General features: G+C 66.6%; 45 protein-coding genes, 1 tRNA gene and 1 riboswitch. Of the genes, 25 read left to right on the forward strand and 21 right to left on the reverse strand.

From position 1 onward, the window contains the following. Positions 1-172: 172 nt before the first annotated feature. Complete coding sequence (locus ACFQ9R_RS32745) at positions 173-337, forward strand: hypothetical protein (RefSeq protein WP_378996366.1); 165 nt, start codon at positions 173-175, stop codon at positions 335-337. A 10-nt stretch (positions 338-347) separates the two neighbouring features. After that, positions 348-1,094 (forward strand): oxidoreductase, encoded by a 747-nt coding sequence (locus tag ACFQ9R_RS32750; RefSeq protein ID WP_378996368.1) that lies wholly within the window; start codon positions 348-350, stop codon positions 1,092-1,094. Between the two features lie 422 nt (positions 1,095-1,516). Here the strand turns inward: ACFQ9R_RS32750 and ACFQ9R_RS32755 are convergent, their stop codons facing one another. Next, entirely contained in the window at positions 1,517-2,311 is a 795-nt protein-coding gene (locus tag ACFQ9R_RS32755; RefSeq protein ID WP_378996458.1) for an HAD-IB family hydrolase, read from the reverse strand. 414 nt (positions 2,312-2,725) lie between these two features. Between ACFQ9R_RS32755 and ssd the strand changes: the two genes are divergently transcribed. The 7 genes from ssd (at position 2,726) to ACFQ9R_RS32790 (ending at position 8,093) form a co-directional block, all read left to right on the forward strand. Then, positions 2,726-3,877, forward strand: a complete 1,152-nt coding sequence (gene ssd, locus ACFQ9R_RS32760) for a septum site-determining protein Ssd (RefSeq protein ID WP_378996371.1) — start codon at positions 2,726-2,728, stop codon at positions 3,875-3,877. 67 nt (positions 3,878-3,944) lie between these two features. Continuing rightward, positions 3,945-5,126, forward strand: coding sequence for a TadA family conjugal transfer-associated ATPase (locus ACFQ9R_RS32765; RefSeq protein WP_378996373.1), 1,182 nt, complete (start codon positions 3,945-3,947; stop codon positions 5,124-5,126). Positions 5,127-5,343: 217 nt separating this feature from the next. Then, positions 5,344-6,132, forward strand: a complete 789-nt coding sequence (locus ACFQ9R_RS32770) for a type II secretion system F family protein (RefSeq protein ID WP_378996376.1) — start codon at positions 5,344-5,346, stop codon at positions 6,130-6,132. Positions 6,133-6,401: 269 nt separating this feature from the next. Then, on the forward strand, positions 6,402-7,022 hold the full coding sequence (locus tag ACFQ9R_RS32775) for a type II secretion system F family protein (RefSeq protein ID WP_378996380.1): 621 nt from the start codon (positions 6,402-6,404) through the stop codon (positions 7,020-7,022). Between the two features lie 72 nt (positions 7,023-7,094). Then, a complete protein-coding gene (locus tag ACFQ9R_RS32780) occupies positions 7,095-7,304 on the forward strand; it encodes a DUF4244 domain-containing protein (protein WP_378661791.1) in 210 nt (69 codons plus the stop codon). 23 nt (positions 7,305-7,327) lie between these two features. Continuing rightward, on the forward strand, positions 7,328-7,660 hold the full coding sequence (locus ACFQ9R_RS32785) for a TadE family type IV pilus minor pilin (RefSeq protein WP_378996383.1): 333 nt from the start codon (positions 7,328-7,330) through the stop codon (positions 7,658-7,660). 118 nt (positions 7,661-7,778) lie between these two features. Next, entirely contained in the window at positions 7,779-8,093 is a 315-nt protein-coding gene (locus tag ACFQ9R_RS32790) for an Rv3654c family TadE-like protein (protein WP_378996385.1), read from the forward strand. 299 nt (positions 8,094-8,392) lie between these two features. Here ACFQ9R_RS32790 and ACFQ9R_RS32795 read toward each other — a convergent pair whose 3' ends face one another. Continuing rightward, positions 8,393-10,783: a DEAD/DEAH box helicase gene (locus ACFQ9R_RS32795; protein ID WP_378996387.1), complete on the reverse strand. Its 2,391-nt coding sequence runs from the start codon at positions 10,781-10,783 to the stop codon at positions 8,393-8,395. A 435-nt stretch (positions 10,784-11,218) separates the two neighbouring features. Between ACFQ9R_RS32795 and ACFQ9R_RS32800 the strand changes: the two genes are divergently transcribed. The 4 genes from ACFQ9R_RS32800 (at position 11,219) to ACFQ9R_RS32815 (ending at position 15,996) form a co-directional block, all read left to right on the forward strand. Further along, positions 11,219-11,425 carry a cold-shock protein gene (locus ACFQ9R_RS32800; protein ID WP_019044597.1) on the forward strand — a complete coding sequence of 69 codons (207 nt, stop codon included), beginning with the start codon at positions 11,219-11,221 and terminating at the stop codon, positions 11,423-11,425. 237 nt (positions 11,426-11,662) lie between these two features. Next, on the forward strand, positions 11,663-14,599 hold the full coding sequence (gene topA, locus ACFQ9R_RS32805) for a type I DNA topoisomerase (protein WP_378996389.1): 2,937 nt from the start codon (positions 11,663-11,665) through the stop codon (positions 14,597-14,599). A 66-nt stretch (positions 14,600-14,665) separates the two neighbouring features. Further along, positions 14,666-15,865 (forward strand): DNA polymerase III subunit delta', encoded by a 1,200-nt coding sequence (locus ACFQ9R_RS32810; RefSeq protein WP_378996391.1) that lies wholly within the window; start codon positions 14,666-14,668, stop codon positions 15,863-15,865. Between the two features lie 58 nt (positions 15,866-15,923). Continuing rightward, positions 15,924-15,996 (forward strand) — tRNA-Thr (locus tag ACFQ9R_RS32815). A gap of 94 nt (positions 15,997-16,090) precedes the next feature. On the opposite strand, the gene ACFQ9R_RS32820 is transcribed toward ACFQ9R_RS32815, so the two are convergent. Continuing rightward, complete coding sequence (locus ACFQ9R_RS32820) at positions 16,091-17,398, reverse strand: tyrosine-type recombinase/integrase (RefSeq protein WP_378996394.1); 1,308 nt, start codon at positions 17,396-17,398, stop codon at positions 16,091-16,093. Positions 17,399-17,527: 129 nt separating this feature from the next. Beyond that, positions 17,528-18,103, reverse strand: a complete 576-nt coding sequence (locus ACFQ9R_RS32825) for a helix-turn-helix domain-containing protein (RefSeq protein ID WP_378996396.1) — start codon at positions 18,101-18,103, stop codon at positions 17,528-17,530. A 125-nt stretch (positions 18,104-18,228) separates the two neighbouring features. On the opposite strand from ACFQ9R_RS32825, the gene ACFQ9R_RS32830 reads away from it, so the two are divergent. From ACFQ9R_RS32830 to ACFQ9R_RS32845, 4 genes are all read left to right on the forward strand, one after another. Beyond that, the gene (locus ACFQ9R_RS32830) at positions 18,229-18,618 is read left to right on the forward strand and encodes a hypothetical protein (protein ID WP_378996399.1); all 390 of its coding nucleotides are present in this window, start codon (positions 18,229-18,231) and stop codon (positions 18,616-18,618) included. A gap of 430 nt (positions 18,619-19,048) precedes the next feature. Next, positions 19,049-21,052: an AAA family ATPase gene (locus ACFQ9R_RS32835; protein ID WP_378996401.1), complete on the forward strand. Its 2,004-nt coding sequence runs from the start codon at positions 19,049-19,051 to the stop codon at positions 21,050-21,052. Between the two features lie 207 nt (positions 21,053-21,259). Further along, complete coding sequence (locus tag ACFQ9R_RS32840; RefSeq protein WP_378996403.1) at positions 21,260-21,934, forward strand: hypothetical protein; 675 nt, start codon at positions 21,260-21,262, stop codon at positions 21,932-21,934. A 786-nt stretch (positions 21,935-22,720) separates the two neighbouring features. Further along, the gene (locus tag ACFQ9R_RS32845; RefSeq protein ID WP_378996405.1) at positions 22,721-23,362 is read left to right on the forward strand and encodes a hypothetical protein; all 642 of its coding nucleotides are present in this window, start codon (positions 22,721-22,723) and stop codon (positions 23,360-23,362) included. A gap of 137 nt (positions 23,363-23,499) precedes the next feature. On the opposite strand, the gene ACFQ9R_RS32850 is transcribed toward ACFQ9R_RS32845, so the two are convergent. From ACFQ9R_RS32850 to ACFQ9R_RS32880, 7 genes are all read right to left on the reverse strand, one after another. After that, positions 23,500-24,435 carry a restriction endonuclease gene (locus ACFQ9R_RS32850; protein WP_378996407.1) on the reverse strand — a complete coding sequence of 312 codons (936 nt, stop codon included), beginning with the start codon at positions 24,433-24,435 and terminating at the stop codon, positions 23,500-23,502. 172 nt (positions 24,436-24,607) lie between these two features. After that, a complete protein-coding gene (locus tag ACFQ9R_RS32855; protein WP_378996409.1) occupies positions 24,608-25,444 on the reverse strand; it encodes a helix-turn-helix domain-containing protein in 837 nt (278 codons plus the stop codon). Next, positions 25,441-25,959, reverse strand: a complete 519-nt coding sequence (locus ACFQ9R_RS32860; RefSeq protein ID WP_378996412.1) for a DUF6879 family protein — start codon at positions 25,957-25,959, stop codon at positions 25,441-25,443. The genes ACFQ9R_RS32855 and ACFQ9R_RS32860 overlap by 4 nt, the downstream gene beginning before the upstream one ends. Then, positions 25,940-26,311 carry a hypothetical protein gene (locus tag ACFQ9R_RS32865; protein WP_378996414.1) on the reverse strand — a complete coding sequence of 124 codons (372 nt, stop codon included), beginning with the start codon at positions 26,309-26,311 and terminating at the stop codon, positions 25,940-25,942. The genes ACFQ9R_RS32860 and ACFQ9R_RS32865 overlap by 20 nt, the downstream gene beginning before the upstream one ends. 681 nt (positions 26,312-26,992) lie before the next feature. Next, positions 26,993-27,304, reverse strand: a complete 312-nt coding sequence (locus ACFQ9R_RS32870) for a hypothetical protein (protein WP_378996416.1) — start codon at positions 27,302-27,304, stop codon at positions 26,993-26,995. A 224-nt stretch (positions 27,305-27,528) separates the two neighbouring features. Then, positions 27,529-27,777, reverse strand: a complete 249-nt coding sequence (locus tag ACFQ9R_RS32875) for a hypothetical protein (RefSeq protein WP_378996418.1) — start codon at positions 27,775-27,777, stop codon at positions 27,529-27,531. Positions 27,778-29,182: 1,405 nt separating this feature from the next. Then, a complete protein-coding gene (locus tag ACFQ9R_RS32880) occupies positions 29,183-29,743 on the reverse strand; it encodes a ricin-type beta-trefoil lectin domain protein (RefSeq protein ID WP_378996420.1) in 561 nt (186 codons plus the stop codon). A gap of 673 nt (positions 29,744-30,416) precedes the next feature. Between ACFQ9R_RS32880 and ACFQ9R_RS32885 the strand changes: the two genes are divergently transcribed. The 4 genes from ACFQ9R_RS32885 (at position 30,417) to ACFQ9R_RS32900 (ending at position 33,620) form a co-directional block, all read left to right on the forward strand. Then, a complete protein-coding gene (locus ACFQ9R_RS32885; protein ID WP_378996422.1) occupies positions 30,417-30,665 on the forward strand; it encodes a phage tail protein in 249 nt (82 codons plus the stop codon). Between the two features lie 238 nt (positions 30,666-30,903). Continuing rightward, positions 30,904-31,539, forward strand: coding sequence for a TetR/AcrR family transcriptional regulator (locus tag ACFQ9R_RS32890; RefSeq protein ID WP_378996424.1), 636 nt, complete (start codon positions 30,904-30,906; stop codon positions 31,537-31,539). Positions 31,540-31,656: 117 nt separating this feature from the next. Further along, positions 31,657-32,238, forward strand: a complete 582-nt coding sequence (locus ACFQ9R_RS32895; RefSeq protein WP_378996426.1) for an ArsR/SmtB family transcription factor — start codon at positions 31,657-31,659, stop codon at positions 32,236-32,238. Positions 32,239-32,246: 8 nt separating this feature from the next. Beyond that, on the forward strand, positions 32,247-33,620 hold the full coding sequence (locus tag ACFQ9R_RS32900) for an alpha/beta hydrolase family protein (protein ID WP_378996429.1): 1,374 nt from the start codon (positions 32,247-32,249) through the stop codon (positions 33,618-33,620). Between the two features lie 95 nt (positions 33,621-33,715). On the opposite strand, the gene ACFQ9R_RS32905 is transcribed toward ACFQ9R_RS32900, so the two are convergent. Further along, entirely contained in the window at positions 33,716-34,804 is a 1,089-nt protein-coding gene (locus ACFQ9R_RS32905; RefSeq protein WP_378996431.1) for an alpha/beta fold hydrolase, read from the reverse strand. A gap of 215 nt (positions 34,805-35,019) precedes the next feature. Between ACFQ9R_RS32905 and ACFQ9R_RS32910 the strand changes: the two genes are divergently transcribed. Further along, the gene (locus tag ACFQ9R_RS32910) at positions 35,020-35,484 is read left to right on the forward strand and encodes a DUF2752 domain-containing protein (protein WP_378996433.1); all 465 of its coding nucleotides are present in this window, start codon (positions 35,020-35,022) and stop codon (positions 35,482-35,484) included. 38 nt (positions 35,485-35,522) lie between these two features. Then, on the forward strand, positions 35,523-35,708 hold the full coding sequence (locus ACFQ9R_RS32915; RefSeq protein WP_378996435.1) for a hypothetical protein: 186 nt from the start codon (positions 35,523-35,525) through the stop codon (positions 35,706-35,708). On the opposite strand, the gene ACFQ9R_RS32920 is transcribed toward ACFQ9R_RS32915, so the two are convergent. From ACFQ9R_RS32920 to ACFQ9R_RS32950, 7 genes are all read right to left on the reverse strand, one after another. Continuing rightward, positions 35,693-37,048: a M1 family metallopeptidase gene (locus tag ACFQ9R_RS32920; protein ID WP_378996437.1), complete on the reverse strand. Its 1,356-nt coding sequence runs from the start codon at positions 37,046-37,048 to the stop codon at positions 35,693-35,695. The two genes, ACFQ9R_RS32915 and ACFQ9R_RS32920, sit on opposite strands and share 16 nt — an antisense overlap. Next, positions 37,048-40,956 (reverse strand): Pls/PosA family non-ribosomal peptide synthetase, encoded by a 3,909-nt coding sequence (locus ACFQ9R_RS32925; protein WP_378996439.1) that lies wholly within the window; start codon positions 40,954-40,956, stop codon positions 37,048-37,050. Before ACFQ9R_RS32925 ends, ACFQ9R_RS32920 begins: the two co-directional genes overlap by 1 nt. A gap of 156 nt (positions 40,957-41,112) precedes the next feature. Continuing rightward, positions 41,113-41,547 (reverse strand): MarR family winged helix-turn-helix transcriptional regulator, encoded by a 435-nt coding sequence (locus ACFQ9R_RS32930; RefSeq protein ID WP_378996442.1) that lies wholly within the window; start codon positions 41,545-41,547, stop codon positions 41,113-41,115. A gap of 110 nt (positions 41,548-41,657) precedes the next feature. Then, positions 41,658-42,914 carry a hypothetical protein gene (locus tag ACFQ9R_RS32935; RefSeq protein ID WP_378996444.1) on the reverse strand — a complete coding sequence of 419 codons (1,257 nt, stop codon included), beginning with the start codon at positions 42,912-42,914 and terminating at the stop codon, positions 41,658-41,660. Further along, a complete protein-coding gene (locus ACFQ9R_RS32940) occupies positions 42,907-45,102 on the reverse strand; it encodes a S8 family peptidase (RefSeq protein WP_378996446.1) in 2,196 nt (731 codons plus the stop codon). Before ACFQ9R_RS32940 ends, ACFQ9R_RS32935 begins: the two co-directional genes overlap by 8 nt. Positions 45,103-45,126: 24 nt before the next feature. Beyond that, a complete protein-coding gene (locus ACFQ9R_RS32945) occupies positions 45,127-46,257 on the reverse strand; it encodes an AAA family ATPase (protein ID WP_378996448.1) in 1,131 nt (376 codons plus the stop codon). 237 nt (positions 46,258-46,494) lie between these two features. Further along, complete coding sequence (locus ACFQ9R_RS32950; protein ID WP_378996450.1) at positions 46,495-47,199, reverse strand: class I SAM-dependent DNA methyltransferase; 705 nt, start codon at positions 47,197-47,199, stop codon at positions 46,495-46,497. Between the two features lie 173 nt (positions 47,200-47,372). Then, positions 47,373-47,487: riboswitch (SAM riboswitch) on the forward strand. Positions 47,488-47,528: 41 nt separating this feature from the next. On the opposite strand from ACFQ9R_RS32950, the gene ACFQ9R_RS32955 reads away from it, so the two are divergent. Both ACFQ9R_RS32955 and ACFQ9R_RS32960 read left to right on the forward strand, forming a co-directional pair. Beyond that, positions 47,529-48,845: an aminotransferase class V-fold PLP-dependent enzyme gene (locus ACFQ9R_RS32955; protein WP_378996452.1), complete on the forward strand. Its 1,317-nt coding sequence runs from the start codon at positions 47,529-47,531 to the stop codon at positions 48,843-48,845. 209 nt (positions 48,846-49,054) lie between these two features. Further along, on the forward strand, positions 49,055-49,594 hold the full coding sequence (locus tag ACFQ9R_RS32960; protein ID WP_378996454.1) for an excalibur calcium-binding domain-containing protein: 540 nt from the start codon (positions 49,055-49,057) through the stop codon (positions 49,592-49,594). A gap of 117 nt (positions 49,595-49,711) precedes the next feature. Here ACFQ9R_RS32960 and ACFQ9R_RS32965 read toward each other — a convergent pair whose 3' ends face one another. Both ACFQ9R_RS32965 and ACFQ9R_RS32970 read right to left on the reverse strand, forming a co-directional pair. Continuing rightward, entirely contained in the window at positions 49,712-50,179 is a 468-nt protein-coding gene (locus tag ACFQ9R_RS32965; RefSeq protein ID WP_378638843.1) for a flavin reductase family protein, read from the reverse strand. A gap of 173 nt (positions 50,180-50,352) precedes the next feature. Further along, positions 50,353-50,829, reverse strand: coding sequence for a YbaK/EbsC family protein (locus ACFQ9R_RS32970; RefSeq protein ID WP_378996456.1), 477 nt, complete (start codon positions 50,827-50,829; stop codon positions 50,353-50,355). Positions 50,830-51,014 lie beyond the last annotated feature (185 nt).

The raw sequence follows: 51,014 nt of genomic DNA on the forward strand, positions 1-51,014 counted from the left end.
TCTGCGCGCGAGGAGTACACACGGGCATTGCTCGAGGCGATTCCTGGTCGCGAGCTGCTCACGGGGTAAGGGTGCCGGCCGGGCTCCCGAAACCCTTCGAGAGCCCGGCTCATCGGCGTAGCGTGGATTCGTCCGAGGTGGTGCGGTGTGGATCGCGGGGTTGGAGACGCCGGTGGATCGAATCGATGCTGAACGGCTGGCCGAGCGGGAAGCGCGGCGGTGCAGGGCGGTGACCCCGGCAGCAAAGCGGCTCGCCGAGGTGCCGTGGCCGGATCGCAGCTGGCCGACGGTGCGCGGGTTGTATGTGACCGTGGGGGCCGCACTGTACGAGCGGTAACCTCCATGCCGTGACTGATCCGCTCCAGCCCCTGGTCGACCTGCCCGGCGTGCGCGAGGCCGCCGACAAGGCGCGCGACGCGCTCGCGGCCGTGCATCGGCACAAGTCGAACCGGCGTGGCTGGGCGACCACCGCCGCCGAAGCCGCCGTGCGGGCCGCCCGCTCCTCGGCGGCCATCGAAGGCGCGAGCACCGACCTGCCCGCCGACGGTCAGGTCAGTGACCCGGTGCTGGCCGGCGCGTTGCGGGTGGGTCAGGCGCTCGACGGCGACGCGCTCACCAATCTCGTCGGCACCTGGCGGCGCGCGCCCCTGCAGGCGCTGGCCCGGCTGCACCTGCTCGCCGCCGCCGACCTGGTGACCGACGGGCAGGAACTCGGTCGCCCGCGCTCGACTCCCGGCGTCGCCGAGCGGCTCGACATGCTCACGCAAACCGTCCAGTCGAGCAAGGCGCCCGCCCCGGTGATCGCGGCGATCGTGCACGGCGAGCTGCTGTCGTTGCGCCCGTTCGGCACCGGTGACGGTGTCGTCGCGCGCGCTGCCTCGCGACTGGTCGCGGTATCCAGCGGACTCGACCCGCACAGCCTCGGCGTGCCCGAGGTGTTCTGGCTGCGCCGCCGCCAGGCCTACCTCGACGCGGCCGCCGGATTCGGCATGGGCACCGCGGAGGGCGTGGGTGGCTGGGTGCTGTTCTGCGCGGGCGCGTTGGAAGACGGGGCCCGCGAGGCGAACTCGATCGCCGACGCCGCGGCCGGCTGAACCGGCCGTACACATCGAAACGGGCGGCGTTGTCGATTGCTCGACCTCACCGCCCGCTAGCACGGAACACCCGGTTACCAAGCGTGCAGGGTGGGTTGTGTTCGGTGGCCTCGGCGATCATCCCAGCCCCGCCGGTTCATCCCCGCAACCTGTGCGAGGCGTTCGCCGACGTTGGCTCGAATTTCGCAGGCCCACAACTCTTTCGGCCTTGTCGCGGCGCGCTCCGCGTGGGTGCCTGGTGTCCGTGCTGGGAAGGGTGGTATGGGAGGCGAAACCTTCTCTTCCGGCTCCGTCTTGGCCTTCCGTCCTTCCGTGACTCCATTCTTACACTGTGATGGCACTCACATCAAGGGTTTCGCGGGCATAACCGAATCCCGATGAATTCGGCGTGTCACTCGGAGATTCGTGCTGCAAGCGGCCGGTCAGCGTCGTTTGCGGAGCAGTCGGTAGCTGATCGCGCCGGCGATGATCGCGCTCAGTCCGACGGCCGCCGTCGCGGCGACAGTGGTGGTCGACGGCGCCTGGAATCGTGACCACAGCGACACCGGGTTGGAGAACGTGAGCACCGGCCAGCCGCGGCTCGCCGCCTCCTTGCGCAGCGCGCGGTCGGGGTTCACCGCGGTCGGGTGGCCTACGGCGCTCAGCATCGGCACGTCGGTCACCGAGTCGGAGTAGGCGTAGCACCGCGACAGGTCGTAGCCCTGCTCGGCGGCGAGCTTCTCGATGGCGGCGACCTTGCCCTCGCCGTAGCAGTAGAACTCGATATCGCCGGTGTACTTGCCGTCCTCGACGACCATCCGGGTCGCCTCGGTGTGCGAGGCGCCGAGCACCTCAGCTATCGGTCCGACGATCTCCTCGCCGGAGGCCGAGACGATCACCACATCGTGGCCGCGGATCTTGTGATCGGCGATCAGATCGGCGGCCTCGGCGTAGATCAGCGGGTCGACCAGATCGTGAAGAGTCTCGGCCACAATGGTTTTCACCTGCTCCACATCCCAGCCCGCGCACATGTTGGCGAGGTTTGCCCGCATCCGTTCCATCTGGTCGTGATCTGCACCGGAAAGCAGGAACAAAAAGTGTGCGTAGCTGCTCTCCAACACGGCTCTGCGGTTGAGCAGACCCTGCGCGTAGAACGGTTTGCTGAAGACGAAAGCGCTCGACTTCGCGATCACCGTTTTGTCGAGGTCGAAGAACGCGGCGACGCGCCCGCCCGGCACCGGGGCTCGGCCCGTTTTGCCGAGACTTGTGTCCGTAGGCGAGGTCTGGTCGCGTTCTGGCGTCACGTCAACAGGATAGGCACGACCTGCGCGCACCGCAGGATCGACTGCCCGCACCGTGGAAAAGGGTTTGCCCCGGGGACGCCGGGCGGCGCGAATCGCCGAAGAATGTCGGCGAATGCTACTTGCGCCCGCGGCAGGGGGTGGGTGTAGTATTGCTGGCACCTGGACTTAGTCCAGGCGCGTTCAGCCCGACCCCCCGGGGCTGAACCCGACGGCCCCAGCCTCCTCCCCCCCGGCTGGGGCCGTCCTCTATTTTCAGGACGATCGTCAAAGTTCTCCACACCCCCGAGTTATCCACAATCGGTGTTTTCGGGGTGTTGATGAACTCCTCGCTCGGCAACGCTGAGTCGCATGAACCCAGTCCCGATGCGCGGTGGCCCGCCACAGATCGCGCCCGCTCTCGTGCTCGTGCGTGATGAACGGCTGCGCGCGGAGGTGCGTCGAGTCGCGGCGGCCGCCGAGCGCGTCACCGAGGAACGGGTGATGCCGGTCGGCAGGCATGCGTGGGCCGGGGCAGGCATGGTCATCCTCGATACCGCCGCCGCTGTTGCCGCCGCCGTCGGCGGATTCCCGCGGCGGGCGGGCGTCGTCCTGGTCACCGAGGGGGAACCTGCCGTGCCCGACTGGCAAGCGGCGACGGCGGTGGGTGCCGAACGTGTTGTCGCATTGCCCTCGGCGGCTGTCGCACTGGTCGAACAGTTCGCCGAACACGCCGAATCCCGCACGGGTGAAGGGATAGTCGTCGCGGTGGTCGGCGCGGGAGGAGGTGCCGGCGCATCCACGCTCGCCGCGGCGACCGCGCTGCGCGGGGCCGCGCGGCGGGTGCGTCGCGACACGGTGCTGATCGACGGTGCCCCGCTCGACGGTGGGATAGATCTGGTGTTGGGCATGGAGAACGTGCCGGGCCTGCGCTGGCCGGACCTGATCATCGAGGACGGACGGGTGTCGGCTGCGGCGCTGCACAACGCGTTGCCCGTCGGGGCTCCCGGCTTGGCGGTGTTGTCCTGCGGCCGAGCGCGACCCGCCACCGGGGTGGGCCCCGGGCGATCACGACCCGACTCGGCTTCCGTGGCGCACGCGTCCGTCGGGCTGGCGCCGGCGGCGGTCCGTGCGGTCATCGAATCGGGCAGGGACGCAGGCGATCTCGTGGTCTGTGATGTGTCGTGTGAGCGTGGCCCGGCGGCCGACGCGATGCTCGACGCCGCCGATCTGGTCGTCCTCGTAGTACCGGCCCGACTGCGCTCCATCGCCGCGGCCGAAGTCGTCTCGGCCTATCTCGGAGAACGAAACCCCAACCGCGGCTTGGTCGTCCGTGGTCCCGCGCCCGGCGGGCTGCGCGGCGCGGAAGTCGCCGAACTTCTCGGATTGCCCCTTCTCGCCGCGGTCCGCGGGCAGGCCGGCCTCGCCTCCCGTCTCGAACGCGGTGGCCTGAGCGTCCGCCGGCGCGGCCCCCTGCGCGACGCCGCCGACGCCGTCCTCGCCATGGTCGGAGCCGAGGGATGACTACCCCCGTCAGCGCCCGGCGCTCCATCCGTCGTGCGGCCCTTCGGATGGACGGAGCCGGCGCGACATGACCTCCTTTGTGACCGTCGACCTCCTCGAACGCGTCCGTGAGCGCCTCGCCGAGCATCCGGGCGTGCCAAATGCCGCGCAGCTGGCGGCCGCGATCCGTACGGAAGCGGGCGGGGTGCTCGCCGACACCGATCTGCTCCGGGCCCTGCGCCTGTTGCAGACCGAGATGACCGGTGCGGGGCTGCTGGAGCCGTTGCTGCACGATTCTCGGGTCGCCGATGTACTCGTCACCGGGCCGGATGCGGTGTGGGTGGACCGTGGCCGCGGCCTGGAGCTGACCGATGTCCGCTTCGCCGACGAAGCCGCTGTTCGCCGCCTCGCCCAGCGCTTGGCCTCGGCCGCGGGCCGCCGCCTCGACGACGCTCAACCCTGGGTCGACGGCAAACTCGCCGGAACCGAAGCCACGCTGGGCGACGCATTCGGCGTTCGACTCCACGCGGTACTGGCCCCCGTCGCCCACGACGGCACATGCCTGTCCCTGCGCATCCTCCGCCCCGCGACCCAGGGCCTCGACGCGCTGGCGGCCGCTGGTTCGATTCCTCCGGACGCCCGTCGTCTGCTCGGCGACATCGTCCGCGCCCGCCTCGCGTTCCTGGTCGTGGGAGGTACCGGAGCGGGAAAGACTACGTTGCTCTCGGCCCTGCTCGCCGCCGTCGACCCTGCCGAACGAATCGTCTGCGTGGAGGACGCCGCCGAGCTCGCTCCGGTCCATCCACATGTTGTTCGGCTGGTTGCCAGGACGGCCAATGTCGAGGGGGTAGGCGCTGTTACGGTGCGCGACTTGGTCCGTCAGGCCCTGCGGATGCGCCCGGATCGCATCGTCGTCGGAGAGGTCCGTGGTGCCGAAGTCGTCGATCTCTTGACGGCCCTCAACACCGGCCACGACGGCGGTGCGGGGACCGTCCACGCCAACTCGCCCCAGGAAGTTCCGGCGCGCCTGGAGGCATTGGCGGCGCTCGGCGGGATGGACAGGGCGGCCCTGCACAGCCAGCTGGCTGCCGCCGTCCAGGTAGTCCTGCACGTTCGGCGCCGCTCCGACGGAACCCGTGCTCTGCACGAAATCGGGGTCCTGCACCGTGATTTCGAGGGAGTCCACATCACCCCCGCCTGGCGGGCGGACGACCACCCGACTCCCGCGTTCGGCGAACTCCACCGGCTGCTCGAGGTGCGTCTCGGATGAGTAACTCGGTCGCGTATGCGGTGGTGGCTCCGCGGGATTCGTGTCGCCATGAGCGAATTACAGCGGCGGGCAACTGGCTTCACAGGTCTACGCGCCATTCCGGGCGGTGGTCGGCGGGCGGGGAGGCGGAGCGGCGATCGCCGCGGGTAGTGCTCGGAGCTGCCGCCGGCGAGTGTGGCGAACGAGATGTGGGTTTCGGTGTGGAGGAGGCGGCCTCATGGGTAGTGCGTTGCTCTGTTGCGCGATCGCGGTGCTGGTGCTGCCTGTGGCAGGCGGTCAACGGCGGTTCACCCGGCTGTTCGCGCCGAGTGGGAGCACTGCGCGACAACGCGTGCCTGTGGAGTGGTGTGCAGGAATCGCGCTGGGGTGCACGGCGTTCATGTTCGGACCCGGCGTCGGGTCGGCCGCACTGATGCTGGGAACCACTGTGGCGGTCCGTCAACGGCGTGGTCGAGGTGACCGCGAACGACGGCGCGAATGCGGCTACCTCCTGGCCGGTCTCGAAGCTGTGGTCGGGGAGCTCCGCGTGGGCGCCCACCCGAGCGCGGCGGCCGAATCCGCCGCAGCCGAGTCGCGCGGCGAAGCGGCGCGCGTACTGGCGATCAGTGCCGGCCGCAGCCGCCTCGGTGGTTCCGGAGCCGACGGTTGGGTCCAGCCGGATTCGATTGTCGCCGAGGAACTGTCGCGAGTCGCCGCGGCCTGGCGGGTGGCCGAAGAGCACGGATTGGCGCTGGCGGAACTACTCGCCGCCGCCAGATCCGACCTACTCGGACGCATCCGCTTTCGCGACCGCACCGAAGCCGCACTGGCCGGCGCCCGAGCATCGGCCACCGTCCTGGCCGGCCTTCCCCTGGTAGGCATCGGCTTGGGACAACTGATGGGAGCTGCCCCGCTCACCATCCTGTTCGCTGCTCCAGCCGGGGAGCTACTTCTCCCGCTGGGCGCCGCCCTCGCCTGCTGTGGACTGCTGTGGACAGATGTCATCACCCGTAAGAGCACCGCCTGATCCGCACCGGACGGTGTCGAACGGACGGCGGTAGTGGACAACTCGTGTGGATGCCCTGTGGACAAATGTGCGTCGCCGCAAGAGCACAGCGTCACTCGGTGTGCGTCACGGCCCGACGGCAGGGCGGGAGTAGTCGCCGAATGCCTGTGGACAGATGTGATCACCGAACAAGACCACGCGCTGATCGCGGTGCCCCGCGTGGGGCAGTTCGGATCGGGGTGTGGATGGGTGTGGACCGAACTTCGAGGAGGGGATTTGCTGTGCAGGGGATGGATGGTGCTGCTGCGCCGGGGGCGTTGCTGATCGCGGCCGTGGCGATTGTGTTGCTACCAGGGCGAGTGGCCGTCAGTCGACGGGTGCGTGCGCTCGGTCCGACGACGGCCGGCGTCTCCGGGACGGCAGGTGACACCGCGAAGGTCGACCCGCTCGGGTCGGCGTCCGCGTTCGATCTACTGGCCGCGTGTCTCCGAGCGGGACTGCCGATGGCCGCGGCCGCGCGAGCCAGCGCGCCGACAGCGCCGCCGGTTCTTCGGGCGGCATTGCTCAGGGCCGCAGACCTTCTCGCGCTGGGCGCCGACGCGGCGACGGCATGGGAACGGGCGGCGGCGGATGCGGTGGGGTCGGCGGGCGCCGATGACGTGGAGTCGCTGGCCAGGATGGCGCGTCGTTCGGCGCGTTCCGGCGCCTCGCTGGCCGCGGCAGTCGGCGAACTCGCCACGCAACGCCGCGAAGCCGTGGAGGACGCTGCCGTCGCGCGTGCCGAACGTGCCGGCGTGCTGATCGGTGGCCCGCTCGGCCTGTGCTTCCTGCCCGCTTTCGTCTGCCTCGGCATCGTGCCGGTCGTTATCGGCCTCGCCGACCGCGTGCTCGGCGGCGGTGGGCTGCTGTGACCGGTTGCGACGGGGCCACCGAAACTTCACCGCGCGGATCAGCCGCGCGGTGCAACCAGAGAGGGGATCACGATGACGTTCGCGCACGCGGTATACCTGGGGGCCCGCACTCGAATCACGCGTCTGCTGCTCGAGGACGACGGCATGTCCACGGCGGAGTACGCGATCGGCACTATCGCCGCGGCGGCCTTCGGAGCCGTGCTCTACGGGGTCGTCACCGGGGACAGCATTGTCAACGCGCTGACCGGCATCATCGACAAGGCACTCAACACGAGCGTGTAAACCGCCGCGACACCGGCACTCTCGTGGCCGACGCGGGTGCGGTGACGGTCGAGGCCGCCATCGCACTCGCGGCCCTGGTGTGCGCCGTAGCCCTGTGTGTCGGCGCACTGCTCGCAGGATCCACCCAGGTCCGCTGCACCGACGCTGCCCGCGAGACCGCCCGCCTCGCTGCCCGGGGTGACACCTCGCGCGCGATCACCGCGGGACGATCTGTCGCCCCATCGGGCGCGACCGTCGAACTCCGCACCGAAGGCGATCGGGTGGTCGCCACCGTCGCCGCGAACACCCCACTCCTGCCCGGCCTGCGCCTTCGCGCCGAAGCGGTGGCCGCCACCGAGCCGGGAGTGGATCCGTGACAGCGATGCGCAGGTGCCGGCGGAGGGAACGGCTCGAGAAGTGAAACCGTGCGGGTCGAAGGATCGTAGGTCGTCGTGGTTCACGGCGGATGGAGGCGGGGCAACGGCGTTCGTGTGTGTGGCGTTGGCGGGGTTGATCTGCCTGACGTTGCTGGTGGGCCAGGTGGGTGTAGCGGTGGTGGCTCGGCATCGGGCGCAGGGGGCCGCGGATCTGGGCGCGCTGGCCGCGGCGGGTCTCTTGGCGGAGAGCGCGGAGGCGGCATGTGGGGAGGCCGGGGAGATCGCCCGGCGGATGGGGGTTCGAGTACGGCGGTGCTCGGTCGCGCAGTGGGATGTTGTTGTAGATGTCGAGGCGAATGTGTCAGCGGGAGTGTTCGGTATGCGCACTGTGCAGGCTTCGGCACGGGCGGGTCCGGTGGAAGAGAATGAGTGACGCGCAAGTGTTATCACTGGCCGGTGGTTGTTCCGCGCCGAACCAATTCGAATTAACCGGAAGTGCTTATGCGCTATTTCATGCGCATTCTTTGATCTGGGCGAGAAAAAAATGAAAAAAACGATGTAATCGCGCCCGTGGCTCCAGTTGGCTATGTGCCAGTTAATAGAAGAGTGGTCCTTTTTATTCGGACATGGGGCGTCGGCTGACATATCGCTGCTGGTCAGCAGTAATTCGGACGAGTGACCAACATTCTTCGAGTGCGATGTCTCGCCGGTCACGCCGCGAGCGTGCGGACATCATGAATCCGCAGGTAGCTCCCGATGAGCCCGCAGCTCGCCGAGAACGGCGGTCAGCAAGCGCGCGGCGGCGTCCTTGTCCAGGGGGTTGTTGCCGTTTCCGCACTTGGGCGATTGCACGCACGAGGGGCAGCCGTCCTGGCACGCGCAGCTGTGGATCACGCTCAGCGTGGCGGACAACCAGTCCGTGAGCTGGGCGAATCCGCGCTCGGCGAACCCGGCGCCGCCGGGCTGACCGTCGTAGACGAACACCGTCGGCGCGCCGGTATCGGGATGTTCGGCGATGGAGACACCGCCGATGTCCCACCGGTCGCAGCCCGCGACCAGCGGCAACATGCCGATGGCGGCGTGCTCGGCGGCGTGCAACGCGCCGGGAAGCTGTTCGTCGGAGATGTCCGCGGCGGCGAGCAGCCGGGGCGTGACGGTATACAGGACGGCCTTGGTGTGCAGGGTGTGCGCGGGCAGATCGAGCTCCACCTGGTCGAGCACCTCGCCGGTCACCAGGGTCCGCAGGTAGCCGACGACCTGGTTTGTCACCGCCACCTGCGCGGATGCAGCCGTGACCGCGCCGAGCACGCGCTCCTCGATCACCCCCTGAACGGTGATCGAGGTGATCTGCCGGGAACTGGTGGTGAAGCCGGGATCCACCTCGTTGACGAACGCGACACCACCCTCGAGGTCCAGTTCGTCGACCAGATAGGTCTCGCCCTGATGCAGATGGACAGCCCCCGTGTGCAGCGTGGCGGGTGCCCGGCCTGCGTCGGCGGTGCCGAGCAGGCGTCCGGTCTCGGCGTCGACGATCGCGACCGGCGAGCCGAGCCCACCGCGCACATCCACGTCGTCGTGCGGGTGGGTGTGCGCGGTGATGTGCCAGCGCGCACCCGCGCCGCGGGTGCCCGGCCTGCGCCGGATCAGGCCCTGATCGGCGAGGTCGGCGAGTACTTCGTCGGCTCTGAACTCGCTCGCCTCTTCGTCGGTGAGCGGCAGCTCCATCGCGGCGCACAGCAGTTGGGGGCCGAGGATGTAAGGGTTGTACGGGTCGGTGATGGTGGCCTCGATCGGCCGGTCGAGCAGCGCTCGCGGGTGGTGTACCAGGTAGGTGTCCAGCGGGTCGTCGGTAGCCACGAGCACCACCAGCGAACCCTGCGTCCGTCTGCCCGCCCGCCCGGCCTGCTGCCAGAACGAGGCGACCGTTCCGGGAAAACCGGCGATGACCACGGCGTCGAGGCCCGCGATGTCGACGCCTAGTTCGAGTGCGTTGGTACTCGCCGCGCCGAGCAATGTCCCCTGCGACAGCGACTGCTCGAGCTCCCGCCGGTCCTCGGCCAGATAGCCCGCCCGGTAGGCGGCAACCCGTTCCTGCAGCTCGGGGGCGGTTTCCGCGAGGACGCGACGGGCATCGAGCGCGATCAGTTCGGCACCGCGCCGCGAGCGAACGAAGGTCAGTGTCCTGGCGCCCTCGGCCACCAGCGCCGCCATGATCTTGGCCGCCTCGCTGGTCGCGGTGCGCCGCACCGGTGCTCCGTTCTCACCGGCGCGCATCGCGCTCAACGGCGGTTCCCACAGGGCGACGGTCCGGGCGCCGCGCGGCGACCCGTCCTCGGTGACAGCGGCCACCGGCGCCCCGATCAGCCTGCTCGCCGACGCGGCCGGATCGGCACTGGTCGCCGAGCACAGGATGAACACCGGGTCGGCGCCGTAGAACCGGGCGAGCCGACGCAGCCTTCGCAACACCAGCGCGACGTGCGAACCGAACACTCCTCTATATGCGTGGCATTCGTCGACCACCACATACCGCAGGTTGCGCAGCACCCGTGCCCAGCGCTGATGCGAACGGAGAATCCCGACGTGCAGCATGTCGGGATTGGTGAAGATCCAGCGGGCGTTGGCCCGCACCCACTGTCTGACCTCGGCGGGAGTGTCGCCGTCATAGCTCGCCGGATGCGCCTCTCGCAGCGGATTGTCATGGATCAGGCTGCCGACGGCGCGGAGTTGATCGGCGCCGAGCGCCTTGGTGGGGGAGAGGTACAGCGCGGTGGCGCGGGGGTCGTCGTGCAGCGCGGTGAGCACCGGTAACTGGTAACCGAGCGATTTCCCGGACGCGGTTCCCGTGCTCACCACGACGTGGTTTCCGGTCGCCGCGAGATCGGCCGTGCGGGTCTGGTGTTCCCACGGCAGCGTGATCTCCTGCGCGTCCAGGGCTGTGACCAGCTCCGATGGCACCCATTCCGGCCACGCGGTGGTGTGTGCGCGCCGTGCGGGCAGCTCGGCGATGTGGGTCAACGGGTTGCCGCCGGCAGCCGCCTCGGTCAGGACACGATTGAGCAACGATCGCCCATAGCTCTCGCCCGTATCGTGCTCTCGGACCTCGGTCCGGTCTGTCGGATTCATCCAGTCCTTCTCTCACGCGACACGCGAAGTGTGAAACGTGTGTGTGCGACAACCACTACCTGGGATTTCGTAACCCAGTAGCGATCTGGGTCACAGCATGTTTGCTGGAAGCTCACTCGGTTATCAAGAAGCAAACAGACCGAAAGTACGGATACACCCAATCTGTCCCTTACCTGCACATTCGCAAGATCATGAATTTTGCAAATAGTCGGTAACTCGACTGTCGAATTGCGCAGAGACATGGTTCACTGGGTCTCGGTCGCAAGCTTCTGTGTTCGAGGGACGGATCCAAGGTCCAAACCATCAGCAGGATCGTTGTTGCGAACGCCGTGCTCAGGATTTCCTTGCAGGGGGACCAACAGTACAGCGGTCGGAACGGGCCCGGTGGACGAACCCAGTTGTCCGCCGTTTCCGGTAGAAAGAGAAGGAAACAGAATGGCACAGGGAACTGTGAAGTGGTTCAACGCGGAGAAGGGGTTCGGCTTCATCGCGCCCGAGGACGGCTCCGCTGACGTCTTCGTCCACTACTCGGAGATCCAGGGCACGGGCTTCCGTACCCTCGAGGAAAACCAGAAGGTCGAGTTCGAGGTAGGCCAGGGCACCAAGGGCCCGCAGGCCACCGGCGTTCGCGCGCTCTCCTGAGCTGCGGAACACAACAACGCCTCGTCCCCCTCCTCCGCATGCGGAGGAGGGGGACGAGTCATTTCCGGGTACCATCGCCCAGGACAGCGCCCGCGTCGTGAAACGCCGCAAATGCCTCTACCCCAAGTGCGCAGGGTATAAACGTCACTGGTGGTGATGTCCGAACGTCGCCGTCTGCCCCAGCCGCGCACCGAGCGGACCTCCCGACGCGCGGATCTAGAAGGAAGGTGTTCGCCGGTGGCAACACGAGACCGCAGTTCAGCCGACCAGGGCCGACCCCTGCGTCGTCTCGTGATCGTCGAGTCGCCGACCAAGGCCCGCAAGATCGCGCCCTACCTGGGTCGCAACTACACGGTCGAGGCCTCGGTGGGCCATATCCGCGACTTGCCGCGCGGTGCCGCCGACGTGCCCGCCAAATACAAGGGGCAAGCGTGGGCCCGCCTCGGTGTCGACGTCGATCACGACTTCGAGCCGATCTATGTGGTGAACCCGGATAAGAAGGCCAAGGTCGCCGAGCTCAAGAGCTTGCTGGCCGACGCCGACGAGCTCTACCTCGCCACCGACCCCGACCGCGAGGGCGAGGCCATCGCCTGGCACCTGCTCGAAACGCTCAAGCCGAAGGTCCCGGTTCGCCGGATGGTCTTCCACGAGATCACCGAGCCCGCCATCCTCGCGGCCGCCGCCGACACGCGCGAGCTCGACAACGATTTGGTCGACGCCCAGGAAACCCGTCGCATTCTGGACCGCCTCTACGGCTACGAGGTCTCCCCGGTGCTGTGGAAGAAGGTCATGCCGCGGCTGTCCGCCGGTCGCGTGCAGTCCGTCGCCACCCGGGTGATCGTGCAGCGTGAGCGCGAGCGCATCGCGTTCCGCTCCGCCGGGTACTGGGACATCGCCGCCAAGCTCGACGCGGGTCCCGACGAGAAGTCTGATTCGACCAACCCGCGCACGTTCGGCGCGCGGCTGGTGCAGGTCTCCGGCGACCGTGTCGCCTCCGGTCGTGACTTCGGTTCCGACGGTCAGCTCAAGTCGGCCACCGGTGTCGTCGTGCTCGACGAGGCCTATGCCCGCAGGCTGGCCGAGGCGCTCGACGGCGCCGCGCTCGAGGTCAGCTCGGCCGAGGCCAAGCCGTACACGCGCAAGCCGTACCCGCCGTTCATGACTTCCACGTTGCAGCAGGAAGCGGGCCGCAAGCTGCGGTTCACCTCCGAGCGCACGATGCGGGTCGCGCAGCGGTTGTACGAAAACGGCTACATCACCTACATGCGTACCGACTCCACGACGCTGTCGGAGTCGGCGATCGCGGCGGCTCGCTCGCAGGCGACCCAGCTCTACGGCGCGGAGTACGTCTCGCCGTCGCCACGCCAGTACACCCGCAAGGTCAAGAACGCGCAGGAGGCACACGAGGCGATCCGTCCCTCGGGTGACACCTTCATGACGCCCGGTCAGCTGGCCTCGAAGGTCGACAACGACGAGTTCAAGCTCTACGAGATGATCTGGCAGCGCACGGTCGCCTCGCAGATGGTCGACGCGCGCGGCACCACGCTGACCCTGCGCATCACCGGCACCGCGCGGACCGGCGAGGAGTGTGTGTTCTCGTCCTCGGGTCGCACCATCACCTTCGCCGGGTTCCTCAAGGCCTACGTCGAGAGCGTGGACGAGGAGGCGGGCGGCCAGTCCGACGACGCCGAATCCCGTTTGCCCGCACTGGAAGAGGGCCAGAGCGTCACGGCCGTCGAGCTCACTCCCGACGGCCACAGCACCAACCCGCCCGCCCGCTACACCGAAGCCTCGCTGATCAAGACGCTGGAAGACCTCGGCATCGGCCGCCCGTCGACCTACTCCTCGATCATCAAGACGATCCTCGATCGCGGGTACGTCTACAAGCGCGGCAGCGCGTTGGCCCCGGCGTGGGTGGCGTTCGCGGTGGTCGGCCTGCTCGAGGCCTACTTCGGTCGACTCGTCGACTTCGACTTCACCGCCGCGATGGAGGACGATCTCGACGCCATCGCCGGTGGACGCGAGCAACGCGGAAACTGGTTGTCCAGCTTCTACTTCGGTGGCGAATCCGGCGCCGAGGGTTCGGTCGCGCGGTCCGGTGGCCTCAAGAAGATGGTCTCCGTGCAGCTCGACGACATCGACGCGCGCGAAGTGAACTCGATCAAGATGTTCGTCGACGAAGAGGGCCGCGATGTCGTGGTCCGCGTCGGCCGCTTCGGTCCGTACCTGGAGCGGATGATCATCAATCCCGATGACCCCGAAGGGGATCGGATCTCGCAGCGGGCGAACCTGCCCGACGATCTGCCGCCCGACGAGCTGACGCCCGAGGTCGCCGAGAAGCTGTTCTCGACGCCGCAGGAGGGGCGCTCGCTCGGCGTCGACCCGGTGTCGGGGAACGAAATCGTCGCCAAGGAAGGACGTTTCGGCCCGTACGTCACCGAGGTGCTGCCGGAACCGCCCGCACCCGAACCGGACGCGGCGCCCGCGAAGAAGACCAAGAAGGCCGCGGAGGTCAAGCCGCGCACCGGTTCGCTGTTCAAGTCGATGGACCTGGCCGAGATCACCCTCGACGACGCGCTGATGTTGCTCTCGCTGCCCCGCGTGGTCGGCAACGATCCCACCTCGGGTGAGGAGATCACCGCGCAGAACGGCCGCTACGGCCCGTACCTGAAGAAGGGCACGGATTCCCGTTCGCTGGCGACCGAGGATCAGTTGTTCTCGGTCACCCTCGAGGAGGCGCTGAAGCTCTACGCCGAGCCCAAGCGTCGCGGGCGTCAGGCCGCGGCTGCGGCACCGCTGCGTGAGCTGGGCAAGGACTCGGCGACCGACAAGCCGATGGTGATCAAGGACGGTCGTTTCGGCCCGTACGTCACCGACGGCGAGACCAACGCGAGCCTGCGCAAGGGCGACGAGGTCGAGTCGATCACCGACGAACGCGCGTCCGAACTGCTGGCCGATCGCCGGGCGCGTGGGCCGGTGAAGAAGGCGGCGAAGAAGACGACCGCGAAGAAGGCGGCCAAGAAGGCGCCCGCGAAGAAGGCGGCGGTGAAGTCGACGGCGACGAAGACGGCGACCAAGACCGCGGCGAAGAAGTCCACCGCGAAGAAGACGGCAGCGAAGAAGGCTCCGGCCAAGAAGGCCGCCGCGAAATCCGCTGGGGCAGAAGAGGCTTGATCGCTCGCCCGTGCGCCCGCCCGGCCTCGGTGAATCCTGTCGGACCCCGCGGCTAGGGTGTAGCGCGTGGCAGGTGTCTTCGATCGACTGGTCGGCCAGGACGTGGTCGAGACCGAGCTGGCCGCTGCCGCGAAGGCGGCGCGGGCCGGTGTGGTCACCGGGGCGATGACGCATTCGTGGTTGTTCACCGGGCCTCCCGGTTCGGGGAGGTCTGTCGCGGCGCTGTGTTTCGCGGCGGCGCTGCAATGCACCGATCCCGAGACCGTCGGGTGCGGGCAGTGCCATGCCTGCACCACCACGATGGCCGGTACCCACGGTGACGTGCGGCGCATCATCCCCGAGGGACTGAGCATCAGCACCAAGGAGATGCGGGCCATCGTGCAGATCGCGGCACGTCGCCCGAGCACCGGTCGCTGGCAGGTCGTGGTTGTCGAAGATGCCGACCGCCTCACCGAGGGGGCCGCCAACGCGCTGCTCAAGGTGGTCGAGGAACCGCCGGACCGCACTGTGTTCCTGCTGTGTGCTCCCACCGTCGACCCCGAGGACATCTCCGTCACCCTGCGCTCGCGGTGCAGGCACGTTCACCTCGTGACACCGACCGTTCCCGCGATCGCCCAGGTCCTGCGCGAGCGCGACCGACTCGACGCGAAGGCCGCCGACTGGGCTGCTTCGATCAGCGGCGGCCATGTCGGTCGAGCCCGCCGCCTCGCCACCGACGAGGACTCTCGCCAGCGACGCAAGCGTGCCCTCGCTCTGGTCACCGCGACCGAGCGCCCCGGCGCCGCCTACGCCGCCGCCGACGAACTGGTGAAGTCAGCCGACGACGAAGCCAAACTGATGAGCGCCGATCGCGACGACCGCGAACGCGACGAACTCGCCACCGCTCTCGGCGCGGGCGGCACCGGCAAGGGCTCGGCGTCGGCCACCCGCGGTTCGGCGGGCGTTCTCAAAGACCTCGAACGCCGCCAGAAGTCCCGCGCCACCCGCACCGGCCGCGACGCACTCGATCGCGCCCTCATCGACATCGCCGGCATGTACCGCGACGCCCTGGCCATGCGATTCGCCGGCCGCGGCACCCCCATCACCCTCACCCACCCCGACATGGCCGACGAGATCACCGACCTCGCCACCAACGTCCGCCCCGAAGGCCTGCTCCGCAGCATCGACGCCGTCCTGGCCTGCCGCGAAGCCCTCGACCTCAACGTGAAACCTCGCTTCGCCATCGCCGCCATGACCGCCACCCTCATCACCGCCCGCACCACCTGACCACCCGTTTTCGCGTTCTACCCCTTCCCGCGATAGACTCGCGTCGCCGAAATGGCACGCCGCCTTAGCTCAGTCGGTAGAGCGCTTCACTCGTAATGAAAAGGTCGCGAGTTCGATTCTCGCAGGCGGCTCAACAAAAAGGCCCCTGACGTGGTGATTCACGTCGGGGGCTTCTTTGTGTGCATCGCACAGATCGGTCATGTGGTCACATTGTGTGCAGATATGTCATACCGCTTTGCGAGGGACCAGGGCTGACACCGCTTCCACCGCTGCGTCCTTTGCGTCGTCGTACACGCTGGCGTAGATGTTGCCGGTGATCGCGAGGTCCGAGTGTCCGAGCACTTCCGACACCATTTTCATGTCCGACCCCGACGCGAGCATGAGCGATGCGGCCGTGTGCCGGAGGTCGTGGAACCGGATCGGGGGCAGATCCGCAGCGGCAACCAACCGCTTGAATTCCTTGGACACCCGGTGCGGGTCGAGCGTCTGTCCGTCGGGTGTGGTGAACATGTACCCCGATCCCTTGCCCACACCCCACGACAGCAGTTCGGCACGTTGGGCCGACCGGTGCGCGGTGAGCAGTTGAACACCCGCCTTGCCGACCGACACACACCGGCCGGACGCATCGGATTTCGGAGTGTCTTCGATGATTCCGTCTGGCGTGCATACGAGTTGGCGTTCGACCGTGATCGCTCCGTCGTCCAGATCGGACCACTTCAACCCGCACACCTCGCCCCGACGCAGCCCGCAGTGCGACGCGATCCAGAACAACCCGTACAGCGGATGATCGGTCACCGAATCGAGGAATGCCCCGAGATGCGCCGGGGTCCACACCATCGAGGACGACGGGCGGGGAGCGGACCGGCGGGCGCGGGCCACGGTCATGCCGTTCTCCACCAGCGCGGCAACCTCCCACCGCCACGTCGTCTCTCGGGCTTTCGTCCACACCAGCGCACGGGGTGACCGGCCACCGGCCAATTTCACCAACGCCGCCGCGTTGACCGTCACAAGACCGGCCCTGAGAGCGTCTGAGAGCGCCGAACGGAGCACGGCGCGCATACGTTGTGCCGACGACGGTGCAAGGCGGGTGTGGGCATCGAACATCGCCTTGACCTGGGCGGGCCGGAGGTCACGCAACCGGATGTGTCCGAGGTGGGGCACGAACACCTTCTCGATGTACCGCTTGTAGTTGGCATGGGTGTTCGCCTTGATGTCGTCCTTGCCGTCGATCCACTCCGCGAGGTACTGGCCCACGGTCATCTTCTCGTTGACCACAACGCCTTTCGCGGCAAGGGCCTTCACTTCATCCATCGCGGCAACGGCCTCGTTCTTGGTGTCGAACCCCGCTCGCCGGACTTGGCTGCGTACCCCACCCATGCCGACGACGCCGATCGTGAAGCCCCACGTGCCGTGGTCGGCCCATGCGCCGTTGAGGCGCTTGAGCTTCGGGCATTTGGGGCCGAGTTGCACGCGCTTGCCGTTGTCGTCCACGGTCGTGCACCCGCACCGCCGGTAGACCGAACCTTGTGCCATCAGAGTTCCTTCGCCTAGAAATGACAATGGCCCCGTTGCCGGGGCGCATTGGGTATGAGGGTGTAGTTGATCAACGGGCCGAGCTGTCGGCTCGTCCGTTGTCAGTTATGCAGTTGTGGCAGAGCCGGTTTAGCTGTCGGCACCCTCCTCCATGTGCAACTTGATCTCGTTGGCGAGGCGCTTGGTCATGCCGCCACGAAGGTTCCGCATGGCAGCTGGGTCTTTGGTGCCGTGGTGAGCCAGCCGCTTGTCGCGTTCCTCGGTCGCGGTGTGGCCCCACAGTTTCCGTGCGATCCGAATTGCCTCATCGCGCTCGATGTCGAGGCGAGTGGCAATGCTCTCGTCGGCGGGGAGCCGTACGTCGTTGGTGAAGTCGACAGGCCGTGACTTGAGACGCTTTCCCTTCCCTTGCAACGCATCTCGCATCTCGTCGCGACCGATTGCGAAGCTCTTGGTCAATGCGACTTCGCCCTCGCCCTCGAACCACTCGTGGAGCTGGACGCCGTAGATGCGGGACAGGATCAACAACTCTTCGATTGGGGCGGATGCTTTCTTGCCACTCTCATACGCGGAGACATGACTCTGTGCCCAGTTGAGGCCGAACGCCGACACGCGTTGAGCGCACTCCGACTGGCTCTCGCCTGCCTTCACCCGGACACGTTTCAAGTTCAGTCCTACCACTTGACCTGGGTCTTTGGTTGTCATGCAACAGACAATACCGTATATGAAGAATAGTTGCACGTATTCATGACTCCCGGTTACCGTTGGCATCGAACATACGTAAATCGTGTTCATGACAACGAGCTGGGAGATGGAAAATGGCCGGTCAAATGACCATCGAGGAGATTCGGGCATTGCCCGCTGCGATCGGGATCGAGACAGCGGGGCGTGCGCTCGGGTTGTCCCGTCAACACGCATACACGTTGCGAATGGGCGATGAGTTCCCCGTGCAGGTACGCAAGATCGGCGGACGATACAAGGTCGCGACGGCGGACGTGCTGCGGTATCTGGGCATCGAACCGTCTGCACATGACGTGACCACACCGCCCGCTACCGGCAGCAGCGACGGCCGGATTTCACCCGTTGTGAAACCGCGCTCCGTGGTCCATCCGGGCACGGGCAAGGTCATCGATCCGGACAAGGGATACCGAGTCGACGGACGGCCGATGCTCGGTGCCGACATCATCGCGGTACTGCGGCGGTGGGGTGTGGCGTCATGATCCCGCCGCTCCCGCCCGATGGGGTGTGTCAGTTGTGCGGGCAACGGATCAACCCCAACGACCCGCCCAACGACCAAACGATCTGGCACGAGGAGGGCTGCCGGTACGCCCCGCCTTACGCGGTGGATCTGGACGCACCGGAGAAGTACCCCGAGCACCGGGACTGCCTTCACCGCAAAACCTTGCGGTACGTCAAGCAATGCGAGCGTCGTCGGCGACCGGTGCCGGAGCAGGCCGACCAGCACCCCCGATGCCGCCACCCGATGACCGCCTACGCGGTGCGCATGTGCAACCGGCGTCGGAAGCGGAAGGGGACGCCAATCCCTCAGCGGGGCAATCAGGAGAAGTCCTCACCCGCCGATTACATCCGCCCCGCGACTCCAGAGGATCGCGCCGCATGTGCCGCGAAACACGAGACAGGACAACAGAAATGAGCGAAACAACCGTGGCGATGCGCCGCACGATCGACAACCGAGACGCGTCGATCATGGCCTCCCACTTCGGGCGAATGTTCCGCGCAGATGGGTTGCTGGTCGCGTCGTTCGGCAAGACGCCCGGTGCGATCCGCGAGTACCCCAACACTCGCGAGGGGCATGAACGGTTGTACGCCGACGCGACCAAAGCGCAAGCAGGTGGACACAGTTCGTTCTTCAACGGTGGGGTGTGGTCGGAGGTCGGCCCGACGCTCAGCGGTCGAACGGCCACACCCGCCCCGGAGCAACACGTGCTGTGGGTGGACATCGATGCGGACAAGAACCCGGACTGGGATCTGCTGAAACGGTTGCAGCGCAAGGGATGCCTGATCATCAATTCGGGCTCACCGGGGAACCAACACGTCTGGTTCATCATCGAAGACGCCATGGACCCGGATACCTGGCAGGAGATGAACACCACGCTCACTCGCGCGGTCGGCGCGGATGCCAAACAGGACCGGCACTCCTGGCTCCGGCTCCCATACATGAGGAGTTACAAGCCCGTTCATGGACCGGAGGGCCGCCCGGTCAGGATTCGCGATGTCGGCGAAGGTGCTTGGGGCCTAGACGAATTCAAAAAGGCGATCGGCTACACGGGCCGTACGGCGCCTGGGCGTGCCACGCGGCGGAATGATGCCGATACCGCCCCGATAGCCCGTGAAACGGCCAAACAGCGGGCTCTACCAGCGGCTGTGCGGCGGGTGTTGGTCGCCGAATACGACGACCGGAGCGACAAGTGGTGGAAATTCTGGCGGGAGTGCGCCGAACACGGTGTGTCCAAGAAACAAGCTTTGGCGCACACCCTTGATGGTGAGGATCTGCCCGCGAAATGGACCGAGGCATCGATCACCAAACAGATTCACAAGGCCTACGTGGAGGGGACAGGCCGGCCTGAGCCCTCAGCCCAAACGAAGAAGCGGCGGAAATCCACAGACATGAACCGGCCGAGTGGTGGGCTCACGATTCGAAGGGCGTCAAGCGTGAAGATCAAGAAGCTGTTCTGGCTCTGGCAGGATCGGATTCCGCTCGGGGCGCTGTCGCTGCTGGGCGGCCGAGAGGGAACGGGCAAGTCCTCGGTCGCGTACGGGATCGCGGCAGACGTTACGCATGGCAGATTGTCCGATGGCTACTACGACGGACAGCCGAAGAACGTAATCGTCTGTGCAACAGAGGATGCGTGGGACACCACGATCGTTCCCCGTCTTCATGCGGCAGGTGCGGACCTGGACCGGATTCTGTTTTTCGAAGCCGAGGACGAACAGCTCATGTTGCCGAACGACAACGAGGCGTTCGCCGATGCCGTCCGTGAGTACGAGGTCGGTCTGGTGATCTTCGACCCCATCGTGTCTGTGCTCGATGATGTCGTGGATGTGGACAAGGGGCGGGACCTTCGGAAGGCGCTGGAACCGATCAACCGCTTAGCCGCAGAGGCGGATTGCGCATTCCTCGGCATCGCCCACTTCAACAAGCGCACTGAGGGCGACATGGGAATGCTGCTGAGCGGATCGCTGGTGTGGTCGCAGGTTGCACGTGCGACGTTGGGTCTGATGGCGGACCCCGACGACGAGAACGGTTTCTTCTTCTTCAACGGCAAGAACAACAACGCGCCAGGTGATGTGCCAGTCCTGAAGGGCCACACCGAGGCCCGATTCGTGCCGACCGACGATGGAGACGAAACCCGTACGTCGGTCGCGGTGTGGGACGGAGAGGCCGAGGTCACCCGGCGGCAGTTGCTCGGCATCGCGTCCAAGTCCGCGGGGAACGGCAGCCCGGTCGATCAGTGGCTGACAGAACAGATCATCAATGGCCCAGTGGCCGCCACGGAGATATTCGAGCGGGGTAAGGCTCGGGGATACACCGAGGACCGGTTGCGGCGTGCCCGGAAGCGCATAGGGGCGGAAATGTTCCGTGAGGGGTTCGGCAAGGGCGGCGTCTTCATGTGGCGCATCCCCGAAGCCTGACCACACCCACCCGCGTACGTGGGGCGGCATGTATGCGATCAATGCAATCAATGGATCTACGCACACGACCTCATTTTTTCTCTATCTATTTAATTGATGGTCCCCATAGATCGCATTGATTGTAATTGTGTCGCCCCCCCCGCGCGGAATCGAATCATGTAGCAATAGACGCTCCCGATCGTGGGGTGTGGAAATGGAAGGATTGACATGTCTTTGAAATTATGGGTTAGTCGGAACTTCGCGCCGGACAAGGGCCGCGAGACGATGTATACGCCGAGGAGCGAGGGGGATACGGATCTCACCCGCGCTTATCAAGATGTACGGCGACTGGGTGGTGTGGTGAATATCCCGCAGTCGATGCTGTGTGATGCGTGTGCGCCACCCAGAGTCTTCTATCCGGGTCGGACACCGGTCGTCGGCCGTGAGTTGGAAGTATCGCGAAGGCTGCACGAATGGGAGTGTCCGCGCGCGCTGATGCTGGGCCGGTACGCAGAGTATGTGGATGCGAGCGGGTGGCTTGGTAAATGGATGAGCCGGATAGAGCCGGGACATCCAGCGCTAGTGGTGCTCGGTGTCGATGCCGGAATGATCACGCGGAACTATGAATTCTATTGGGATCTGCTCGGTGGGGTGTGGTCGGTGGAGCATACGGAAATCTGCTCGGATTGCTCTATGCCGTATATCGGGATGCGCCTTGACGACGACGGGAAGCATGGCGGGGTGATCGAATGGATCTGCGACAACTCCAATTGCCCAGGGTCGGACCAGTTGGCGAATCCGACCGCCGTCGCAGCGTGGAAAAAGGAAGAAGGGAGGCAAGTCAAGGAACGGTTTCGGGAACGGCGGCGGGAATGGCATCGTGACCGGGCCGTATCCGATTGATATGTAAGGGCCTTTTAGGTATTAGAAAGGATGGCCTATTTCGATAGAATGGAATACGCGTTTTATGCCCAGTGCCCGCAATGAAGGAATGGCAAAATGCCTGCACAAAAATACAGCTTGACCCGAATGGTGGTCGAAGAATTCTACATCGCTCTCTTCGAATGGCTTGAAGAGGATGTGCGTGACATGAGCCATTACAACGATCATGTGCACTCCACAACCCCGTCGGTCTCCGACGAGGAATTGTGCGCCGACTGCTCGTCGCCGGAGGTGGTGGTGTCGTTGCTCGATTCTGGGCGATACCGAATTGAACGTGTCCGCCACGATGACACCTGCCAAACGGTCCGGGCGGAACGTGTCCGGCGGAACGAGAAACGACGGGCCGCGCGTCGGGCTCGGGCCAAGAATAGTTAAGTCTTTCCCGTTCACGATTACTACGTAATGGGCAAATGGACCTTTTCGTTAGGTCACGCATAGGAAGGAAGGTCATGGAACAACTCACCGAGGACGACTTGAAAGACATGTCGCCCGCACAGATTGTCAAGGCACAGGAAGCGGGTCAGTTGGACAAACTGATCGGAAAGGAAGAAACGAAATGAACGACGAATTGCAGCCCGAGGCATCGGCCCCGTTCCCCCGGAGCATCGTCCGTGCAGCGACCAGGCCCCCGCGCCCGGCTGCACCTCCCAGCGCCGTCGTGCTGCGTGAACCGACACCGCCCCTGCGGCCCCGCGCTGATCTCCCCGCAGTCGAGCGGGAGTCGACCCTCATGGAAGGAATGACCGAATGACAATCGCAACCGCCGAACGGGCTGCCCAGGACGCCGCTCAGGCCGTCATCGATCTCGAAGAGCGGGTACGCGACGGAGACACAACCGTCACGGCCACGATGCTCGAAAAGGCCCGCAAGGAAGCATCATTCGCTCAGCTCCAGATCGATGCCGCTCGGCGGGGTGTGGAGAAGGAACGCCAGGCCGAACATGCCGCCGACGTGAAAGCGTTCATGGCGGACTACGAGGAGCACATGGCCGGGGCCGACCTCACGGACTTGCGCGGGGCATACGCCGACGCCGTGGTTTCGGTCGCGTATCTCTTCACCCTGCTCGAAGATCGCAGGCGGGAGCAGACCGCCATCATGAACCGGGGCCAGTCGCTCGGTCTCACTGTCGGCAAGACCCCGGTGCCGAACGACGCCGACCGGTGGCGGGAGCAGTTCCTCAACCCCGCCACGGATTTCGTCGCCCTGGCAGTGGAGGAAGGTCAGAAGGGTTTCGCGTCCCGCAACGGACAGCCCGCCGTCCACGTCCTCCACACTCCCGAACGCCGCGAGGAAATCGGTTCTCTCCCACGGGATGACAAGCACGAGCGCGGTATTGAGATGCGCGACCGCATCCTGAACGAGGCCATTGCCGCGACCGAACCCGCATAACCTCTCTGCCCGTGGCGATGCCGTCGCGGGCAGAAGAGTAGAGACGCTACCTAATCCCGCATGAAATCCAGGCCGGCCTGCTCCACCTCAGGTTAGGTATGTGCAGGGTGTGGTCAGCGTCGATCGACCTGTGTACGTTACGAACCCGGCTTCTGCATGTACTTCGGATTGAGCTGAATGGACATCGTCCCGCCGTCTTCGCTCTCCGTCGCAACGAACAGGGCTGGCGTGCCCCCGACCAAGCCCTCTCCGTAGGCGTAGTTGACGTTGATCTCTGTGAGCCGTCGATGATGTAGCGGGATCTCGGATACGCGAATTACTGCCTTGGCTGTGATTTCGATGGCGTCGATTCGGTGTCGTTCCGACGTGTTGCCGTAGCGGGCATATAGCGACTGTTCTTCGCCGTCTACCTTGATCGTCCACGCAGGACCGACGCTGATGACGGCCGTTCCGTCCACATCCTCCGCGATGTTCGCCAGGTCGATCTGGTCCATTATCTGAGTCCAACCGCCCTGGATGACCGCACCCGCGACCGCTTCGAGTGAAGTCAGGGAATCGTCCTCGGCCAACACATCCAAGTTATGAGGGGCGCGGAACCACTTCACGCCTTCGCCCGGACGATCGACCCATACCCGAGCACTCTCGGGTGTCAGGTCGACCTGCTTGGGCCAGAGGGATCGAACGGCGTTCACGATCCGGAACGTCGGATCTCCGTCACCAAGAGTCTCGGGCGAGATCGGGACCATGTACTCCTTGAGCGCGAGGTCCCGCGCTTGGTCCGTGAAGCCGCTCTCCGACACGAGGATGACTTTGTCGGTCGGGAGGTTCTTGTGCTTGCCGATCATCCCCTCGACCCATTGTGCCGACACGGGGCCGCGCTGCCGTGATGTCGCCTCGATGCCGATCACGAACTCATGACCGGCGGCCTTGGAACGTAAGACCACATCGACTTCACGCTTCTTGCCGGTGAGTCGGTTCGTCAGCATCGCAGGTTCTTCGATCGATGCACCATCGGCGAGGTGCTGATGGATCACTGCGACGACCGTCTGAAAGAGGTTGGTGCGTATCGGCACTGATCGAGGATACGGGACGATCATCTGGGATTTCTGGCCTTCGCCGGTTGATCCGGCCCCGGTGATCCCGCACGTTCACGCGATAGCAGCGGCTATTCGGGCCGTGGGTGGCCTGCCGGGGCCGATGGGTGCCGGGTATGCCCCCGATGGCCCCACGGCCTGCTGAGGCGGCTCAGGAATCGGTCCGCAGGGCGTCCATGGCCGCAGCGATCATCGCGCGGGCATCCTTGCCGTGAGCAGCTTGATCTTTGAGCCGGTGGAATGCCTTGTCGTACAACGCGATTTCGCTGGGTTGGGTGATCGTGAGTTCGGCCGTGACGGTCTCGACCTGGACCATGCGGGTGTCGAACATGATGAAGTTGTTGGTGGGTGTGGTGTACCGGTGCGCCGACGGCACGATGCCCAAGACCACACGCGGCAGAGACATCGCGGTGAGCAACCGGTCCATCTGTTCGAGCATCAAGTCCGCGGTGCCGACACGGGTGTGGAGGACTTGCTCGGCGAGCATGAAATAGAACCGATGATTGCCTCGGTACAACACCTGCTGCCGTTCCAGGCGCGCAGCGAGTGACTCGTCGATATCGGATTCGGGTTCGTCGCAGAAGTCGAGCACCGTGCGGAGGATCGCCTCGGCGTAGGGCGGCGTCTGCAACAGGCCCGGCACGAGGACGGGTTCGTACCACCGCATGAGGTTCGTTTTGGCCTCGGACGCAATCGACTGTTTCTGCCTGTGCGGCAGGCGCATCCGCCGCCATTCGAGGTACGCGGTTTCGACGTTGCGCAGATTGGCGATGAGGTCCGGCACCTGGTCCGCACTGCGGGTGTGGATGCACCAGACGCGTACGTCGTCATCGGTCGGCACCTGCCTGCCGTACTCGATTTTCGAGACCTTCGAAGGGGGCCAACCGGCAAGCTCGGAGAGTTGCCTACCGGTCAGCCCCGCATCCTTGCGGAGGTTACGCAGGCGCTCACCAAACGCCTCGCGGGCCTCTTTCGCGGTGGTGGTCACGCCTTGACGTAGTCAGCGTGGGGGACGGCCGTGTCCCACACTCGGTTCCACACCGTACGGGCGTGATCGACAATCACCGGGTCGTGACTGATGGCCCAACCGGCGTAGCGCCCTGACGGTTCGAAGACGGTGAACGCGAGCGCCCGGTCATCGATCAGCCAGAAATCGTCGGTGGTCAGTTCGGCCGGGTCGATCTGGTGCCGGGGGAGGTACCGGATCTCCTCGCCCACGGCGATGTTCTGTTCCGCGACGACCAGCCCCCAGCGGGTGTAGTCGACGTGTGGCTCCGTGACGATGCGCGCACGCCGCACAGAACGGCCGGTGCTGGTGACCTCACGAATCAGATTCCACCAGTCAGTGCCCCATGCGTAGTCGTCGGGCTCACCCGTCAAGAACTTGTTGAAGGGTTCTGCCTCCTCGGGCGTCTCGTACGTATCGAGTACTTCGAGGTGGTACGCGCTGTGTTCGCAGGAGCGGAGGAGGTTGTCGATCTCCTCACCTTGCAGCAGGTGCATGAACCCAAATCTCCTGTCCGACAGGGACCTCGATGCTGGTCTCGTGGTCCGGGGTGTTCATTTCTGCCAACGCTCCAACGTCGGTCACCGGATCACCCGATACGAGGAACGTGCCCCGTCCGGTGTCCTCCAACGCTGCGCCGACGCACGTTCCGGGGTGGGTGTGGGCAAGCAGCCGGTGCGGGATCTCCACGCGGTCGTCGTGTCCCTGTACCCGCCATCCCTGGATGATGTACGTACCTCGGTTCGAGGCGAATAGCGTTGGGCTTCCGCCGTTCTGTGTGTTCTTGCCCAGGAACGTTAGGCGCAACGGTGTGTCTTCCAGTGGTGCGTTTCGCACGATTTCTTCCATGCGATCGATGGTCAGGCACCAGCAGAAACTGGTCAACAGAAATCGTACCAGCGAGAAATCTAGAGAAATCCTGTTCAGATTTTCGCGGGCTGGTTCATACCGTCATTCGCAATGGGCCGGGTGAGCTTGACACCTGTCGTTCACCCGGCTCAGAGCCAATCGAAAGGGCTTGGCGTGTCGGATGATCAGTGCCATGTGCGTATCGAGTTCGGGTCGCTCGTATTCAACTACACCGCCGGTAGGGAGCAGGCCGGCCTCTACGCCAAAGACGTAGGGGAATGGCTCGGCGTTCCAGTGTTGATTGATGACGAGGTCCGCGACGACATGCCGCCACTACCTTGTGAGTCGCTGTGGTCGTAATCCTGTTCGCAACAGCGGTTCTCGCGTCGTTCGCGCTGGGCTTCCTGCTCGGTCGTCGTCGGCGCACCACACCACGCCCGCTCGGTCGGCACAGCGTCGAATACCTCACCACCCCAGCCGAAACCACGCTCGTGCTTCCGCCGGTCAGACTTCACCCGCACCACTCGGCATGGCCGCAGCGTCCAGTCAGAAGGAACTCATGATCCGCCGTCCCGTGCTCGCTGCTTTCGCCATCGCATTGACCGGTTGTGCTGCGACCGCCGACCCCACACCGCCGCCGCCGACAACGACACGGCCCGTGGTGGTGACGACACCGACCCCTCAGTCGACCACTGTGCGCACCTCCGCGCCGATCCCGTCCGGATGCCAACCGGCATCGGCCGATGCGGTGGGGACGATCTCAGCCGCGTTCACGAATCCCGCCGACACGTTGGCCGATACGTTCGCGGTCACTGCTCTGGGTGGTGTGGTGTACGTCGGCGCGAACATCATGCAGGGGACAACGAAGGTATCCAGCGCGGACGTGTGGATCGTTCGAGGTGCTGCGGTGTACGCGCTGTCCAGCGATGCCCGCAAGCGGACCACCTTGCCGGACGGCCGGAAGATCGCCAGCGCCGGAGACGAGTACGGCACGAAGGTTCAAGGATGCGTCACAACGGCGGAGCGGACCCGCAACCAATCCGGGGGCCGATGACCCGCCACACCCCACGAACAGGGCCGCCTAGGTCGAATCCTGGGCGGCTCTTACCGTTTCGGGGCATGTGGTGGTGGGGGCCGATCCCGTCAGGTCACCACGGTGCGGGCTGCAAAACGGCCCCACATCCGGAGATGCAGGGGCCGTCGAACCGGGGTGGTGGTCACTCGGTGGGTGTGGACACCTTCGCCGCTTCGGCCTTGGCGGATTCGCGCTCCTTGGACCACTTCGTGAACCGGGTCTTCATGGTGCCAACATCCTTGGTGGAGAACGCGTATCGCTTGCCGGACCCCACCGCCGTGTAGTCGTTCGAGGCGCGGAGGAACACCCGCAGCGTCTTCGCGTCGGTGCCCAGCGCTTCGGCAACCTGCTTGGTGGTGAGCGATTCGGTGGGTGTGGCCTTGGTGGTCATGGTCCGGGGTCCTTTCGATCGGGGTGGGAGGACCGTAAGAGACCGGACGCCGCCGTCTGCCGAATCTGTAGGAAGCCGTGATCTTCGGGGGCGCGACCGGGATGATTGGTTCGACACTGGGAGAGGGGCAGATGGGATCACACGAGAGGCTCATACCGGAGCGAACGATCGACTCGTTGCTCGCGGCTGAGCTCGTTCGACACGACCCGTACGCATTGATCTGGTCACCTGCGCAGTTCGACAGCTCGGCCGATCATGTTCTCTACGGCGAGCGTGCTCGCTTCGGCGTGTTCGAGTGCAAAGCTGTGAGCAGCAACGAGTCGCTTGATCCGGAGGCTCCGTGGCGCATCGAGATCAAAAGAACCCAGCTCAGCGATTACGCGCGCCTGCCGTACCCCGTCATGTATCTCTTTCTTGCTCAGCCCGTCGCCGTGCACACACCGGAGTACCGGCCATGTTCGATCGGCTCTTGCTCTGACAGAACGTGCCAAGCGTGTTGCCGTGATACTCGGACGTGGGGTGCGCTCACTGCGCATGTGAAGTCGTCGCCGTTGCCTCTACGATTGCAGCCCTGGTTCTGTCACTGGGCGTGGGTGATCACAGCCAAGGACTTGCTTGCCCATCTGGATCGAGCGACCGCCAGCTGGATAGTTAAGACGGTTCGCCTCGATGACAGTTTCTTGGGTTCGCTGCCTCGGGCTACTCGGTTGTGCCACGCGTTTCAAGAGATCGCCAAGGGTGATCGGTGGACAGTGACCACGGAGTTTCTGGCGGGAATGATGCGAGATGTTCACTGGCCCGAGGTCAGCGACGATGATCCTGGGGCCACCCCACCCATGTACAGCATCGTGTCCTCCGGCCCGTATGGGGGATAAGTGTGCACACGATGTGGTCACAAACGCACGATGACGGCCGGGCACGGGGGAGCATCGAAACCGGTGTCTACCTGCGTAGGGACGGACAGGCGGGGTACCCCGGATCACTGCCGAGCACGGTTTCTAGCTTGCTCGTAATGAAAAGGTCGGGGGTTCGATTCCCCCAGGCGGCTCCAGCTCAGAGGCCCTTTCCGGTTCGCCGGGGAGGGCCTCTCTCGTTTCAGTGTGCCAACCGGCGGGAAATCCGTCCTGCGGCTCACCGGTTCAGAGCGGCCCCCGCCGCCTTCGATTCGTCCGCGTGCGTGGCAATCGGGCGGTCGTCCGACACGCGGCACCCAGCGCCAGGAACTCGGCGCGCTGCGCCTTCTCGAGCGCCGCGAGATGCGAGCCGAACCAACCGGTCCCGGGTCGCGGACGGAACAGACGCCTGGTATCTCGCGCAGCCTGCGCATCGACTGGTCAGTGTCCGTTCGGTCGAGATCGGGCACGTTGCGCGCCGTTGAAGCCGATCTCGCACGCGCATCTCGACGTCACCATTGCTGCTGTGCTCCGTTGTTGCAGGACCACACCTGGACCCGCCCGGTGAGCGTATGGCCGTTGGTGGTCAGCGCGTCCAGGCACAGGCGATCATTCAGGCCGTTGCGCAGGCTGTGGCTGGGCCCGGCGATCCACCGCTGCTGCGCGCCGCCGTTGCAAGCCCATACCTGGACGACTCCGGTGAGCGTGCGCCCGTCGCGGGTCAGCGCGTCCAGGCACAGGCGTTCATCGAGAGCGTTGCGCAGACTGCCGTTGGGGCCGGGGATCCACCGCTGCTGCGCTCCGTTGTTGCAGGCCCATACCTGGACGACTCCGGTGAGCGTGCGCCCGTCGCGGGTCAGCGCATCCAGACACACGCGTTCATTCAGGCCGTTGGGCATTGTGATGCCGGCCCCGGCCGAGCTGGCAGGCGCGAACACCATCATGGCCGCGGCAGCTACGACGGCCCCCCGGCCGAGCAGGCCGACGAGTCGTCGAGCCGAGCGCTCGGGCCGATTACGTCCCGCACGTACTACCCCGGCAGAAAGTGGATTCTTCACTGGTATTCCCTTCATGGCGCATCCGCCTATCGGCGCGAATTGCCTTGCTGCAGCGGATTTTTCCGACTTCGATGAGGGAAATGTAGCCAGCGCGGAATGTCGGATTCTTAATGAACGCTTTCGTACGAGGGTGCCTGGGCACGAGATTTCCCCGAGGTGCGAACATCCTCGGGGACGGTGAGTTACCCGCGGCACTGGTGCGGGCTGCGCCGCACAAGGGTGAGCAGACTCCGCCAGCCGAACTGGGACCGGCGGGCAAGGAACCGCGTACGTGGTGCACGGCGCGGGCCAAGCGGCCGACCACGCGCACCACGCAACCCCGAATTCGACCTATCGGGTCGTGGCTGAAACCAGCTCTGACCTGCTCTGCCTCGGTGACCTTCGTCGCGCTGATCGTGTTCCGGATAGTGCACGGCGATGACCGGGAAGTCGGTCACCTCAGCTGCAGATCGTTGATCGACCCCTCGGCTGAAATGGACTCCCTACATCGCAGAAGACGACTTCGAATATCGACAGCGGTGGTCTGCCCGGGCGACAACATGCCGAGGTTCCCGGCGCGGAGCGGGTTGCGAAGGGGGTGTGGCGGCGGAGTTTGTGACCGGGCCGAGGGCTGCGGTAAAACATGTGCGACCGCACAGACGCGGTCGTCCGATCTTCACATCCGTTGTATGAGAGGACTTTTCAGCACATGGATCCAATTCTCGGTCAGATCTCGATCTTCACTTACGGCTGGACACCGCAGGGCTGGTACCCGTGCAATGGGGACATCCTGAAGGTCTCCGACCACCAGGCGCTGTTCAGCTTGATCGGCAACAAGTTCGGTGGCGACGGCAGGACGACCTTCGCCCTGCCGAATCTCAAGGCTGCCGGTGAGACGCTCGGCGACAACCTCCTCTACGCCATCGCCACCGAGGGCATCTACCCCCAGCGCCCGTAGACGCGGAGGTTTCAGCGGCGCGGGTACTGGCCGGCGACCGTTCTCTACATACCCACTGAATAGTGCAGGGCGGGTATCGGAAAGTTCCGGTGCCCGCCCTTGCTGTAGGTGAACCAGTCCTTGTACGCCGTGGGCTGAACGCGATAGCGGCATGGCCGGATGTGTGCCGATCGGGTGGTCTTCTTCGGTCTACGCTGTGCTGCAGCAGTTCAGTGTTGTGAACGGTAAGGATCGAAGCGTGCCCCCGCCCCCTCGTAGTCGCCGCCAGCCCACGCAGGATCGAGCCAAGGCGACGCGGAACCAGATCCTCGACGCCGCCGCGAAGTTGTTCGGGGAGCGCGGGATCACCGAGACCTCGACCAATCGGATCGCGGTGGCGGCCGGAGTCAGTATCGGTACGGTGTACCGCTATTTCAACGACCGCTCGCGAATGGTCGACGAGCTGTTGGACCGGCTGCTCACTGACATCGAAACGGCGTTCACCACCTCGATGTTCAGTCTCAGGGGCTTGTCCACCCAGGAGATTTTCACCGCGATCTTCGGTGTCATCACCGACGTATTGGTCGCCAATGCCGGGCTGCTGCGGGCGCTGATCGCGGGCGTGCAGTTCTACAGCAGCGGCCTTCCCGAGTTCGAGCCGCGGTTGCGGCTGATGATCAAGATGCTGGTGATCCAGATCCTGGGTCCAGGCGATGACCACAAATACGACGTGATGGCCTCGGTCGTGGTCAACACTGGATTCGCGGCGGTGCTGCGCGCCTCGGCTCTCGATGTCGATGGCAGCGAGCGCCGTGAACTCATCGCAGCCACCGCTGAGATGGTCGCGACGTGGTTCGACGAGCATCAGCTCCCGAACCGTGATCTCACCTGGTAGTCCGCTGGCAGGAACCTGACCTCGAAGTCGAACCCTCCGTCACCGGAGCCAGGGCCGCGATTCCATGTTGCATAAATTTCTTTGCAAAGATATTTGTGCAAAGAGTACGTTGTAACTATGGCCGACGAGGTACCGCCCCGAGAGATCACCGATCCCGCAGCGCTGCGCGCGCTCGCGCATCCCCTGCGTCAGCGCATCCTGCGCGCGCTCGCCGAGAACGGACCGGCCACCGCGACAGCATTGGGCGCTCGGCTGGGCGAGAACACCGGCGCGACCAGTTACCACCTGCGCCAACTCGCCGAACACGGCTTCATCGAAGAGGCGCCCGAACTGGCCAAGGGCAAGGAACGGTGGTGGCGTTCGCCGCCGAAGGACCTGCGCTACCGGATGGATCGCGAGCAGTCACCGGAGCTCCGCGAGTTGATGGAAGGTCTTGTCGCGCAGCACATCGCCGAAGACATCGAGATGTTCCAGCGCTTCCAGGCCGAGCGTGCCGAGCTGGGCGAGTGGGCCGACATGATGCCCTTCTCGCGTGGCGCGATCTACGCGACGCCGGCCGAACTCGAGGAATTCTTCGAGGACTACATGACGCTGCTCAAGCGTTTTCAGCAGTCTCACCCGCAGGATCGCCCGGGCGCCCGCCGTGTGCTGACGCGCTTCCTCGCCTTCCCCGCACCTCGCACGAACACCGCAAACTAGGACTTGGCGTGCTCTCTTTCTTCCGGCGAATCATCCTGCTCACCTTCATGATCACCGTCGTCACCGGATTTCCGGCGGCGCACGCGCAGAACACCACCACCGTCGACATCACCGTCACCCGCTCGGACGGCACGACCACCGCGGGCACCGTGCATGCTCCGGCGGACGCGTCCGGCAGGCCGGGCGTCGTGCTCGTCCACGGATCGGGCGACGGCAGCGGCGAGCACTACGACCATGTCGCCGAGGCGTTCGCCCGCGCTGGCATCGTCGCGTTGCGCTACGACAAGCGCACCGAGGATTACACGCCGTCGCACCGTGACTACTCCCTCCTGGCCGACGACGCGCTGGCAGGCGTTGCCGCACTGCGGAATCGGCCCGAGGTGGACCCGGCGCGAGTGGGTCTGTGGGGCCTGTCGGAGGGCGGATGGGTCGCGCCCCTCGCCGCGTCGCGATCCGCCGACGCGGCGTTCTTGATCACGATCGGCGCGAATTCGGCCGCACCCGCCGCGCAACAGAACTGGGCGAACGAGACGCGGTTCGGTGCGGCGGGCGTGCGCGGTTCGATGGTCGATGTGCTGGCCCGCAACGGTATTCGTCAGCTGGTCGCGGCCGGTCAGTTCGCCCAGGCCGACTACGACCCGATCCCGGTGCTGGAGCGGATCACCCAGCCGGTCCTGGCGATCTGGGGTGATCTGGACCGTCTGACCCCACCTGGTGACAGTCTGCGCGGCTTCCAGACCGCCTTCGAGCATGCCGGAAAGACGAACTACACGCTGCGCACCCTCCCGAACGCCCAGCACGCCGGACAACCGACCACCGATGGCTTCGACAAACTTCCCGGTTTGGCGCCGGGATATGGCGAGCTCATGGGTGATTGGGTCAACGGGCTTCCCGGCTCCGCGACACCGCCGACAACGGATCAACCTGCGGCACAGGGGCATTCGGTGCGGGCGCTGACTCCCGCCGCATGGTGGGAATCGACCGCGGTGCAGCTGACCTTGCTGTTCGGCATGATCCTGGCGCTGGGCGGCTACGCGTGCACCGGAACGGTCCGCTCCTGGCGACTGCCCGATCGGCTGCCGGCGCGAGTGTTGTTGTGTACGACGGTGATCGGCATCCTCGGCACGATCGTCCAGCTCGGCTACATCCTCACCACCCGCGCAACCTCGTTCGGCCCCTTGCTGTTCGGCCGAACCCTGCCCTGGCTGGCATTGCAGCTGATCGCCTTCGGCGCGGTGGTCGCGCTCGGTTTCGTGCTCGCCCGCGCCCGTCACACCCTCGCCGGTGCGAGCGCCGGAGCACGGACCCGATGGGTCCTCTTGGTCTGCGGTGGAACAGGTTTCGTGCTCTGGGCACTGTACTGGGGTCCGCTGCTCCCTTGAACCTACGAGAAAGGCCCCCGACGAGGTCGGGGGCCTTCTTCGCGGTTACTCCTGAGCCGATCGCCGTTGATCGGTCTCAGGAGAACTGGCTCGGGTCAGCGGGCAGCGACGTTGCGGCGGGTGGCCCGAGAGTTCATGGAGCTGCGCAGGATCTGGTGCAGAACGGCGTCGAAGGCGTCGGTGTCTTCGACATTGCTGAGGTGGCCGTGCGGCAGCACGTGGAAATCGGCCAGGTGGCCGGTGCGGCGCAGGGTGTCGACGATCGGGCGTGACAGGCGCTGTGGCAGCAGCCGGTCCCTGGCGCCGGCGATCACCGTGGTCGGGACGGTGAGGTTGGCGGTGCCCGCCGACAGATCCATGTCGGCCATCGCGGCAGCGTGGCGCCCGCGCGCGATCGGGCGGCAGGAGCGGATGATGCCCATCGCGAAGTCGACCTCGTCGGCAGTGGCCTCGGGGGTGAGAATGCGACTGCGCAGAACCTGCTGGGTGAGCCAGCCGCCGGGGATCGGCAGCGGCGCGAACAGCAGCGACTCGCTGACCGGCTGCGGCATCCGTACCGGTGCGCCGAGCAGTGTGACCGGGTATTGCGCGACGGTGAGCTGCTTGTTCAGCAGCGGCAGCATGTCGGTTTCCCAGCGGATCGCGGCATTGGCGGTGTTGGCGAGCAACACGGCGGACGCGCGTCGGGAGACCTGTTCGGGGTGATGCTTGGCCCAGGCCTGAATGGTGAGCCCGCCCATGCTGTGCCCGGCCAGGACCGCTTTCTCGTCTTCGCGCAGCGTCGCGTCGAGGACGGCGGACAGGTCGTCGGCCAGGGTGTGTTCGCTGGGGGCGGCGGTGCCGAGGGTGGAGGCGCCGTGGCCGCGCTGGTCGTAGCTGACCACGCGGTACTCGCCGGCGAAGGCGGTGATCTGCGGGTTCCAGTATTCGATACTGCAGGCCCAGCCATGGATGAGGACCAGGGTGGGGGCGGTATCGGGACCGTAGACGTGGACCCGGAGCTGCGCGCCGTCCGCGGTGGTCACCGGGACGACCCGGTGCTCGACGGTGGGGGCGTTGAATTTCGCGGTGGCGAAACTGCGGGTACGCAGCCCGGCACGGAACTGTGCGGTCAGTGCGCCGGTCTCGAGGTGAGAGACCATGGATCGCGCTGCCGCGAGCGTCATCATCGACTTCGCAAGCATTGTCGGCACTCCTTTGTGTCGTAGGCCACCGTACAGTGCAAGCCAGGGTGCTAGCTAGTGTTAGCGGGTCACAGTGTCCCACTTGTTGTGAACTGGGTCACCGAGCGTGCTGACATTGTGAAATCGCCTGAAATCAGCGAAAAATTACACCGGATGGGCACGATCGGGCATCGGTCGCGCTGGCGGCGGCGGACGGCCGCCGCTACCGTATTGGAGTGGACAAAACGCACGTCACGGCCGAGTTTTCCGGCGCGGACCCGAACCGGGGTACCGCGCGCTCGACCTGGCAGCGGATGACGCCACCGCTGCTCGCCGCCGGTCTAGGCGTCGGCACGCTGGCCCTGCTGCATTTCCGTGACCCCCACATCGAGGGTTCCTACGGGCTGTGCCCGGTGTACGCGCTGTTCGGGGTGTACTGCCCCGGGTGCGGCGGCATGCGCGCGATGCACAACCTCACCGACGGCAACATCGTCGACTCGCTGCACAGCAATCTGCTGGCCCTGCCCCTGACCGTGGCCTTCGCGGTCTTCGTCATCGACTGGATCCTGCGCGCTCGTCGCGGACAACGGTGGCGCGTGCCCGGGCTCAGCGCGGTGACCGTGTGGTCTTTCTTCGGCCTGCTCGCCCTCTATACCGTGCTCCGCAACACGCCATGGGGAACGTGGCTCACCCCCGTCTGACGCTGATTCGCGAGCTGATTACCGGGCACCCTGGAGATATGGGCGATTCACTGAAAGACAGAGTCCGGCGGAAGTTGCAGCGTCAGCTCGCCCAGGACGGACCCGACCCCGAGCAGGACGACGCCAGGACCATCTCGGTCGCCGACGATCTCGAGGCGCTGGAGATGGTGCAGGCCGACGATCCGCTCATCGAGGAATTGGCCCAGCGCTATCTGGTGTTCTGATGCGCCTGCCCGCCCAGCGGCGGTAGTTGCGGCAGCGGCTTGGTCCCGAGCCAGATCGCGAACAACCCACGCAACGGCGCCACGCTGTAATGACCGGCCAGGTCGACGAACTCCTCCGTAGTAATAGAGGAATGCAGGAAGCGCGCGGTCCATTCGCGAATCAGCTCGAAGAACAGATGGTCGCGTAGTTCCAGCCGCAGCGCGTGCAGGGTGAGCGCCCCGCGCTTGTAGACCCGGTCGTCGAACATGTCCTTGGGTCCGGGATCGCCGACGATGATGTCCTGCGGCTGACGCGCCAGGTTCGCGCGCGCCGCCCGCGCCAGCTGATCGGCGGTCGGTCCACCGGACGCTTCGGACCAGATCCATTCCGCGTAACAGGCGAAACCTTCGTGCAGCCAGATGTCCTGCCACCGCTTCAGCGTGAGGCTGTTACCGAACCATTGATGCGCGAGTTCGTGTGCGACAAGACGTTCCGCGCCGCGCTTGCCATCGCAATGGTTGGCACCGAAGATCGAAATGCCCTGCGCCTCGATCGGGATGTCGAGCTCGTCGTCGGTGACGACCACGGAGTAGTCGTCGAACGGGTACGGCCCGAACCGCTCGGTGAACAAGGCCATCATCTCGGGCTGACGCGCGAAGTCGTGTTCGAAGCTCGCCCGCAACCGCGGCGGGATGACCGCGTGCATCGGTACCGGTTCACCCACGGCGCCGACCCGGTACTTGCGGTAGTTGCCGATCTGGATCGTCGCCAGATAGCTCGCCATCGGCTCGGCCATCTCGTACACCCAGGTGGTCTGGCTGGCCTTGGCCTGCTTACCGACCAGGGTGCCGTTGGCCAGCGCGTAGAACGGGCTGTCGGTGGTGATCGAAATCCGGTAGGAGGCTTTGGAACTCGGGTGGTCGTCACACGGGAACCAGGACGCGGCGCCGTTGGGCTGGCTCGCCACCAGCGCGCCCTCGGTGAGCTCTTCCCAGCCGACCTCGCCCCACGGGCCGCGCACCGGCTTGGGGGTGCCCGAGTAGTGGACGGTGATCTCGAGAACGCCACCGGCGGGGATCTTCTGCTGCGGCGTGAGCGCGAGCTTGCCCTGCTGATGGACGAATTTCACCGCCTTCGATCCGTTGACGAGAACCTTCGACACCATCAATGCCTGCGACATGTCGAGGGTGAACCACGGCCGCACCGCAGTGGTGACCGCGATGATCACCGCACGCCCGGCGAGCCGGTTGCTGGCGGGTCGGTAGCTCAGTTCCAGCTCGTAGCGGGACACGCGGTAGCCGCGATTGCCGTTCTGCGGCAGGTACGCGTCGATGGGGTCCTCGTAGAACTTGCTCCGCATCAGGCGGCTCCGCGCTGCCTCGACTCCCGCGTCGAGGCGGGATCGGTCCAGTGCGCGATGGGATTGCCCCACCAGCGAGTCGACGGCGGAACCACGTCGCCGCGCATGACGAGCGACGCCGGGCCGATGGTGGCGCCCGCCCCGATGTGGGCGGCGGGCAGGGCGACGCAGTGCGGGCCGAGGGTGGCGCCCGCATCGAGTGTCACGGTGTCCATGGACATGATGCGGTCGTGGAACAGGTGTGTTTGCACCACGCAGCCGCGCTCCACGGTCGCGCCGTCACCGAGTGTCACCAGGTCCGCCTCCGGTAGCCAGTAGGACTCGCACCATACCCCGCGGCCGATCTTGGCACCGAGTCCGCGAAGCCACAGATTCATGACGGGAGTACCCGTGGCGGCCCGCGCGAACCACGGCGCCGCGACGGTCTCGACGAAGGCGTCGGAGACCTCGTTGCGCCACACGAACGAGCTCCACAACGGGTACTCCACCGCGCGAATCCGCCCGACGATCAACCACTTGGCGGCCACCGCGATGGCACCGGCGACAGCGCCCGCGGCCATCAGTACCAGACCTGAGACAAGAGCCGCGACAAGGTAATCGGTGTGCTGAGCGATCAACGCGAGCACGAGCAGCACGCTGAGACCGATGGCGAAGGTCACCATCACCGGGATCAACCGGCAGGTCTCCACGAAGGCACGGGCCAGCTTGAGCCGCAGTGGCGGATCGAACGTGCGCGAGGTGTCGCTGGATTCGGTCGCGCGACGAAGCCGCACCGGCGGACTGCCCAGCCAGGACGAGCCTGCCTTGGCCTTGTTCGGCGCGGCCGAGAGCACCGCGACCAGACCGTTCTTGGGCACGCGCCGACCGGGCGCGGTCATCCCCGAATTGCCGAGGAAGGCGCGCTTGCCGACCTTGGATTCGCCGATGCGCAGCCAGCCGCCACCGAGTTCGTAGCTACCGATCATGGTGTCGTCGGCCAGGAACGCGCCGTCGGAGATCACGGTGAACTTGGGCAGCATCAGCACGGTCGACGCCTCGACGTTCTTGCCGATCTTCGCGCCGAGCAGGCGCAGCCAGATGGGGGTGAGCAGGCTGGCGTACAGCGGGAACAGGAACGTGCGGGCGGAATCGAGCAGGCGTTCGGTGGCCCACACCTGCCAGCCGGTCCGGCTGCGCACGGGGTGGTAGCCCTCGCGCAGACCGATGCTGAGCAGCCGCACCGCGAGCACGGTCGCCACGGCGTACACGCCGAGACTGAGCAGCGTGGCGAGCGGCAGGATGGCGAAGCCGTGCAGGGCGGCGGCGCTGATCGTGGTCTCCTCGCGGACCCACCAGGCGATGAAGGTGCCGCCGACGGCGAGGCCGAACACGGGCATCGCGGCCAGCACCATCGACGACAGGCCGAACACGACCAGCCAGTGCCTGGCGCGTTCCGGGGAGTGGTCGGGCCAGCGGCGCGGTGCCTTCCCGGTCTTGGTGGCGGGCGAACCCGCCCATTCCTGTTCGCCCTTGACCTTGCCCGAGACGGCGGAGCCCGGGGCGATCTCGGCCTTCTTGCCGATCTTGGTGCCGGGCAGCAGGATCGAGCGGGCGCCGATCACCGCGCCGTCACCGATGGTGATACCGCCGATGTGCACGATGTCGCCGTCGACCCAGTAGCCGGACAGGTCGACCTCGGGTTCGACGCTGGCGCCGTCGCCGAGTTCGAGCATGCCGGTGACCGGCGGCAGGCTGTGCAGGTCGACGCCCTTGCCGATCTTGGCGCCGAGCGCGCGAGCGAACGGAACCATCAGCGGTGCGCCGGACAGGCTTTCGGCGCCACTGGCCTCGGACAGGCGTACGGCGGCCCATAGACGCAGGTGCACGGCCGAGCCGCGGGGGTAGGACCCGGGCCGAAGTCCGGCGAGCAGAATTCGGGCGCCCGCCACGCAGATCGTCATGCGGCCGATCGGCGAGATGAACAGCACGAACGCCAGCAGAATCCACCACCAGGACAGGCGTGGCAGCCACGGCAGCGAGCCCGACCAGCCCGCGATGCCCGAGACCACGGTCAGCCACGTGACCCACTGCAACCCGGTGAGGGTGGTCAGCGGGACCGTGGCCAGCACCTGGGCGATCTGGGCGCGCAGCGGCGTCGGCTGCACGACGCGCACGTCGACGGCCGCGACCGGTGCGCTGCCGTCGAGCAGTTCGACCAGCGAACCGAGCCGCGGGTGGTCGTAGAGATCGGCGACGGTGACGTGCGGGTACCGCTCACGCAACGCGCCGACGAGCTGCGCCGCCGACAGTGAGCCGCCGCCGAGATCGAAGAATTCCGCGTCGAGATCGGTGGGCTGGGTGCCGAGGATCGCGTCCCACAGGTTCGCCACCCACGCCGCAGTGCCGGACAGTCCCGTTTCGGGTTCGTCGGTCGACGGCAGCGGCCATGGCAGTGCGTCGCGGTCGACCTTGCCGGAGGTGCGGGTCGGCAGGTCGGCGACGACAGCCAGTCGCGGCACCAGTGGAGCCGGAAGTTGTTCGGCCAGAATCTCTCTGGCCTTCTTCACATCGAAATCAGGACCGGCGCCGGTGAGGTAGCCGACGAGAATCTTGTTGCCGGCCTTGGTGGTTCGGATCGCGGCAGCCGCGCCGCTGACACCCGGCAGATGCTGGAGCGCGTTGTCGAGCTCGCCGAGTTCGATGCGGCGGCCACCGATCTTGATCTGGTCGTCGGCGCGGCCGAGGAAGATCAGGCCCTCGCGGTCGTTGCGGACCAGATCCCCACTGCGATAGGCGCGTTCCCACCCGAGGGAGGGCAGCGGCGCGTACTTCTCGGCGTCCTTGGCCGGATCGAGGTAGCGGGCCAGTCCGACGCCACCGATCACGAGTTCGCCGGTTTCGCCTTCGCCCACCGGGTTGCCTTGCGGGTCGACGACGGTGAGGTCCCAGCCGTCGAGCGGCAGGCCGATCCGGACGGGCATCTCGCCGGTGAGCAGCGCGGCACAGGCGACCACGGTCGCCTCGGTGGGCCCGTAGGTGTTCCACACTTCGCGGTCGGCGCCGGTCAGCCGTTCGGCCAGCTCCGGCGGTACCGCTTCGCCGCCGAAGATCAGCAGTCGCACCGATTCCAGCGCCTGGGCAGGCCAGGTCGCGGCCAGCGTCGGCACCGTGGAGACGATGCTGATCTCGCGGCGCATCAGCCATGGGCCGAGGTCGGCGCCGGTGCGCACCAGATCGCGCGGCGCCGGAACCAGGCAGGCGCCGTTGCGCCAGGCCAACCACATTTCCTCGCAGGAGGCGTCGAAGGCCACCGACAGGCCGGCCAGGACCCGGTCGCCGGGGCCGATCGGGGCCTTTCGCAGGAAGAGCCGGGCCTCGGCGTCGACGAAGGCGGCGGCATTGCGATGGGTTACCGCAACCCCTTTCGGGGTGCCGGTGGAGCCGGAGGTGAAAATGATCCACGCGTCGTCGGCGGGGGTGGGCAGGGTGTTCCAGTCGTGGTCGCCGGTGGCCGTGGTGGCCGACTCGATGCCGTCGCCGGTGGCGATCGCGCTCACCCTCGCCTCGCCGAAGACGAGCCTGGCTCGCTCCTGCGGGTCGTCGGCGTCGACGGGCACGTAGGCGGCGCCGCAGTAGAGCACGGCCAGAATCGTCACGTACAGCGCGGCGGAGCCCGAGGGCATCCGCACGCCGACCCGGTCGCCCGGTCGCACGCCCGCCTCGGTGAGCTCGGCCATCCTGGCCTCGATCGTGGCGATCAGTTCCATGTAGCTGAGCACAACGGTGCCGTCGTCGATGGCCGGTGCGTCCGGGTGTGCGAGGGCGGTGCTGGTCAGGATGTCGACCAGGGTGCGCGGCGGCGCGGCGAGATCCGCGCGCAACAGCGGGTCGCGCAGGACCGCCGGTACCTCAGTGTGTGGCTCGAGCATCGTGCTCAGTCCACCTCTCATCGGTTGACCCCCATCGGTGGTGTCTGTTGTTTCATGAGCGGGTTACCGGAGGGCAAACAGGATGGTCACCAGATGCCAACGGTACTCGGTGCGGGTGTTGCCGGACGGCAGCGAAAGGCGTGCCGTCGGCGCTGTTCACGACGGTGATTCCGGCAATTCGCCGAGGGCGGTGACCGCCAGCCGGTGCAGCGTCCGCTGTTCGTCTTCATCCAGGCCGCTCAGCACGCGGGCGGTGGCCTCGGCGATCAGCTTGTCGGTGCGTTTGCACTGCTTGCGCCCGGCCTCGGTGATCCGCAGCCGGTATTTGCGGCGATCCTTGCCGTCGCGGGTGCGCTCTACCAGGTCGGCGCGTTCCAGCGCGTCGATCAGACGGACGACTTCACTGCGGTCGATACCGAGCGCGTCGCCCACCTTCTTCTGCGTCAGGTCGGCGTTTTCCTCGATGAAGGTGAGCACCCAGTGATCGCGCAACGGGACGCCGATCTCGGCGTGCAGCGCCTTGGTGAGCCGTCCGAGCGCGTACACCGGGTAGCGCGGAAGGCCGCGGACGGAGTTCGTGTTCGTGGACATGAGAGGGAACTCTAGCAAATAGTGGAGGTTCCCAATCATCGTGGGTGTCCATCATGGGGTGCGTAGATGGTTGGAAACTGGGTGTGATCAGGCAACTCGGGGGCAATCGGTCAGGGGTAACCGACCACGTTGCGTGCGCGTGGCGAGCGCCCGGACTGATAGGTCTCGGCGCGGCGCCGGACCTGAGCGTGGATGCTCGATGCGGGATCGAGATCGGCGAGGTCGAACGAGATCTTGCCGCCGTGGTCGTGGTGGATGACCAGGGAATCGTCGAGGACGCGGTAGACCGCGCGAACCTCACCGTCGGCCCAGGCTGCGACGTACCGCACCGCGACAGCCCGGTGCAGCGCGAGTCGCCAGTACTTACTGGTTCGCTCGCGCAATCGGTCGGCGTCGACGCCGTCGTACCAGCTGGGCTCCGTGATGTGCGAGGAGCTGCCCGCCTGTGCCCAACGGTCGGCGGCGCTCAGGTCGACCCACAGGATCTCGCCGTCGCCGACCTGGTGGCCCGCGCGGGTCACGCGGCGTGACGGCGGCCGCCGGGGCGGTTTGGCGCGGGTGCCGACGACGGTGACGGCGGGCGTGCCGGGCAGTCGCGTTGCCGGGTCCACGGGCTCGTAGCCGGGATTGTCCTCGCGGACGAAGCCGAGGACGCGGTCGAAGGCCGACAGGCCCGGTGCGGGGGCGCAACCGTCCAGGCACAGCAGAGTGCGGCCGAGCGCGAAGACGAGGTCCGCCGCGATCGAACCCCGCTTGTCCTCGTCGAACGCGCGGGTGAGGACCTGTGCGGGGACGATCACGATCGAGGTATCCGAGGGGCTGGTGTGCTCGGCGCAGCGGGTGAGGTGGCCGACGTGCGCCGACTCGGACTCGGCGTAGAACAGGTAGTACGCGGTGGCGCCGAAATGCGCTGCGGCGTCCTGTAGGTCGGCTCGCTGCGCGGAAGGCAGAGCAGCCGATTTGATCGGTTCACCCTGTCTGGCCCGCTTGGCCTGGATGAGTAACCGCACTTCGCTGGCACCTGAAGGGTCCTGCACGCTGTAGATGAAATCCGCACCGACTCCGCGCCTGCCACGGGCCCGGTTGCCGCCCTCCTCCGGTCGGGTCAGCAGCCGGAGGCCACCCGATCCCGTCGCCTGCGTCGCCGACCCCCACGACGTACACCGCCGCGGCGGCACACAATCGGGGCACGGCGCGTCGATGCGGTAGTCGACCCCGGTGAGATGGCCGAGCAGGATCTCGGTGAACGTCTCCTCCTGCCACGGAAACAGCCGCGCGCCCAGGTGCTGCAGCCGGTATACGCTCTGACAACTCAGCCGCCGCGCCGCGATCGGGTCGACGAAGATCTCCGCCGGGAACTCAGACATCGAGTGGGATCTCGATCGCCGGGCGGAGCGCTTCGAGCTGGGTGACATAGGTGCTGAGCACCCGCTCGTACAGGTCGTCGACCTTGGCGTGGCGCACGGTGATCACCATCGAGTAGCGGATCGGCTGTGCGTTGACGGTGGGATGGCCGGATTCCCTGGCGGTGTGGTGGATGTCGAAGACCGGGTTGCGCAGGCTGTTGACGCGCTTGCTCCGCTCGGCGTGCAAGACGGTGTCCCACTTGTGGGAGTCACGGCGCAGCACGGCCTCGGGGTCGAGTTCGGTCGCGCGGAAGAACGGGGCCGAATCCGGGTGGATTCTGGTCGGTTCGGCGAACCGCTCGTCATGTGGACGGAATGTGACATCGAGGCCGCTGCGGGTGTAGCTGCCCGGGTCGGCGGGGTCGACCGGGGTAGCGAAGACCAGGGTCGCCCGAATGCGGACCATCCCGGCGGGAAGCGCTGCGGGGAGCGGAATCCGGGCGCGCAGATATTTCGCGGGGGTGAGCTCACCCTGGTAGAGAACCCTGGCTTCGCCGTCGCCGCACAGAACCATGTCGGCCAGGGTGGCGGCGATACGGCCGTGTCCTGAGTCGGAATCCGGTGAACTGGTGCGTCTTTCGGCAGTGTGCACGAGCAGGGCCTTCAGGTCGAGCGCACCGAGTTTCGGGCCGAACAGGGTGCGGGCGCCCAGTGCGGCGCGCAGGGCCATCGGGGCGGCGAAGCTGGTGCCGGAGTCGGGAACAGCGGTGCCGTCCGGTTCGACGACGTGGAACGGTTCGTGATCGCTGCCGCCGAAGGCGAGCAGGTCGGGCTTCACGGTGCCGGGGGAGCGGCCCGGCCCGATCGCGGAGTACGGCGCGCGATTCCATTGCGCTCCCACCCGATCCGACGAACCGACCGCGAGCGCGTTGACGCTGTCGGCCGGAACCTGCACGCGCGCATTGCCACTCGGCTTGTCGGCCTCGCCGTTGTTGCCGACCGCGATGGTGGCCAGCGTGGTGCCGTCGCTGAGGTAGTCGTCCCAGAACGCGGTCCAGGCGTGCACTTCGTCGTCCTCGATGGGGAGTTCGGGGCCGATGCTGACATTGACGAACTCGTATTTGCGTTGGCGCAGCACGGTATCGATGCGCTCGATGGCCGAGTACAGCTCGCACTGGTCGTCGTCGGTGTCCTCGTCGAGCACCTGATAGTGGTCGATGTAGCCGTAGGGGACCGGGACCGGCTGGACGGGGTCCACGCTGCCGAACAGCAGCGCCGAGGTGACGCGGTGGCCGTGGTCGAGATAGGTGCGCTGTGGCGCGGCGCTGTCGGCGAAGGTGTGGGCGTCGACCCAGCGGGTCAGCGGGGTGCGTGCGGGGATGCCACCGTCGAAGACCGCGATGGTGAGTTCCCGGTCGGTCGGCTCGGCCGTCGGCAAGGCCGGGCGGAACGTCGACAGCGCTGTCCTGGTGGTGGTGTCGCGCCCGAGCTGGGTGCGCATGCGCGGCATGCGGCGGATCACCCTGGTGAAGGAGTAGCCGGCGAGCGCGGCGATGGCGGCGTGGGTTCCGGTGACGGGGACGAAGGCCAGACCACCGTTGTCGAGTCGGCGGTCGATGGCCACGTCGAGATCGAGATCGCGGGAGAAGTCGAGCAGACCCTGCAGGGCGATATCGCGATCGGAGTGCAGCACCAATTCGGCGACGGTCTCCGAATTACGCGGTCGCGCTGCGAGTCTGAGCCTGTCGGCGGCATTGTTGAGCCGGAATTCCGCCAGGCTGACGATTCCGATCTCGGCGCCGCCCAGCGGTGTGTCGGCATTGATCCGCGCGGTGAGCAACTGCAGATTGACGCGGGTCGTCGCCAGGAACAGCAGGGTGCTCGCCCGTGGTCGGCCGTGCTCCGGCGCGATCGCCACCGGCCTGCTGCCCAGTGGATCCAACTGCATCGATGTGAGAAGTCGTGTGGGATAACCACTTTTGGACAGGTACTGCGGATGCAGAGTGACCGCCGTGACCGTCTCGTCCTCCGGGCAGGCCGTCTTCGGCAACGCGTCCGCACTCGAGGTGGCCGCGCTGAGCATCGGCGCGAGTCGGGCTCGCGCCTGCGCCACCGTGTACGGGGACTGCGGCGAGCCGCCCGATCTGCTGGGAGAGATGGGCGCGGTGAGTCGCTCACCGAAGCCGATCAGAAATCGCGGTCCCGCCACCGGTGAATCCCCCCAGCTGCCACGTTATTCCCGTCGATGCGTGAAACCACGAATGGTGTCGCGCGACACCCCCGTCAGCGCGCTGATCTGGCGCTGAGACAAGCCTGACACGCCCGTCAGCGTCTGTGCCAGCCGTAACCGATCCGTTTTGGGAAGTTCAGCTGCCAGTCGCGCGGAATGCTCGGCCATCAGCCCGGGCAGTAGCTGGTCCTCGAGCACGCAACGCCTGCGCAATCGCAACATCGCGCGCTCGATATCGTTGAACGACAAGCCCTTCGACGCCAGCGCGACCGCGTCCACCGCGCCGTCGGGCAGTGGCTGCCCGGCGAATCGGCGAATCGCCTCGCAGCGTTGCTCGGCCTCGGGCAGCGCGAACTCCACGCTCACATCGAAGCGCCGCCACACGGCCGGATCCAGCAGATCGGCGTGGTTGGTCGCGCCGATGACCAGGCCCCCGCCGGTCGGCCAGTCGTCGATCTGCTGGAGCAGCACCGTCACCAGTCGCTTCAACTCGCCCACATCGCGATCGTCGTCGCGACGCTTGGCGATGGCGTCGAGCTCGTCGAGCAGCAGAACGCACGGCCGCTGCTTGGCGTAGTCGATGGCATGGCGCAGGTTGGTGCCGGTCTTGCCGAGCAGGCTGCTCATGATGGTCGCCAAGTCCAGGACCACCAGCGGCAGCGACAGTTGGTGGGCCAGCCAGGCCGCGGCCATCGTCTTGCCGACACCGGGCGGACCGACGAACAGCAAGCTGCCGGCCGGAGTCAGATCGGCGGCGGCCAGCCGGTCGGCCTGCCTGCGTTCGTCGACGATCTGGGTGAGCACGTCATAGGTTTCGGCGGCCAGGATCGGCACTTCGGCGGTGGAGCCGGGCGGGATCACCCGCAGCAGCGGCAGTCGGCTGTCGCCGTCGACCGGAATCGGCGCATCCACTTCCGCGCGTAGGGGATTGGCGCGCGTGGGATTCTGACGCAGCAGCGCGATCAGCGCATCGGCCAGTTCGGGACTGGCATGCCGGTGGCGGCGCGCGGCGCGGCGCACGAACATTGCGACGTCCTGCTCGCGCCCGGCGAGCGCCAACCTGGCCAGGTGGACGAATTCGTCGGGTAGATCGGCGCTCACGTCCGCCGAAGTGGAGCTCAAGGCGTGTGACATGGTCTTCTTCCGATCAACTACGTGGACTATTTTCGCTTCACTCGATCGTACGGCGTCCATCACGGGCAAAGTTCACCCCTTGTGTACCGGTTTGACATCGGACCCCACCCGCAGCGCCACATTGATCTGCCGAGCCCTCAGCGCAGCGATTCCCTTCGTCGGATGCTAGTTCCGCCACGCCCTCTCATGGGCGATTCCCTTCGCGTCGGGCGTGCCTCGAAGCGTGCGGCTCGGTGCCTATGCGATGCCGAGCGTCCAGACCAGCGCCATGGTGAACGGGTGGCCGCGCAGGCCGGCCCACTTGGGTTTCGCCGCGAGCCAGGCGTCGTCCACCAGGGCCTCGGCCGCTTCGGTGAGGACCCAGCCCGCGTCGGTGCCCGCGGTGATGTGCTCGCTCAGCAGGTGCAGGTGGGTGCTGATCGCGATCGGATCGCTCCCTGCCGGGGTGTAGTGCGTCGGCATTCCGGTGACCATCATGAACTGTGGGTGGTAGCTGACGTGGGCGAACGTGGCTCCTGGGACAGCCAGCCGCGCGGCCTCGGCGTAGAACGGGCGCAGGTCCGGCAGATGTTCGTCGATCAGTGAGGAGATCACGAGATCGTAAGTGCTGCTGGGCAATTCGGTGGCACACACGTCGGCCTTGGTGAGTGTGCGATGTACACCGCGTACGCGGGCACGGGCCAGCATGCCCGCGCTCAGATCGACGCCGTCGATCTCGGCGCTACTGCGGCTGCGCAACCACGCGCCGGTTCGCCCCGTCCCGCAACCCAGGTCGACCGCCTGGCGCACTCCCGCCCAATCCGGGCGGCGAAGCCGATCCAGCAGCGCCGCGTCCATCTCGTCCATCACGGTGCGCTCGTAGGTGTCGGCCCAGCCGTCGTAGCCGGTGGCGACATCGACGGTGGGGTAGTGGCGTCGGTCGAAATCGGCGAAGGCAGGCATCACCGGAGTGTCGCAAAGGAAAGCGCACGTGGACAACCGATTTCCCGCTGCGGGTCGCGACGGTCCGACCGCCGCGCCGAACCGGGAGATCTCGTGCGTGGCCGGGGTCGGCTCCGAGCGCGCCGGCGATCGGTGGTTGACAGGTCCGGTGGTCGTCTGTCACTCTCGTTGCAGGTCACGAGTACCAGCGTTCAGCCCCGGCTTGCTGGTCGGCAACCCTCCTCCGCGGTGGGGTGCTCCGGGTGACGACCAGGCTGACGTCCGAATTGGGCGCGGCAAGCGCGGGCCACCTCTTCAGGAGCGGGTCCCTGAGCCGACGGGATTTCGTCATGACTGCTGTAATCGACCCCACCTGTGCCATCGCCGCCGTTTCCGGTGCCGACCTGCAGGTTCCGCTCGTTCAGGGCGGTACCAGCTCCTACGCCAACTTCGACTACGCGGCGAGTGCGCCGGCGTTGAAGCAGGTCACCGACCGGATTTCGCAGTTGCTGCCGTTCTACGCCAGCGTGCACCGGGGCGCGGGATACGCCTCGCGGATCTCCACCGAGTGCTACGAGGCCTCGCGTGGGTCCGTTGCCCGGTTCCTCGACGCCGACGACGACCAGGTCGTGGTGTTCACGCGCAACACCACCGATTCGCTGAACCTGCTGGCCGGGTGCGTGCCGGGGGAGACCGTGGTACTCGATATCGAGCACCACGCCAACTTCCTGCCGTGGGCGAAGCACGGTCGTCGCGTCGTGCGGGCCGCCGCCACAGTCGAGGAGACGATTCAGCGTGTCGTCGCCGAGCTGTGCAGCAAGCCTGCCGCGCTGCTCGCGGTGACCGGCGCGTCCAACGTCACCGGTGAGGTGCTGCCGCTGGAACGGCTCGCGACCATCGCCCACCTGTGTGGTGCGCGCATCCTCGTCGACGCCGCGCAGCTGGCTCCGCATCGCCGGATCTCCCTGCGCGAGACCGGGATCGACTACCTCGCCTTCTCCGGGCACAAGCTGTACGCGCCGTTCGGTTCGGGTGTGCTCGTCGGTCGGCGCGACTGGCTGGACGAGGGCGAGCCCTACCTGGCCGGTGGTGGTGCGGTGCGCAATGTCGGTGTGACAGAGGTCGAATGGGCGTGCGCGCCGCAGCGGCACGAAGCCGGTTCGCCGAACGTCCTCGGCGCGGCCGCTATTGCCGCTGCCTGCGATGCGCTGGCCGCCATCGACCCCACCGAACTCGTCGCGCACGAGCGCTTTCTGGCCGACCGGCTGCGTGACGGCCTGTCCGCGATCCCCGGCGTCGACCTGGTCGGTATCTGGTCCGACAGCCCCGACTGTGTGGGCATCGTCGCCTTCACGATCGCCGATGTCGCCCCTGGCAAAGTCGCCGCGTACCTCTCCGCCGAACACGCCATCGGCGTGCGCGACGGCCGCTTCTGCGCGCACCCCCTCCTCGCGAGCCTCGGCCTCGACGCCGCCCTCCGAGCCAGCATCGGCCTCGGCACCACCGCCGCCGATGTAGACCGCTTGATCAGTGCCGTAGCCACCCTGGTCAGCCAAGGCCCCGCCTGGAATTACGCCGCCACCGACGGGCACTGGAACCCGACCCCCGAAACCCGTCCCCTCAGCGCCTCTTCCCCCGAAGGCGCCGCCCCCTGCCTGATCGGCTGAACTCGTCACAGGCGAGATTCGCCGAACGTCGGCCGTCGAGACCTGCTCTCGGCGGCCGATATTCGTTTTCCGTCGAGTGGTATCCGTCCGAGAACCCGACGGACCGCTTCTCGGAAATTCCAGGTTTGGACTGCCTCCCAGCTGGGTAACGCCTGTCGAACCCGTCGCGATGAAGCCCCCGAGATTGCCCGACAATCAAAGGGGACACCGTGACTCGACCGATTCAGCCGCCCGATCCGTGGGCTCGTCCGCCCCGCCGACCCGAAAAGAAGCGGCGTTGGCCGTTGCTGGCCGGGATCGGAGTCGCCGGCGTGCTCGGTCTCTCGGTCGTCGCCGGTCTCAGTGACGACAACCCCTCACCGGCCGCGCGGACATCACCCACCTCGACCACCCGCGTCGTCGCATCATCGACCACGGCCAAGCCGTCGACGACCACCGCCGCCCCGACCACCACGACGTCCGCCGCCCCGACCACCACGATCGATCTCCCGCCGGCACCCATCGCACCCACCACCACGATCGCGGCGCCCGCTCCACCGCCGGTCATCGTCCCCGTGCCGACCACCACCGTCGACCTCCCCGCCCCACGGGTGGCAGCCGTCCCGGAGCCCGAAACGCCCGCGCCCGCCAGCGCCTACTACAAGAACTGCGCCGCTGCCAGAGCCGCCGGTGCAGCCCCGCTGCGCACAGGCGATCCCGGCTACCGCTCCGGCCTGGACCGAGACGGCGACGGCGTGGCCTGCGAATAGCGGCGATCAGATGCCGAGGCTGCCAGGCATCAGTCGAGGTCCGCGTCGAGGGCGTCCCAGGTGATGGTGACGTCGAGCGGATCAGTGATGGCGATCGCGAGGGGATTGTGCGCCTGATCAGGTGTCGAGGGCGGTGGGGCGGTGGTATTTGCCGTTGTAGTAGAGCAACGGGGCTGCGGAGGGGGACTCTTCGGTTTGGTCGTGGACTCGGGTGACCAGGCCGACGGCGAGGGTGTGGTCGCCGAGGTCGATGAGTTTGTGGAGGGTGGTGCGCAGCCAGATGGGGGTGCCGTGCAGGACCGGTTCGCCGGTGTCGAGGGTGGTCCAGAGGGCGCGGTCGGTGAAGCGGTCGGCGGCGGTCCGAGAGAAGCGGTGGGCCAGGTGTTGTTGGTGTTCGCCCAGGAAATGGATCACCACCGAGTCCGCGGCTCGCAACGCGTCGATGCTCGATGAGGTGTGCGCGATGTTGAACGACACCAGTGGCGGTTCGAGCGACAGGGAAGCGAACGAGGTGGCCGTGAACCCCACCGGTCCGCTCTCGGCTCCGAGCGTCACCACCGTGACGCCGGCCGGATAGTGCCGCATAGAGGCCCGATACTGCTCAGCCGTTATCCCGCTCAGATCATCGGGAACGACCAGTCCGGTCTCAGAAGGTTGCACATCGCCCACCGCCCCCAACTTACGCCCGTCCGGCGCGCGTCCTCACGGTCGCTGTGTCCGTTTGATCCAACTCACACGGTCGGGATGGGAAGCCGAATTCAGTCGATATCAATCGGCAGCCCCGCGGTGATGCGGATGATTTCGCGGAAGTTGGTGCGGAACACGGTGTTCGGGTGGCCGCCCGCTGCCCAGACTTCGGGGTGGGCGGCGAGGGCGGTGTCCACCCAGGTGGGGAGGTTGGTGGGGTGGCCGAGGGGGGCCGTGCCGTCGACGGGCTGGCCGGTGATGCGTTCGGCCAGGGCGGTGGGGGCGGGGGTGAGGGTGCCCTCGAGGCGTTTGCCGGTGCGGGCGAGGTCCACGTGGTGATGGTCGGCCACCAGGAGCAGGACGGGATCGTCGTCGAGGAGGAAGACCTGGGCGGTGAGGATCGCGGTGGGCTGGGCGCCCATGGCGCGGGCGGCGTCGGCCGCGGTGGGAGCCGGCGTCTCGGGGCAGACGATGACGCCGTGGTGCCCGCGGGCGATGAGAGTTTCCGCGACCCGGCATGCGACCGGCGGCAATGACGACCTGCGCATGTCATCCAGAGTAGGTCGATTGCGGGAAATATGCTGTGTAACTTGGAGTTCTGGCGAACTCGAGTTCGCGGCTGTGTTTGTTGGAGCGCTGGCGCGCTCGAGTTCGCGGCCCCGCCGGTCCCGGGGGGGGTGGGGGGGGTGGGTGGTGGGGGGCGCCACACCCACACCCCACCCGAGCGCCGGCC

The sequence above is a fragment of the Nocardia sp. NPDC056541 genome (assembly GCF_042794235.1).
Classification (GTDB): Bacteria; Actinomycetota; Actinomycetes; order Mycobacteriales; family Mycobacteriaceae; genus Nocardia.

Coding starts and splice junctions, on each gene's coding strand:
- ACFQ9R_RS32915 (WP_378996435.1), top strand. CDS start 35,523: ATGGGCGATTCACTGAAAGACAGAGTCCGGCGGAAGTTGCAGCGTCAG.
- ACFQ9R_RS32945 (WP_378996448.1), bottom strand. CDS start 46,257: ATGTCACACGCCTTGAGCTCCACTTCGGCGGACGTGAGCGCCGATCTA.
- ACFQ9R_RS32845 (WP_378996405.1), top strand. CDS start 22,721: ATGACAATCGCAACCGCCGAACGGGCTGCCCAGGACGCCGCTCAGGCC.
- ACFQ9R_RS32950 (WP_378996450.1), bottom strand. CDS start 47,199: ATGCCTGCCTTCGCCGATTTCGACCGACGCCACTACCCCACCGTCGAT.
- ACFQ9R_RS32795 (WP_378996387.1), bottom strand. CDS start 10,783: ATGAATCCGACAGACCGGACCGAGGTCCGAGAGCACGATACGGGCGAG.
- ACFQ9R_RS32775 (WP_378996380.1), top strand. CDS start 6,402: ATGGATGGTGCTGCTGCGCCGGGGGCGTTGCTGATCGCGGCCGTGGCG.
- ACFQ9R_RS32930 (WP_378996442.1), bottom strand. CDS start 41,547: ATGTCCACGAACACGAACTCCGTCCGCGGCCTTCCGCGCTACCCGGTG.
- ACFQ9R_RS32920 (WP_378996437.1), bottom strand. CDS start 37,048: ATGCGGAGCAAGTTCTACGAGGACCCCATCGACGCGTACCTGCCGCAG.
- ACFQ9R_RS32895 (WP_378996426.1), top strand. CDS start 31,657: ATGGCCGACGAGGTACCGCCCCGAGAGATCACCGATCCCGCAGCGCTG.
- ACFQ9R_RS32865 (WP_378996414.1), bottom strand. CDS start 26,311: ATGGAAGAAATCGTGCGAAACGCACCACTGGAAGACACACCGTTGCGC.
- ACFQ9R_RS32840 (WP_378996403.1), top strand. CDS start 21,260: ATGTCTTTGAAATTATGGGTTAGTCGGAACTTCGCGCCGGACAAGGGC.
- ACFQ9R_RS32875 (WP_378996418.1), bottom strand. CDS start 27,777: ATGACCACCAAGGCCACACCCACCGAATCGCTCACCACCAAGCAGGTT.
- ACFQ9R_RS32970 (WP_378996456.1), bottom strand. CDS start 50,829: ATGCGCAGGTCGTCATTGCCGCCGGTCGCATGCCGGGTCGCGGAAACT.
- ACFQ9R_RS32880 (WP_378996420.1), bottom strand. CDS start 29,743: ATGAAGGGAATACCAGTGAAGAATCCACTTTCTGCCGGGGTAGTACGT.
- ACFQ9R_RS32825 (WP_378996396.1), bottom strand. CDS start 18,103: ATGACAACCAAAGACCCAGGTCAAGTGGTAGGACTGAACTTGAAACGT.
- ACFQ9R_RS32885 (WP_378996422.1), top strand. CDS start 30,417: ATGGATCCAATTCTCGGTCAGATCTCGATCTTCACTTACGGCTGGACA.
- ACFQ9R_RS32780 (WP_378661791.1), top strand. CDS start 7,095: ATGACGTTCGCGCACGCGGTATACCTGGGGGCCCGCACTCGAATCACG.
- ACFQ9R_RS32955 (WP_378996452.1), top strand. CDS start 47,529: ATGACTGCTGTAATCGACCCCACCTGTGCCATCGCCGCCGTTTCCGGT.
- ssd (WP_378996371.1), top strand. CDS start 2,726: ATGAACCCAGTCCCGATGCGCGGTGGCCCGCCACAGATCGCGCCCGCT.
- ACFQ9R_RS32905 (WP_378996431.1), bottom strand. CDS start 34,804: ATGCTTGCGAAGTCGATGATGACGCTCGCGGCAGCGCGATCCATGGTC.
- ACFQ9R_RS32765 (WP_378996373.1), top strand. CDS start 3,945: ATGACCTCCTTTGTGACCGTCGACCTCCTCGAACGCGTCCGTGAGCGC.
- ACFQ9R_RS32925 (WP_378996439.1), bottom strand. CDS start 40,956: ATGCTCGAGCCACACACTGAGGTACCGGCGGTCCTGCGCGACCCGCTG.
- ACFQ9R_RS32800 (WP_019044597.1), top strand. CDS start 11,219: ATGGCACAGGGAACTGTGAAGTGGTTCAACGCGGAGAAGGGGTTCGGC.
- ACFQ9R_RS32860 (WP_378996412.1), bottom strand. CDS start 25,959: ATGCACCTGCTGCAAGGTGAGGAGATCGACAACCTCCTCCGCTCCTGC.
- ACFQ9R_RS32835 (WP_378996401.1), top strand. CDS start 19,049: ATGAGCGAAACAACCGTGGCGATGCGCCGCACGATCGACAACCGAGAC.
- ACFQ9R_RS32770 (WP_378996376.1), top strand. CDS start 5,344: ATGGGTAGTGCGTTGCTCTGTTGCGCGATCGCGGTGCTGGTGCTGCCT.
- ACFQ9R_RS32830 (WP_378996399.1), top strand. CDS start 18,229: ATGACCATCGAGGAGATTCGGGCATTGCCCGCTGCGATCGGGATCGAG.
- ACFQ9R_RS32965 (WP_378638843.1), bottom strand. CDS start 50,179: ATGCGGCACTATCCGGCCGGCGTCACGGTGGTGACGCTCGGAGCCGAG.
- ACFQ9R_RS32820 (WP_378996394.1), bottom strand. CDS start 17,398: ATGGCACAAGGTTCGGTCTACCGGCGGTGCGGGTGCACGACCGTGGAC.
- ACFQ9R_RS32935 (WP_378996444.1), bottom strand. CDS start 42,914: ATGTCTGAGTTCCCGGCGGAGATCTTCGTCGACCCGATCGCGGCGCGG.